29 protein-coding genes, 1 tRNA gene and 3 pseudogenes are annotated in these 49,896 nt (G+C 64.9%); 22 read left to right on the forward strand and 11 right to left on the reverse strand.

Annotated elements, in window-relative coordinates; translation table 11 throughout:
• From JWP83_RS26565 to JWP83_RS26585, 5 genes and pseudogenes are all read left to right on the forward strand, one after another.
• Positions 1-586, forward strand: a pseudogene (locus tag JWP83_RS26565) (serine/threonine protein kinase); the annotation flags it as partial.
• Between the two features lie 11 nt (positions 587-597).
• Complete coding sequence (locus JWP83_RS26570) at positions 598-1,353, forward strand: esterase (RefSeq protein WP_367185673.1); 756 nt, start codon at positions 598-600, stop codon at positions 1,351-1,353.
• Between the two features lie 89 nt (positions 1,354-1,442).
• On the forward strand, positions 1,443-2,651 hold the full coding sequence (locus tag JWP83_RS26575; RefSeq protein WP_297737360.1) for a hypothetical protein: 1,209 nt from the start codon (positions 1,443-1,445) through the stop codon (positions 2,649-2,651).
• A gap of 185 nt (positions 2,652-2,836) precedes the next feature.
• Positions 2,837-3,607, forward strand: coding sequence for a sensor domain-containing protein (locus JWP83_RS26580; protein WP_297737363.1), 771 nt, complete (start codon positions 2,837-2,839; stop codon positions 3,605-3,607).
• Positions 3,608-3,765: 158 nt separating this feature from the next.
• Positions 3,766-20,178, forward strand: a complete 16,413-nt coding sequence (locus tag JWP83_RS26585; protein WP_297737441.1) for a BTAD domain-containing putative transcriptional regulator — start codon at positions 3,766-3,768, stop codon at positions 20,176-20,178.
• Here the strand turns inward: JWP83_RS26585 and JWP83_RS26590 are convergent.
• On the reverse strand, positions 20,162-23,086 hold the full coding sequence (locus tag JWP83_RS26590; protein WP_297737366.1) for a DUF4349 domain-containing protein: 2,925 nt from the start codon (positions 23,084-23,086) through the stop codon (positions 20,162-20,164). The two genes, JWP83_RS26585 and JWP83_RS26590, sit on opposite strands and share 17 nt — an antisense overlap.
• Positions 23,083-23,712, reverse strand: coding sequence for a MerR family transcriptional regulator (locus JWP83_RS26595; protein ID WP_297737369.1), 630 nt, complete (start codon positions 23,710-23,712; stop codon positions 23,083-23,085). The genes JWP83_RS26590 and JWP83_RS26595 overlap by 4 nt, the downstream gene beginning before the upstream one ends.
• Positions 23,713-23,856: 144 nt before the next feature.
• Between JWP83_RS26595 and JWP83_RS26600 the strand changes: the two genes are divergently transcribed.
• Positions 23,857-24,846 carry a PE family protein gene (locus JWP83_RS26600; protein WP_297737371.1) on the forward strand — a complete coding sequence of 330 codons (990 nt, stop codon included), beginning with the start codon at positions 23,857-23,859 and terminating at the stop codon, positions 24,844-24,846.
• Between the two features lie 231 nt (positions 24,847-25,077).
• Positions 25,078-25,518, forward strand: a complete 441-nt coding sequence (locus JWP83_RS26605) for a VOC family protein (RefSeq protein WP_297737375.1) — start codon at positions 25,078-25,080, stop codon at positions 25,516-25,518.
• Positions 25,519-25,609: 91 nt separating this feature from the next.
• Here the strand turns inward: JWP83_RS26605 and JWP83_RS26610 are convergent, their stop codons facing one another.
• The gene (locus JWP83_RS26610; RefSeq protein WP_297737378.1) at positions 25,610-27,055 is read right to left on the reverse strand and encodes a NarK/NasA family nitrate transporter; all 1,446 of its coding nucleotides are present in this window, start codon (positions 27,053-27,055) and stop codon (positions 25,610-25,612) included.
• A 592-nt stretch (positions 27,056-27,647) separates the two neighbouring features.
• Here JWP83_RS26610 and JWP83_RS26615 point away from each other — a divergent pair.
• A complete protein-coding gene (locus JWP83_RS26615; protein ID WP_297737382.1) occupies positions 27,648-29,141 on the forward strand; it encodes an MFS transporter in 1,494 nt (497 codons plus the stop codon).
• A 152-nt stretch (positions 29,142-29,293) separates the two neighbouring features.
• On the opposite strand, the gene JWP83_RS26620 is transcribed toward JWP83_RS26615, so the two are convergent.
• On the reverse strand, positions 29,294-29,536 hold the full coding sequence (locus tag JWP83_RS26620; protein ID WP_297737385.1) for a hypothetical protein: 243 nt from the start codon (positions 29,534-29,536) through the stop codon (positions 29,294-29,296).
• 151 nt (positions 29,537-29,687) lie between these two features.
• Between JWP83_RS26620 and JWP83_RS26625 the strand changes: the two genes are divergently transcribed.
• Positions 29,688-30,020 carry a hypothetical protein gene (locus JWP83_RS26625; protein ID WP_297737388.1) on the forward strand — a complete coding sequence of 111 codons (333 nt, stop codon included), beginning with the start codon at positions 29,688-29,690 and terminating at the stop codon, positions 30,018-30,020.
• A gap of 34 nt (positions 30,021-30,054) precedes the next feature.
• Here the strand turns inward: JWP83_RS26625 and JWP83_RS26630 are convergent, their stop codons facing one another.
• Positions 30,055-30,966 (reverse strand): YgcG family protein, encoded by a 912-nt coding sequence (locus tag JWP83_RS26630; protein WP_297737391.1) that lies wholly within the window; start codon positions 30,964-30,966, stop codon positions 30,055-30,057.
• Between the two features lie 132 nt (positions 30,967-31,098).
• On the opposite strand from JWP83_RS26630, the gene JWP83_RS26635 reads away from it, so the two are divergent.
• The 4 genes from JWP83_RS26635 to JWP83_RS26650 all read left to right on the forward strand — a co-directional run bounded on the left by JWP83_RS26635 (position 31,099) and on the right by JWP83_RS26650 (position 36,064).
• The gene (locus tag JWP83_RS26635) at positions 31,099-32,091 is read left to right on the forward strand and encodes a glycoside hydrolase family 6 protein (RefSeq protein WP_297737394.1); all 993 of its coding nucleotides are present in this window, start codon (positions 31,099-31,101) and stop codon (positions 32,089-32,091) included.
• Between the two features lie 366 nt (positions 32,092-32,457).
• Positions 32,458-32,604, forward strand: a complete 147-nt coding sequence (locus JWP83_RS26640; protein WP_297737397.1) for a hypothetical protein — start codon at positions 32,458-32,460, stop codon at positions 32,602-32,604.
• A 788-nt stretch (positions 32,605-33,392) separates the two neighbouring features.
• Complete coding sequence (locus tag JWP83_RS26645; RefSeq protein ID WP_297737444.1) at positions 33,393-34,874, forward strand: biotin carboxylase; 1,482 nt, start codon at positions 33,393-33,395, stop codon at positions 34,872-34,874.
• Complete coding sequence (locus JWP83_RS26650) at positions 34,871-36,064, forward strand: serine hydrolase (RefSeq protein WP_297737399.1); 1,194 nt, start codon at positions 34,871-34,873, stop codon at positions 36,062-36,064. The genes JWP83_RS26645 and JWP83_RS26650 overlap by 4 nt, the downstream gene beginning before the upstream one ends.
• Before the next feature lie 77 nt (positions 36,065-36,141).
• On the opposite strand, the pseudogene JWP83_RS26655 reads toward JWP83_RS26650, so the two are convergent.
• Both JWP83_RS26655 and JWP83_RS31345 read right to left on the reverse strand, forming a co-directional pair.
• A pseudogene (locus JWP83_RS26655) lies at positions 36,142-36,581 on the reverse strand (sulfatase-like hydrolase/transferase); the annotation flags it as partial.
• 114 nt (positions 36,582-36,695) lie between these two features.
• Positions 36,696-37,040 (reverse strand): annotated as a pseudogene (locus JWP83_RS31345) (hypothetical protein); the annotation flags it as partial.
• A gap of 387 nt (positions 37,041-37,427) precedes the next feature.
• Here JWP83_RS31345 and JWP83_RS26660 point away from each other — a divergent pair.
• Positions 37,428-38,645: an N-acetylmuramoyl-L-alanine amidase gene (locus JWP83_RS26660; RefSeq protein ID WP_297737402.1), complete on the forward strand. Its 1,218-nt coding sequence runs from the start codon at positions 37,428-37,430 to the stop codon at positions 38,643-38,645.
• Between the two features lie 132 nt (positions 38,646-38,777).
• Positions 38,778-38,848, forward strand: a tRNA-Cys gene (locus JWP83_RS26665).
• A gap of 47 nt (positions 38,849-38,895) precedes the next feature.
• Here the strand turns inward: JWP83_RS26665 and JWP83_RS26670 are convergent.
• The 3 genes from JWP83_RS26670 to JWP83_RS26680 all read right to left on the reverse strand — a co-directional run bounded on the left by JWP83_RS26670 (position 38,896) and on the right by JWP83_RS26680 (position 42,693).
• A complete protein-coding gene (locus JWP83_RS26670) occupies positions 38,896-40,041 on the reverse strand; it encodes a zinc-binding dehydrogenase (protein WP_297737405.1) in 1,146 nt (381 codons plus the stop codon).
• A gap of 278 nt (positions 40,042-40,319) precedes the next feature.
• Positions 40,320-41,018: a hypothetical protein gene (locus tag JWP83_RS26675; RefSeq protein ID WP_297737410.1), complete on the reverse strand. Its 699-nt coding sequence runs from the start codon at positions 41,016-41,018 to the stop codon at positions 40,320-40,322.
• A gap of 658 nt (positions 41,019-41,676) precedes the next feature.
• Positions 41,677-42,693 carry an ABC transporter substrate-binding protein gene (locus JWP83_RS26680; protein WP_297737414.1) on the reverse strand — a complete coding sequence of 339 codons (1,017 nt, stop codon included), beginning with the start codon at positions 42,691-42,693 and terminating at the stop codon, positions 41,677-41,679.
• Between the two features lie 420 nt (positions 42,694-43,113).
• Here JWP83_RS26680 and JWP83_RS26685 point away from each other — a divergent pair, with 420 nt between their 5' ends.
• Both JWP83_RS26685 and JWP83_RS26690 read left to right on the forward strand, forming a co-directional pair.
• Complete coding sequence (locus JWP83_RS26685; protein WP_297737417.1) at positions 43,114-43,617, forward strand: DUF1931 family protein; 504 nt, start codon at positions 43,114-43,116, stop codon at positions 43,615-43,617.
• A 195-nt stretch (positions 43,618-43,812) separates the two neighbouring features.
• Positions 43,813-44,229, forward strand: coding sequence for an Hsp20/alpha crystallin family protein (locus JWP83_RS26690; RefSeq protein WP_297737420.1), 417 nt, complete (start codon positions 43,813-43,815; stop codon positions 44,227-44,229).
• A 24-nt stretch (positions 44,230-44,253) separates the two neighbouring features.
• On the opposite strand, the gene JWP83_RS26695 is transcribed toward JWP83_RS26690, so the two are convergent.
• Entirely contained in the window at positions 44,254-45,594 is a 1,341-nt protein-coding gene (locus JWP83_RS26695) for a helix-turn-helix domain-containing protein (RefSeq protein ID WP_297737423.1), read from the reverse strand.
• A gap of 60 nt (positions 45,595-45,654) precedes the next feature.
• Between JWP83_RS26695 and JWP83_RS26700 the strand changes: the two genes are divergently transcribed.
• From JWP83_RS26700 to JWP83_RS26720, 5 genes are all read left to right on the forward strand, one after another.
• Positions 45,655-45,885: a hypothetical protein gene (locus JWP83_RS26700; protein ID WP_297737427.1), complete on the forward strand. Its 231-nt coding sequence runs from the start codon at positions 45,655-45,657 to the stop codon at positions 45,883-45,885.
• A 424-nt stretch (positions 45,886-46,309) separates the two neighbouring features.
• Positions 46,310-46,813: a general stress protein gene (locus JWP83_RS26705; RefSeq protein WP_297737430.1), complete on the forward strand. Its 504-nt coding sequence runs from the start codon at positions 46,310-46,312 to the stop codon at positions 46,811-46,813.
• Positions 46,814-46,816: 3 nt separating this feature from the next.
• Positions 46,817-48,697, forward strand: coding sequence for a molecular chaperone DnaK (gene dnaK / locus JWP83_RS26710; protein ID WP_297737433.1), 1,881 nt, complete (start codon positions 46,817-46,819; stop codon positions 48,695-48,697).
• Between the two features lie 6 nt (positions 48,698-48,703).
• On the forward strand, positions 48,704-49,228 hold the full coding sequence (locus tag JWP83_RS26715) for a nucleotide exchange factor GrpE (protein ID WP_297737436.1): 525 nt from the start codon (positions 48,704-48,706) through the stop codon (positions 49,226-49,228).
• A 6-nt stretch (positions 49,229-49,234) separates the two neighbouring features.
• The coding region (locus JWP83_RS26720; RefSeq protein WP_297737439.1) for a DnaJ domain-containing protein at positions 49,235-49,896 on the forward strand (662 nt) is incomplete at its 3' end.

Raw genomic sequence — 49,896 nt, forward strand, 5'->3', positions numbered from 1 at the left:
CCTTGATGCGGCGGTAGACGCGGCGGGCAACCTCTACACCACCGACGGCTTCAAGAACCGGGTGCTGAAATTGATGCCGGGGACCACGAGCCCCGCCGTCCTGCCGTTCACCGACCTCAATCGGATCGCGGGTGTTGCGGTGGACATCGGCGGCAACGTCTACGTCAGCGACTCGGGCACCAACCGGGTGTTGCGGCTCGAGCCGGGATCTACTAGTCCAACAGTGTTGCCGTTCAAAGGCGTTCGAGCCGACGGTGTGGCGGTGGACAGCAGCGCCAACGTCTACGTCGTCGACTCCGACGGCAAGCGAGTGCTGAAGCTGGCGCCCGGCGCCACTGACCCAACCGTGCTGCCGTTCGCCGACCTCAAGCTGCCCAGCGATGTGGCGGTCGACGGGAGCGGGAATGTCTACGTCGTCGACTTCGGCGCCAACCGCGTATTGAAGTTGGATGCGGACGCGAGTAGCCCAACCGTGTTGCCGTTCAGAGACCTCAAGAACCCCGCCAGCGTAGCGGTCGACACCAAGGGCAACGTGTATCTCAACGACAGCTCCCATTTTCGCATCCTCGAGCTGCCGGCCCTGTGATGGACACCGGCATGAACACCAAGTTGCGTCGCCTTCTCATCACACTCGCGGCCGCGGCGTCGATAGCCGGTGCGGCGGGGTGCGGCACGTCAAGCATCGCGCACCCGACTACATCGACGGCGGTGTCGGCGACAGCGACCACATCGCGTGCGACACACGGGGATTCGATGTGCACTGACCTCGGCGGAACCGTAGGCCCCGACGGGTTCTGCCACGTCCGAAGTGCCACCTCCACCTACAAGATCGAGATGACCTTTCCCCTCGACTACCCGGACCCGCAGCGGGTGACCGATTTCCTGGGACACGGCCGCGACGGATTCATCGATTGGGTCGCCCAGTTCGGGCCGCGCGAAGGGCGCGGTCGGCCCTATCAGTATGTCGTCACCGCCAAGACTTACCGTTCGGGAACGCCGGAGTCAGGCACGCAAAGCCTGGTACTCAAGGTTGACAACGACACCGGCCTGGCCAACGAAGGTCACCCGAACACCACATACCAGACGTTCAACTTCGACCTCGCCAAGCAATCCCCGATCACTTTCGACACGCTGTTCAAGCCCGGCGCGAAACCGCTCGAGGTGCTCAACCCGATCGTCCGGCGCGAATTGGACGCGCCGTCTGCCGATCTCGATGAGAAGACGTACCAGGCCTTCGCGATAACCGACGACGCGGTGATCTTCTTCTTCGGCCAAAACCAAGTTGTCCAGGACAACGGCGGGCCACACAAGGTCACAGTCCTCCGCACCGAACTCGCCACGCTACTCCGCTAATCCAAGAAGGGAAACGAATCAACATCAACCACAAACACATTCGACGCCGTCGGAGGCGATTCGCACACGCTACGGCATGGCGCACTCAGGTGGGCATCGTCGCCGTGGCGGCGGTGCTTGCCGCCGGCTGCTCGTCGGCGACGGGTTCGACCGCGGCGCACAGCCCGTCGGGCAGTCCGGTAGTGGCCGCGCAGCCGGCGGCCCATGGTGTCGAGGCGCCGATCGAGGCCATCCCGTGGTCGCAGGTCGGCCCGGGTTGGATGCTCGCCTTGTGGAGCCCGGCCATCAGCCATCGACCCGGCGTGAAACCGGCCCCCACCGAGCCCAACCCGGACACGGTCACCACCACGCTGTATCTGGTCGACCCGGCCGGTGGGCGCTACCCGATCAGCACCTTCCCGCCCGGCTCTGACGCCAGGTTGGTCGACTGGTCGAATGACGGCGGCCACGCCCTCTTCTACGCGACCAAGCCCGGGTCTTTATCGGTCGGCACGGCCATCGCTGTCGACCTTCGCAACGGCAAACAGGTTACGTTCACCGTCGTCGACGGCAGCCCGATCGGCTACGCGCGCCCCGATGGCACCGCGGTGCTGATTGGCAAGGGCCGCTATGGCGAAGGATCGTCGCTGCAGCGCGTCGATCTCGCCGGCAACCAGGAGCTGACGTATCCGCTGGGACAGGACTACAAGGGCGGGGCCCTTCCGACGCCCGACGGCACGCAGTTAGTCCGCGGCTCGTCCAAGGGCCTTGCCCTCGTGGGTAACGACGGGTCGCCCCTCAAGGCGCTGCAGGTCCCGGGGACGCTCACCGCGTGCTCACCGGTTCGGTGGTGGACCTCAACAGTGGTGCTCGCTCGCTGCACCGATGCAGCCCCGTTTTCCTCCACCGGTCAGCTCTGGCAGGTGCCCGTCGACGGCACGACGCCAACCGCGCTGACCGCGGTCAACTCAGCTCAGGGGGATGATCCTGGGTTCAAGGGCGACTACGGCGACGTCGACGCATGGCAATTGCCCAGCGGCACGTTCCTTCAGTCCATCGGCGCGTGCGGCACCATGTTCCTGTCGCGCCTGACTCCCGACGGGCACACCACGCGGGTGAAGATCCCGGGCGTGTCGGACAGCGTTCTCGTCAACGGCGTGACCGGCGACAAGCTGGTGCTCGTGGCCACGGCGGGCTGCGGGCCCGGCACCTCGCTGCTGGCGTACGACCCGGCGACCAACACCTACACCACGTTGCTCGGGCCGACTGTCAACGGCGGCAGCGTCACTCAAGCGATCGTCTACCGGGGCCGGAAGTGACCGGTCACGACACATTCCGGTTCATGCCCAAAACGCATAGATAGTTCATAATCGGCATTTCACAACCGTTTTTGCTGTTCATAACGTCATAGTTGAGCGCACACGAGGCCGAAAAAGACGACAGAGTGAATTTAAATCTCAGTTGTGGTGTTGTGCGGTTGGACGACCGAGCAGGAGAACAGAAGATGACTGCAACATCAGTGACGGGATCCGGACCCGGTCTCGGTGCCGGGCGCGCACACCGCATCGTGGCCGGCCTGCGCTACGTGGTTCTCGCCGCGGCGGGCCTGTGCCTGATGCTGACCGGCTGCACCGTGTCCGCCACCGGGCGACCCGTGGCGGCGCCGAACCTGGGGCATTGGCAACCCCCGCCAATCCTCAACGCGCGCTTGGCGAACCTGCTGTTGAGCGCCAGGGACGTCAATGCCGTCGGGCAAACGACGAGCATGGCGCTGCGCAGACCGATCGCCGAGATGTCGCACAGCGACGACGTGGTTTCCGACCGGAATTGTCTCGACGCCTACTCACCGGTCGAGGCCACCGTTTACCGAGACAGCAGCTGGATCGCGCTGGAAGGACAGTTCCTTGATAACGCTCACTCGAAAGTCGACCAAAACAAGCATGCCTTACTTCAGGCCGTGGTCAGGTTGCGCGACGCCGACATGGCCCAGCAATTCTTCAGCCAAGCCAAACCGCGGTGGGCCACCTGCGCCAACCGGCCGCTGACCATCACCCAACCCGGCGACAACCCGGTCGCCTGGAAGTTGGGCGGGCTGGTGACCACCGACACCACGCTGAGCATCGTGCAAACCCTCGACGCCGGTCGCGGCTTCTCCTGCGAACGCGCGATGGGAGTGCGCAACAACGTCATCATCGACACGCTCTGGTGTGGATTCGACACCGCCGACCAAGCAGGCGAGGTCGTCAACAAGATTGCCGCCGCCGTCCAAGCCTGATTGTCGGTTCCTCGACCGTGATAGCTGCTCAACCGTAGGCGAAGGGCGCGGAAGAAATTCGCATCCTCAGAAATTACAGGTGAGACAGCTTTTACTCGATCTTGACTGCTTGTTGAATCGTCTTACCGACGATTGCGGACGTGACTACTCTTTTAGAGGTGGAACTGGGGGTTTTAGGACCTGTCCAGGTCCGGCGCGACGGCGTGCCGGTCACGATTCCGGGCGCCAAACCTCGCGCCATCCTCACGATGCTCGGTCTGCACGGCGGTTCGGTTGTGTCGGCCGATACCCTCGTCGAACTGCTCTGGGGCCACGATCCGCCGCGCACCGCTGGCAAGGCCCTGCAGACCCACATCTCCCTGCTGCGTCGCATCCTCGGTGACGGCTTTGTTTTGACCGAGGGAGCGGGTTGGACCCTGGCCGGGACGGGGGTCGATGTCTCGCGCTACAAGGCGGCCGCAAGGCTGGGTCGAGATGCCGCGGCCGGCGGCGACACCGGCCAAGCGGTGGCCCGCTTCGAGGAGGCGCTTGCCCTCTGGCGCGGTATCCCCGAACTGCCCGATGGCCGGCGCGGGACATCCGAAAAGACGCGGTGGATGGAGGGCCATGCCGCGCTGGTGGAAGATCGTGCCGATGCGCTGCTCGCCACGGGCCGCGCCGCCGAGATCATCGGCGAGCTCGAGGCCGCCGTGGCCGACGCACCGCTGCGCGAGAGGCGTTGGGGCCAGCTGATGCTCGCGCTCTATCGCACCGGCAGGCAGGGTGAAGCCCTCGGCGCTTACCAACGGGCGCGGGCACTGCTCGCCGATGAACTGGGGGTCGACCCCGGACCGGAGCTTCGCCGCCTCGAGACCGCGATCGTCGCACAGGACGCGGCGTTGGAAACCCCTGCTGCACAACAGCCTCCGGCGATGACTCGCGCCGTGACCTTCCTGCTGACCGACATCGAGGGGTCGACCGCCGCCTGGGAGGCAGAGGCCGACGCCATGGCGGTGGCGCTGGCACGACACGACGAACTCGTCGAACAGGTCGTCACGTCACGCGGCGGACGGCTGATCAAGACGCGCGGCGAGGGCGACGCCACGTTCTCAGTCTTCGAGCGGCCGTCGGCGGCGGCCGCCGCCGCTATAGAGCTGCAAGAAGGCATCGTCGGTGAGCCGTGGGCACTACGGGAGCCAATGCGTATCCGCGTGGCGTTGCACACCGGGGAGGCTGAGCTTCGCGACGGCGATTACTTCGGTCGGGCCGTCAATCGCGCCGCGCGCCTGCGGTCGCTGGCTGTGGGCGGCCAGATCCTCTGCTCGGGCGCGGTCGCCGAACTCGTCATCGACGCACTGCCCGATGACGTTGCGCTGGCCGATCTGGGGATGCGCGAGCTGCGCAACCTCGCGCGCCCAGAGCACGTCTTCGAACTCCGGCTACAAACCGCCGGCGAGACAGTGTCAATCGATGTGCCCGTGGAGCGCCCTGGCCTGCCCGCGGTGCTGGCCGGCCCGGGGCCGTTCGTGGGGCGCGGGCGCGAACTCGAGTGGCTTTTCTCCGCGTGGCAGACCGCGCTCGCCGGCGGCACGAACGCAGTGCTGATTGCCGGCGAACCGGGCGTCGGCAAAACGCGTCTGGCCGGCGAATGGTCGCGACAGGCCTACGAGCAAGGCGCCCTGGTGATTTACGGCCGGTGCGACGAGGACCTCGGTGCGCCGTATCAGCCGTTCGCGGAGGCCCTGCGTTCGCTGGTGCCGTGCCTCGGTAGCCGTGGGCTTCGCGGGCTGCGCGGCGTTGAAGCACTGCTCGCCCTGGTTCCCGGGCTGACCGATGTGCTGCCCGATCTGGCCGCGCCCACCCGCGCCGACCCGGACACCGAACGCTACGCCCTCTTCGACGCCGTCGTTGCCCTGTTGGGACTTGCCTCCGCCAGCGTGCCCGTCGTCCTGATACTCGACGACCTGCACTGGGCGGCCAAACCCACGCTGCTGTTGCTACGACATCTGCTTCGCTTCGGCGAGCAGGCCCACGTCCAGATCGTAGGCACATATCGCAGCACCGATCTCGACCGCTCCCACCCTCTGGCGGCGATGCTCGCCGACCTCCACCGCAGCGCCGGTTCCGGCAGCGCTAATCGCCTTCAGCTCGGCGGCCTCGACGAGGACGACGTGACCGCGTATGTCGCCGAGGCCGGCTACGACGACGAAGAGCTGGCCCGAGCATTGGCGTCGGTCACCGGCGGCAACCCCTTCTTCCTCATCGAGGCCCTGCGCCACGTGGAGGAAAGTGGCGGCCATTGGGATCCGAGCACCTTGCCACAAGGGGTCCGTGAAGCCGTAAGCCGACGACTTTCACGGCTTCCGGCGGAGACAAACAAGGCGCTTGCGGCAGCCGCGGTCGTCGGCAGTCGGTTTGCCCTAGAACTGGTCGAGCGGGTGGTCGGAGACGACCTCGTCGATGCGTTCGACGAGGCGTCCAAGGCCGGCATCGTCATCGAAGAGCCCGGCGGTCGCTACCGGTTCAACCACGCCATCGTCCGGCAATCGCTGCTCGCCGAGCTGCCGTCGGTACGGCGCATGCGGCTGCACCAGCGCATCGCCACGACGTTGGAGAACGAGTCCGGCGCCGATGACGAGCGGCTCGCTGAACTGGCTCACCACTACTTCGAATGTGCATGGGCGGGAAACGCGGCCAAGGCCGTCGAGTACTGCCGGCGTGCCGCAGACCAGGCGATGGCCCGCCTCGCCTACGAAGGCGCCGCCGACCTCTACGATCGGGCCCTGCACGCGCTCGAGGAGATCGACGAGGAGCTTCCCGACCGCGACGACCAGGCCGCCGAGCTCCTGATCGCACGCTGCGAGGCTTCCCTCGCCGCGGGTGACGTAGCCTCGGCCGCGGGCGCGGTCTCGCAATTACAAACAGCGACAGTCGATTCGGCCCGGCTAGCGGCATGGGCCACGTGCTTCGACGGCCAGCTGTCGATGCTGATCCACCCCGAGCGGTTGGACGAGGTCGAAGCCGCGGTGGGCGCGGCCGCCGACAAGCTGGCCGAACTAGACGACGCCGCCGGAGAAGCCAAGGCGCACACCGTCCGTGCCGGGTGCCTCGCCCGCCTCGGGAGAATCGGCGACTGCGAAATCGCCCTCGACGACGCTCTCACAGCGGCGCGGCGCGCGCGTGAACACCGCCGGGTGAACGCCGTGTTGGCGCAAGCGCCACTCGCGGCGCTGTGGGGACCCAACCCGGTCCCGCGCGCGGGCGGGCGGTGTCTTGACGTGGTGCGGCTGCTCCGAATCACGACCGACTCACCCGCGGTCGAAGCGACATCGACGCGGTGCCAGGCGGTGTTGGAGGCGTTCCGCGGACGCGCCGCGGCGGCCCGACGGATGATCGACTCGGCCCGGCGCACGGTCACCGAGCTCGGTCTGCGCCATGCCCTTCTTGAGGTCGAGCAGTTTGCCGGCATCGTCGAGCTGGTCGTGGACGATCCTGGCGCGGCCGAGGCGCATCTGCGCCAGGCCTACAACGGCTTTCGTCGGATGGGCCTTGACGCCGACACCGCCGAGACCGCCGCGCTGCTGGGTCGCGCGTGTCTGTTGCTCGACCGAGATGTCGAGGCCGACGAATTGTGTTCGGAGAGTGAGCGTCTCGCCGGTCACGCACTGAAACCATCGATCGCCTGGCGTACGCTACGGGCGCAGCTGCTTTCGCGCGGCAATGAACACGGTGAGGCTCGGCGGGTTGCCGAGGCTGCTGTCAGCCTGGCCGAACGCACCGACGCGCTGGTTGACCATGGCGACGCATGTCTGGCGCTGGCAACGGTGTTGGGTACTGCTGGCGACGTCGCGGGGGCACGAGCCGCCGCGGAGCGAGCAGTCGGTCTCTGGGAGCGGAAAGGGGCCGCGGCTCTCGTCGAAAAGGCGCGTCTCGTTCTCGGCGGGCGCGACCTTGCGACTGCCCCGGCTGCACCGGAAACGCCGACGGTCGAGCTGGACAGCGCGTGTGTGCGAGCGGGCGAACGCGTGATGTCCGCTATGTCTCGCGGGGCATGGGACGAGTTCGAGCGGCTGTTCGCACCCGAGGCCTCGATCGAGAGTCGCCGGAAGATCATCGGCTTTACACTCCCATCGGACGCGGTGCGGCGTGAGACGAGGCGCGATCTCGAGACGGGCGCCATGCGAGTCAACCACGTCATGATCGCCGCGCGAGGCGAGCGGGTGGCTCTCTCTCGATTGATGGTGGGCACGGCCGACGCGACCCCTGGCGCGCCGCAGGATGAACTGCTTCAGCTATATGGCATCGACGAGGAGGGTCGAATCGCGCTGCAGGTGTGGTTCGACGTCGAAGACCTCGACGCCGCGCTAGCAGAACTCGACGCCGCGTACGCCCGATTCGAGGGAGAACATCCGCCCGCGCTTCGGCTGGAAAACGCGGCAAGCCGGGTTCACGAGCGCTGGAGCACTTACTTTGCGGCCCGCGATTGGGACGCAATAACCGAGATGTTGGCCGACGACATTTCCGGCGAGGATCGGCGTCGCGTGGTCAATTCCGGCCTCCGACAGGGCCGGGATGCCGCGATCGCCGAGATTTCGGCACTCGTCACAATCGGGGTTAAGAACGTGACGTCAGATGTCATTGCGACCCGCGGCGAGCACCTCGTCCTCAGTCGTGTCCGAACTTGGGGCCGCGACCAGCGACCCGAGGCATTCCACACCGATGCCCTCGACATCATCGAGATCGACGTCGACGAACGAGTTGTCGCACGCGTAGTGTTCGACCTCGACGACTTCGATGCAGCCATCGCCGAGCTCGACGAACGATACCTCGCCGACGAGGCGGCAGCCCACTCGCGCGCGTGGTCGGTCATCACAACAGCGTGCGGCGCGCTCAGCCGGGGCGAGCTATTCCCGACAACACCGGATTGGGTGAATGTCGACCACAGACGAGGGATAGCGTTTACGCCCGGTGACTTGACGGCGTACATCCGTACCGCGTGGAACCTCTTGTCCGACGGCGGCGTCTACATCGAGACCGCGCGTCGGCTGAGCAATCTTGGAGCGGTTGTCACTTGGGTGGGGCATGGGACTTCGCAGGAGGGCTCCGACGTCGAGTTCCGCGGAATCAACATGCTGACCGTCGAAGGCGACCTAATCAACAGATGCGAGCTATTCGACGAGGCAGACCTCGACGCCGCCGTCACGAGGTTCGATCAGCTGAGCCGACCGGCACCGCGGCTGGAGAACACCGCAACGCGCATATTCGAGCGCCTTTATTCGTATGTCGCGGCCGGCGACTGGCACGCCGTGGCTCAAATAACGGCCGACAACGTTTCCGTCCACGATTATCGGCGGGTGGTCAACGCCGGGGTGTTACACGGTCGAGATGCCAATATCAAAGATGCGCAGGCGACCGCCGACGTCGGCTTCACGATGACGATGGTGGGCGCCATCGCAACCCGCGGCGAGCGCCTCGCCCTCCTCCGAGTTCGCGTGTCGGGCCGTGACCCCGAGGCGATTCAAAACGACGCCCTCAACATCGTCGAGATCGACGCCGAAGAGCGAATCGTGGGTGATGTCGTGTTCGACCTCGAAGACTTTGACTCAGCCATCGCCGAACTCGACGCCCGCTACATCGCCGGTGAGGCGGCCGCTTACTCGCGCACATGGTCGGTAGTCGCCGGTGCTCTCGTCGCCCACAATCGGCGCGAAGTCGCAGCGGCGACACCGGATGCGGCGAGTATCGACCATCGCCGGGTGGCGTCCTTTGCGCCCGGTGAGGGTATCGAATACATCCGTGCAGGGTGGGATCTCGACCAAAAGCTCGACATCTACATCGAGACAGTGCATCGGGTGAGCGACCTCGGCGCGGTTTTCGCGTGGGCAGGAAATGGAACGTCGCACGAGGGCTTCGCTGCGGAGTGGCGGGGCATCAACCTGTTGACAGTAGACGGCGAAATGGTCAGCCGTGCAGAGGTATTCGACGAGCAGGATGTTGACTCCGCGGTCGCGAGGTTCGATCAGCTCAGCCGGCCGGCACGGCGGCTGCAGAACGCGGCCAGCCGGGTGGCCGAACGCTTTTTAGAACGGTTCGCGGCCCGCGACTGGGACGCCATAGCGGAAATATTCGCCGACGACTTTTCCAGTGAGGATCGCCGTCGCGTGGTGGGCGCTGGTATCCGACACGGCCGAGATGTCGAAATCGCAAGCATACGCGCCGGTTACGACCTCGGGGGCACGAACATGACGTCGACCGTCATTGCGACCCGCGGCACGCGCCTCATCCTCACGCGTACGCGCCACTCGGGCCCAGACCATTCGCCCGAGGGCTTCCTCGTCGACACCCTGGGCGTCGTGGAAATCAACGCCGACAATCGAATCGCGGCCCGGGTCGTGTTCGAGCCCGACGACATCGATACCGCGTTCGCCGAGCTGGACGCCCGGTACCTCGCCGGCGAGGCGGCCGCCTATTCGCGGTCGTGGTCGGCCGTAGCACGGTCGTACGTCGCAGCGAACAAGCAAGAACTCCGATTGACACCGGACTGCGAAACCATCGATCACCGACGGGCGAGGGCGTTTGCGCCCGGCGAATTGACCGCATACATGCACGCCACTTGGGACCTCGCGCCCAACGTAAGGGCCCAAGTCGAGATCGTGCATCGGCTGAACAACCTCGGTGCTGTCGTCACCCATGTGGTGCACGGAACCTCGCAAGAGGGCTTCGACGCCGAATGGCGGGAAGTTATCCTGCTCACGGTCGAAGGCGACCTGATCAACCGCTCTGAGATGTTCGACGAGCCAGACCTCGACGCAGCGATCGCGAGTTTCGAACAGCTCAGCGCGCCGGCACCGCGGCTGGAAAACGCGGCAAGCCAAGTGACTGAACGCTTCCTGGCATGCTTCGCGGCTCGCGAGTGGGACACTTTGCCGGAGATCCTGGCCGACAACTTTGGCTACGAGGATCGCCGTCGCGTGGTGGGTGCCGGAGTCCGCGATGGTCGAAACACCTACATCGCAGACATGCGAGCATCCGCCGACCTGTGGGCCGCAAACGTGCCTACCGTGATGGCGATCCGTGGGGAGCGCCTTGCCCTCGCACGTCTTCGCTTCTCGGGCCGCGACCAAGGGCCCGAGGCATTTGTCACCGATGTGCTCGGCATCGCCGAGATCAATACCGAAGAGCGGATCGTCGCGGTTGTGTCGTTCGACCCCGACGACTTTGAGGCCGCTATCGCCGAACTCGACGCACGCTACCTCGCCGGCGAAGCCGCCGCCCACGCGCACACGTGGTCGGTCATCGCGGCGGCGTACACCGCACTCAACCGCCACCAATTTCCCGCAACCACGCCCGACTGGGTCAACATCGACCACCGAGGCGAGACAGCGTTCGGGCCCGGCGACCTGAGCGCATACCTCCGCGCCGGACTGGATCTCGACCAAGGCATCACCATCTATATCGAGTCCGTGCATCGGCTGACCGACCTCGGCGCGGTCATCATCTACGCAGCCCATGAGACCTCCCGCGAGGGCTTCCAGGCCGAGTGGCGAGGCGTCGCGCTATTGATGGTCGACGGTGAAATGGTAAATCGCTGCGAGGTATTCGAAGAGACGGACGTGACCGCCGCGATCGCAAGGTTCGAACAGCTGAGGCGCCCCGCACCCCGGCTGGAAAACGCCGCAAGCCAAGCGTACGCGCGCTTCCGGACGTACTTCGCCGCGCGCGACTGGGCCGCTATGGCGGAGCTACTGACCGCGGATACGTCTGTCGACGATCATCGACGGGTCGTCAACGCCGAAATCCGGCGCGGTCGGGATGTCGAAATCGCGAACATGCAGGCCTTCGCCGACATTGGGGCGAAGACAAGTGCGGCGACGGTCATCGCCACTCGAGGTGAACGCCTTGTTCTGTGTCGGACGTGCATCTCGAGGGAAGACCACCAAGCTGGGGGATTCCGTATCGAGATGCTCATTATCGTCGAAACCTCCGCCGACAAACGGATCCTGGCACGCGTCGCATACGACCCAGACGACATCGACGCCGCCTTCGCCGAGCTCGATGCCCGGTACCTAGCCGGTGAGGCGGCGGCCCACGCACGCACGTGGTCTGTCGTCACGCAGGCATACGCCGCGCTTAATCGGCGCGAACTGCCGCCGACCACGCCAGATTGGGTGAACATCGACCACCGCCGAGGAACATCGTTTGCGTCCGGTGAAATGCCTGCGTTACTCGATGCCGCGTGGGACTTCACGACTGACCTCAGCAACTCCATCGAAGCTGTGCATCGGCTGAATGATCTCGGAGCGGTCGTCACCAACGCGTCGCATGAGACCTCGCAAGAGGGCTTTGACGCCGAGTGGCGGGTGATCACCGTTGTAACGGTGGAAGGTGACATGCTCAACCGTTGCGAGGTATTCGACGAGGCCGACCTCGACGCCGCGATCGCGATGTTCGATCAGCTAAGCCGGCCGACACCGCGTCTGGAAAACCCCGCAAGCCAAGCAGGTGTGCGGTTGCTGGAGCACTTAGTGGCAGGCGACTGGGACACCATCGCGGAAATAGTGGCCGACGACTTTTCGCAGAACGATCGCCGCCGGGTGGTGGGCGCGGGATTCCGAGATGGTCAAGACGCCGAAATCGAGGATCTGCGGGCGATCGCCGACTTGGGGCTCACGAACGTGACGTCGACCATCGTGGCAACCCGCGGGGAGCGCCTTGCCCTCATGCGTGTCCGCTTCTCGTTCCGCGACCAAGGGCCCGAGGCATTTCTCGGAGAGTTGCTTGGCATCTGCGCGATCAACGCCGAAGAGCGGATTGTCGGGGCTTTCTCGTTCGACCTCGACGACATGGACGCGGCCTTCGAGGAACTCGATGTTCGATACCTCGCCGGCGAAGCGGCCGCCCACGCGCAGACGTGGTCGGTCATCGCCGCGGGCTACGCCGCAATGAACCGGCATGAAGTCCCACCGTCGGCGCCAGATTACGTGAACATCGACCACCGGCTACGCGCAACGTTCGAAGCGAGTGATCTGGCCAAAAACCTCCGCACCGCTTGGGATCTCACTCCTGACCTCTACGGCTACATCGAGGCCGTGCATCGGCTGAGCGACTCTGGAGCAGTCGTCACCCATGCTGCGCATGGAACCTCGGAAAGGGGCTTTGACGCCGAGTGGCGAGGAATCCACTTTTTGACGCTCGACGGTGACGTGGTCAACCGCTGCGAGATCTTCGACGAGGCAGACCTCGACGCCGCGATCGCGCGTTTCGAGGAGCTGCACAAAAAGGCGGCGCGACTGGAAAACACGGCGAGTCAAGTGGCAGAGCGCTTTCCGATGCATATGAATGCGCGCGACTGGGACGCAATGACGGGGCTGTTGGCCGTCGACGCCTTGGTCGACGATCGCCGGCGCGGCGTGAATGGCGGAATTCGATACGGTCGGGAGGCCGTGATTGACAATATGCGGGCAGCCGTCGACGTCCGATTCCAGAACACCACGTCGACTGCCGTGGCGACCCGCGGCACGCGCCTCGCTCTCATGCTTATCCACGCGTCAACGCGAGCCCAGCAGCCCGGAACGTTCCAGCTCGATGTTCTGCATGTGGTTGAGATCAATGCCGACGGGCGGACCGCGGCGGCCGTCGTGTTCGACCTGCAGGACATTGACGCCGCATATGAAGAGCTCGATGCTCGCTACCTCACAGGCGAAGCGGCCCCGTATGCAAACACATGGACGCTCGTCGCGGGCCTTTACGGCGGACTCAACCGACACGAGCTTCCCCAGACTACGCCGGACTTCGTTAACATCGACCACCGCCGGCTGGCAGCGTTCGCGCCGGGTGACATGATCGAATTCGCCCGTACCGCTTTTGATCAACTTCCGGACATCTCCTTCCGCATCGAAGCCGTGCATCGGCTGAGCAACCTCGGTGCAGTCGTCAGTCAAGCGCTGCGTGGGACCTCGCGAGAGGGCTTCGAGGCGGAGTGGCACGAGATCCACCTCACGATGGTCGAAGGCGACCGATTCAGCCATAGCGAGATCTTCGACGAGACAGACCTCGAAGCCGCGCTCGCACGATTCGAGGAACTTCACCCACCGACGCGGCGACTGGAAAACGCGGCAAGCCGAATGTACGACCGCTTCAACGCGTACCTCGCGGCGCGCGACTGGGACGCCATGGCGGAGATGGTCGCCGACGATATTTGTAGTGACGATCGTCGTCGGGTGGTGAGCGGCGGCATCCAACGCGGTCGGGATGCCCAGGCTGCGAATTTGCGGGCCGTTGTCGACGTCGGGGTCAAGAACTTCGAGTCGTTCGTCATCGCGACCCGCGGGGAGCGCCTCGTGCTGACCCGTACTCACGTATCGGGCGGCGACGAGCGGTCCGAGGCGTTCGGCCTCGAGTTACTGAGCATCATCGAGATTGACACCAACAACCGGATCGCGGCGGGCATCCTGTTCGACCTCAACGACATCGACGCCGCCTTCGCCGAACTCGATGCCCGATACCTCGCCGGCGAAGCCGCCGCCCACTCGCAAACATGGTCAGAAATCACTGAGGGCTACGCAGCGCTCAACAGGCATGAGCTACCCAAAACCACGTCGAAGTGGGTGACCATCGACCACCGGGTACGCGAAACGTTCGAGGGGGGTGATCTGACCGCGTACATCCGTTCCGCCTGGAACCTTCTGCCGGATATCAAAATCTATATCGAGACCGTGCATCGGCTAAGCAGCCTGGGAACGGTCGTGACCCACGCGGCCTATGGGACGTCACAAGAAGGCTTCGAGGCCGAGTGGCGGATGGTCGAACTTCTGACGTTCGGCGACGACACGATCAACCATTGCGAGCTGTTCGACGAGGCGGACATCGACGCAGCGCTCGAGCGCTTTGACGAACTGCACCAACAGACGCGGCAGCTGGAAAATGCGGCAAGCCGAGCCAGCGACCGCCTCCTTGCGTACTACATAGCCCGCGACTGGGGCGCAGCAGCCGAGGCGCTGGCCGACAATTTTTGCAGCGACGATCGTCGTCACGTGGTCAACGCCGGGCTCCGGCGCGGTCGTGATATCGCGATCGCAAACTTGAAGAAAAGCGCCGATCTCCAAATGATCTTCGGCAGGCAAGACGTTATCGCGACCCGGGGAGAACGTCTCGTCCTCAGCCGTGCCCGATGGTCCGGTCCCGACCAGCGGCCCGAAGCGTTCCACACGGAGGTACTCAGCGTCGTCGAGGTCGACGCCGACGAGCGCGTCGCGTCTCGTGTCATGTTCGACGCCAACGACATCCACGCCGCTTTCGCCGAGTTAGATGCCCGGTACCTCGCCGGCGATGCGGCCGCCCACACGCACACGTGGTCGGTCATCACAAGTAGCTATGCCGCGTTCAACCAACACCAACTCGCCACGCCGGACTGGGTAGTCGTTGACCACCGGCCAGGTGCACTGTTCGCGTCCAGCAACATGACAGCCTCCGTCCACGCCTTTTGGGACCAAACACCAGACCTCAGCATCCGCATCGAGGCGGTGCATCGGCTCAGCGATTTCGGAGCGGTGGTCACCCATGCCGCGGCTGGCACTTCCCCAGAAGGCTTTGCCGCCGAATGGCGAATGATCCAGGTCCTGACCATCGAAGGTGACCAGGTCGACCGCTGCGAGCTATTCGACGAGGCAGACCTCGACGCCGCGCTCGCACGGTTTGAGGAATTGCGCCCGCAGGCGCCACGGCTGGAAAACGCGGCGAGCCAACTAATCGAGCGCTTCCAGGCCGACTTCGCGGCGCGCAACTGGGCTGCAATCGCTGAGAACTCGGCCGAAGAAATCTTCACTGACGACCGCCGTTCGGTTGTCGGCAGCGGGCTCCTAGGCGGACGTGACATCGACATCGCGAACATGCGGACGGCCGCCGACCTCGGGTCGGCTAATTTCACGTCGACGGTCATTGCAACCCGTGGCGATCGCCTTGTCCTCATTCGACTCCGGATGTCGGGCCGCGACCAGCGACCCGAGGCGTTCCACAGTGACATGCTTGGCATCGTCGAGATCGACGCGGACAACCGGGTCACGGCGCGCATCCTGTTCGATCTCGACGATATCGACTCCGCATTCGCCGAACTCGAAGCTCGGTACCTCGCCGGCGAAGCCGGCGCCCACGCGCGCACGTGGTCGGTGATTGCCCGGGCCCCCGCCGGATTCAATCGACACGAACTTCCGGCAATGACGCGGGATCCGGTTTACATCGATCATCGACCGGTCGTGGCGATCGAGGGGGCTGATCTGGCCGCAACTCTTCGCGCAGTGTGGGACATCACTCCAACCTTCAGCGTCCACTTCGAGGCTGTGCATCGGCTGGACGAACTCGGAGCCGTCGCCACCCAAGTGCTGAACGGGACCACACAAGAAGGCTTTGACGCCGAATGGCGGATGGTCGAGCTATTCAGTGTCGAAGGTGGTCTGATCAGCCGCGTCGAAGTCTTCGAAGAGGCAAACCTCGACACCGCACTGGCCCGCTTTGAAGAATTGCACCCGCCAGCGCGACGACTGGAAAATGCGGCAAGCCGAGTGGCAGCACGCTTTTGGACCTGCTTGGCGACCCGAGACTGGGCCGCGATGGCCGAGACAATGGCCGGCGATTTTTCATCCCATGATCACCGCCGGGTTGTGAACGCCGGTGTCCTGCGCGGTCGTGATGTCAATATGGCCAACATGCGAGCGGTCACCGAGGTCGGGTTCGAAGGCCTTACGTCGACAGTCATCGCGACCCGCGGGCAGCGCCTCGCCCTCACTCGTATTCGGTCCTCGGTCCACGGCTTTGAAGCCGGGGAGATCAGCGCCGACATGCTCGGCGTGCTGGAGATCGATGCCGACAACCGGTTCACCGCCAACGCGATATTCGACGCCGACGACATCGACGCCGCCTTCGAGGAGCTTGATGCTCGATACCTCGCTGGCGAAGCGGCCGCCCACGCGCATACTTGGTCGGTCATCGCGGGAGCCTATGCTGGACTCAATCAGCACGAATCCCCCCCGACGACACCGGATTCGGTTTTCATCGATCATCGACCGGTCGTACGGATCGAGGCGGTTGATCTCGCCGCAGCTCTTCGTGGCTTGCGGTCCCTCGCTCCGGACGTCAGCGGCTACGTCGAGGCTGTGCATCGGCTGAGCGAATTCGGAGCCGTCGTCACCCAAGTCCTGACAGGGACCTCGCAAGAGGGATTTGACGCCGAGTGGCCAACGATCGGCATTTTCACGGTCGACGGTGGCCTGATCAGCCGCTGCGAAGCCTTCGACGAAGCAGACCTCGACGCCGCACTGGCGAGATTCGATGAGCTAAACCGACCGGCACCGCGGCTGGAAAACTCGGCGACGCGGGTATACGACCGCCTCCAGGCGTATTTCGCAGCCCGCGAGTGGGACGCGATGGCGGAGATCCTGGCCGACGACAGTTGCAGCGATGATCGCCGGCGGGTCGTGAACGCTGGGATCCGACGTGGTCGAGACGTGCAGATCGCAAATATGCAGACGGCCGTTGGCCTCGGGACGACGAACATCACGTCGACCGTCATCGCTAACCGTGGCGAGCGCCTCGCCCTTAGTCGTGTCCTCTTCTCGGGCCGCGATCAGCGACCCGAGGAGTTCCATACCGAGACGCTCGGCATCGTCGAGATCGACGCCGAAGAACGGATAGCGGCACTCGTCACGTTCGACCTCGATGACGTCGACGCCGCCTTCGAGGAGCTCGATGCCCGGTACCTCACGGGAGAAGCGGCCGACTATTCGCACACGTGGTCGGTTATCGCAGAGGAATGCGCCGCGTTCAACCGACACGAGCTCACCACGGTGGACTACATCACCGTCGACCACAGGCCGCTGCCCATAGTCGAGGCTTATTCACAAGCAGCCCTGCGGGTTTGGGACGTCACGCCAGACTTCGGCATCCACGCCGAGGCGGTGCATCGGCTCAGCGGTTTCGGAGCGGTCGCCACCTATCAGGCGAATGGGAACTCGCCAGAAGGCTTTGGCGCCGAATGGCGAATTATCCTCCTTCTCACGGTCGAACGCGACCGGATCAACTGCTGCGAGGTCTTCGACGAGTCAGACCTCGACGCCGCGCTCGCCCGATTTGAGGACCTGCAACCGCCGCCGCCACGGCTGGAAAATGCGGCAGGCCGAATAGTCGAGCGATACCAGGCGTGCTTCTCGGCCCGGGACTGGGCCGCCATGGCGGAGCTACTGGCCGACGACATTGTCGCGGACGATCGCCGTCGTGTCGTGAACGCGGGGGTTCGACGCGGCCGCGATGTGCAAATCACGGACATGCGAGCCGCCGCCGAGGTCGGCGCAGAGACCATATCTTCGAGAGTGATTGCGACACGTGGGGAACGCCTCGCCCTCGCTCACGTCCGTACCTTCAACCGCGGCATGGCCGGAGACGTTGGCGCCGAGATGCTCGGCGTCGCCGAGATCGACGCCGACGAGCGGATCGTCGCGACCGTTTCGTTCGAACTTGACGAAATTGACGCGGCTTTCGAGGAACTCGACGCTCGCTACCTCGCGGGCGAAGCGGCCGCTCACGCGCACACATGGTCGCTCAATGCAGCGCTTTACGCTGCGTTCAACAAGCACGAACTTCCCGCAACGACCCCGGATTGGACCTACGTCGACCACCGACCGCTCGTAACGATCGATGACCTGCCCGCATCCCTGCCTGCCATCTGGGAACAACTGCCAGACATCCGCATCTATATGGAGGCCGTGCATCGGCTGAGCGACCTCGGGGCAGTCGTCACCGCGGCAGCGTATGGGAGCTCGCAAGAGCGCTTCGACGCGGAGCGGCGGATGATCGACTTCTTCACGGTCGAAGGTGACCTCATCAACCGCTGCGAAATCTTCGACGAGACAGACGTCAACGCCGCGCTCGCGAGGTTCGACGAGCTCGATCAGCCAGCGCCATCAGTTCAGAATGCCGCGACCCGGGCCTGGGCACGCCTAACCGACGCGTTTAACCGCCGCGACTTGGACGGTGTACTTGCTGTCAGCAGTGCTGACGCTGGCTATGAGGACCGGCGAAAAGGCCTGGGTGATCTTGTCGGCGGTCCGGCGAAGCCCAAGGCTGTGCTCGCGGTGTTCGAGATGGCACCCAGCAGCTGGCGGATGGAGGCCGAGCCCATCGCCATCCGGGGGGCTCGCCTCGCGCTGGCCCGCGGGTGTTACCGCGACGTCGATGCTGCCGATCGACCGATCGCCATCGAGTTCTTGAACGTTATGGAACTCGGCGACGACGGCCTCACGCACTACACCGTGAGCTTCGATCCAGACGACATCGACGCTGCGTTCGCAGAGCTCGACGCCCGGTACCTCGCCGGGGAAGCGGCGGCCCATGCGCACACGTGGTCGGTCGTCTCGGGGATCTACGCCGGGGTCAACCGACACGAACTTCCCGCAATGACGCCGGACTTTAGCTTCATCGACCACCGGCCGCTTGTAACGATCGAGGCGGGTGATCTGCCCGCATCCATCCGTGCCGTTTGGGACCTCACGCCAGAGATCAGAATCTACATCGAGACAGTGCACCGTCTGAGCGACCTCGGAGCGGTCGTCACTCACACCGCGCGTGGCATTTCACACGAGGACTTCGACGCAGAGTGGCGGATGATCGACATCTTCACCGTCGATGGCGACCTGATCAGCCGTTGCGAAATGTTCGACGAGGCAGACCTCGATGCCGCGCTCGCGAGATTCGATGAACTCAACCGGGCACCGCGACTTGAAAACTCCGCCACACGGACATGGTCCCGCATGGCCGACGCGTCCAACCGTCGCGACATGGACGGATTCCTTGCGCTCACCAATGCGGACCTGCGCTATGAGGGCCGGCGAAAAGGCCTGCGCGATGAATTCCACGGTCCCGCACGGCAGAAGGCTGTACAAGCGATGTTCGAGACAGTACCCATCAGCGTGCAGGTGACGGTGGACCCCATCGCAATCAGGGGATCTCGCCTTACGCTGATCCATGTCTGTTACCGGGACACCGATTACGCCGATCGACCGATCACGGTCGAGTTCTTGCAAGTCGCGGAAGTCGACGACGCCGGCCTAATGCTCGACTGCGTCAGCTTCGATCCCGACGACATCAACGACGCGTTCACTGAACTCACCGCTCGCTGGATCGCATCGGGAGAGGTCGCCCACCCCGAGATCGTCGAGTTTGCGCAGCGGGTGACCGAGATCATCAACCGCCATGACCGGGAAGCGCTCGCCATGCTGACCAAAGGCGCCACGCATGTCAACCACCGGCAGCTGGCCAGTCCGGGCGTCCAAACGGTAGCCGAACATATGTCATCCGGCCAGATGATTGAGTCGCTCGTACCCGACTATTGGATCGAACCTGCCGAGGTTGTCGCCCTATCCGCGAAGGGTCTTGTCGTACACTTCGTCCTGAAAGGCACGTCGACCGACGGCGTCACCATCGAGATTCCGCTAATTCAATTCGCCCTCTTTGAGGATGGCCGCGTCACGCATGTCGAGGCTTTCGACCCCGCACAGCGCGACCTGGCCTTAGCGCGATTCGAGGAACTCAATCGGCCTGGCTAGCTTCGCCCGAAGGTTTACTCCGGAAAGGCTTGCGGCGCATCACCAAGACAACACCTAATGCCAGCACGGCCAGAACCGGTATCCACGGGATGAGGAATCCGACAGCCATTACGACGCCGTGGAGAGCGGAGAGCAGCGACTGCCACCCGTGTTGAAGTGCGCTCAGGAAACCAGGCTGAGTCACCGTCGGTTTGGTCGAGAGGTTGACGTTGATCGTCGCGTAGGAAATCTGGTCGCCAAGCGTGGCGCGCTGGGCCCGCAGCGAGTCCAACTCGGCCTGTCGTTGGGCCAGCGATGACTCTGCCGCGAGCAGGTCGGCGACGTTGCCCGCTCGGCCCATCAGTTGCAGCAGTCGATTGACCGAGGTCTGCAACGCCTCGATGCGGGCATCGAGGTCGACGCGCTGCGAAGTCACGTCGCTGTGCCCGATCGACATCGAGTCGACCGTCCCCAGCTTCTTGGCATCGGCCAGCACCGCGTCGAGCTTGTCCGCGGGAATGCGCAACACGAGGTCCACTGTCGGCGACGAGGATCCGGATCGCTCCGATCGCGAGTCCACGCGCCCGCCAGCATCGGTGACGGCGGTGACGAGCCGGTCGGCCACCTGGGTGGGTTCGGCGACGATCATCTGCATCGATCCGGTGGTGATGATGTCGCGTTTGAAGGTGGCGTCCGCGGGGGCCTGCGGCGGTGGCGGTGCTTCTGGTACCGACACGGTGTTCTCGGGAACGCCGGCCCTCATCTCGGTCGAGGCGCCAGTGTCCCCTGATGCTGGAATCTTGCCGGCCACTATGCCGTCGCGCGTCACCGAGGGGGAACCGTCCCGACTCAGCGACCAGGTCCAGCCACCGCCGATGAGCAACGCGCCGACCACCGCCGCCGCGATCACATTGCGCAGCTTGACGGTTCGTGCTTGCGATTTCGACGATGACGCCTTGGCCGATGGAGCGGGTTGGCTCGGCATCACGGCGGCCTCGGCCAATAGGGACCGTGGCGCGGCCGCAAACACAATGTCGCGATGGTCTGTGGGCTGCTCCCAACCGGCCGGCACCTCTACCGGCTGCATCACGCGGTGCGGCACTCCCCCCTCGGCAACGACGCGGCTATCCACCGCAACGAATGCGGTGAACCTGCACAACACGCCGAACCGCAACGACGTCTTGACAATTCGCTTCTCCAAGTCGTCCGCGGGAGCCGAGGCGTAGCGATCCTCGAGGTCACGCAGGTGCGCCCGGGCCCACTGAGCGGTCACCGCCGGGGCGTCGCGGCATTGTCCGGCGACGGTGGCCGACCAGTCCCCGCCGTCACGCGTCGTGCCGCGCAGGGCCAGAGAGCCGGACGCGCTGCCCCGGTACCGGCCACTCACCACGAGCGGCACCCCCGGGAACAGGTCGGGCAGCCGGGCCGGGCTCGCGGTGTCCTCGATGATCGCCAGTCCCTCGGCGTGCAGCGACAGCGAGTGCGCAAGCGGCGCGCCGATGCGGCGGTGAATCGCGTCCATCGCCTCGTCGAGGCGGTCCTCACTTTCCACCAGCTCGCAGCGCCCCCCGCCGACACTGGCCAGGCGCCAAAGGAATCCGGCGTTGACGGATTGGTCGACGCCAACCGCGTGCACGCGCACCCGCTGCAGGTCGCCGGACAGCTCGTGCAGGAGTTGGTCCTCATTGCCGACCTGCCCGTCGGTGACGAGGATGACGATCGCGTCGCGGGCCTCGCCGTTGCGCGACCCGCCCAACAACGCGAGGGCCTGCCGTAACGGCCCGACCATCTCGGTGCCGCCGCGTGCGTCAACGCGGGCGAGGTGCTCGACTGCGCGGTACCGGTTCCTGTCGCTGGCCTCGACCAGCCCGTCGGGCAGCCCGGCGGGGCGGTCGATCCGATCGTCAAATGTCAAGACAGCGAACCGGTCTCCGCTGGTGAGCGTGTCGACGATGCGCGCCGCGGCGCGGCCGGCCGCCACCATCTTCCAGCCGGCCATGCTGCCGGAGCGGTCCAGCACCAGCACCAGGTCCCGCGGGCGCGGCGGCGCGCTGGACGCCGGCGGCAGCACGGTCAGCTGATAGGTGCCCTCGTTGCCCTCCGAATCGGGGACCAGCACAAGCGAATCGGTGAGGTTGTCGGCGCCGTAGCGCAGCCGCAGAACGAAATCCCGGTCGGCCCGCTCGCCAGGGTGTATCCGTATCAGCCCCTCGTCGGTGGACACCGCGTGCAGGCTCGACCGCACCCCCGACAGGGTGAGACCGGCGGGGTCGATGCCGACCTCGATGGACAGCGGAACCGGGTGGGGAAAACCGGGCAGCAGCACGGGTGGGGTGATGCGCGACGCGTCGGGGACGGCGTCGGTGTCATCGGCGTGGCCGTCGCCGACCGCGATATCCACAAGGGCGCAGCCCGGGATGTACCGCGGCGCAACCACAAGCGGGAAGCGGAATGTCGCCTCGCCGTCCTCGTAGGCCAGGGGGTTGACGAGTGTAAGAGCGACGCTGACCCGTTCGCCGGGCAAGATGTTGCCCACCCGCATTGTGAAAACGTCCGGCCGCTCCTCCTCGGCGATGGACGCGCGCCGGCCTGTCGCGATGGCCTCGTCGTAGGCCTGGCGGGCGGCCTCCCGCTCCCGCAGCTCCGCATCGACGACCCGCCCGTCGGCCGTCATCTGCATCCGGGTGACCGCCCCCCGATCCGGCAGCGGGAACACGTAGCTGGCTTCCAGGGGCACGTCAAAGGAATTGACGAAGTCCTGCGTCAGCTCGACCCGGCTGGTGAGCCCGGTGATCTCCGCGCGCACGTCGACGCGCTCCAGCGGCAGGTTGCCGCGTTCGGTGCTCAGAGCGCCCAGCCCAGCCTCGTCGTCTGGGCCGGCCACCCGATCGGTCTCAGCGTCGGTCATCGACGTGATGCGGACGGTCATGAGGGGCTCCGTTCATCAGGGGACAGCAGGCCGCGCTCGGCCAGCATTTCAAGCAGCGGCTGAGCGGCCGCACGGATCGCGTCGATGTCGTCTTCGTCGGGTCGGCCGCCCCCAAATCCGGCAGGCAGCAGCAACAGTGCCCCGCCGGGCAGGCTCACGGCCGCCAGCTTCGTGACACTGTCAGCGCCGTCGCCATTGGCCGCCGGTTCGGCGGCAGCGGGCGGATCGGCCCAGAAGCGTTGTCGGCGAACGGGACTCGACGCTGGCTCCTCCTCGGGCCCCGCCGGATCCGCACCGATGAGTTCGTCGGGCACGGCGGCGACTTTGCGCAGCGTTTCGTCGGTCGCTCCCGCCAGTTCGGCCTGGATGTCGGCGAGCGAGCGGCCCTCGGCCTGGCGCCGTTTGATCGCGACGATCTGCAGCAGGTGCCGTGGGCTGTATAGCGCCGTGCGTCCCTGCATGGTCGGCCGGTCGATGAGTCCGGTCGTCGTGTACCAGCGGACAACCCGCCGATCGGGCAGGCTCCGGACGCGTCCGTTGGGTGCGCCCGGATACGCCGGGTCGGCCAGCCCGGCGGCTACCCGTCGCACCAGCTCGTCCAACGTCCAGGACGCCACGTCGGCCATCCGTCGATACTGACACTGTCACGATGACACTGTCAAGGTTTTGGCAACAGCTCGATTACCGATGCGTCGAAAACGCGCCTGGCGAAACGCGACATGAATACGCTTCATGCGCACAGGGATAGACGATGGACGAGGAGAAAGGGCGTGTCGCTGCTGGTGGTGGCCCCCGAGTTGTTGACGTCGGCCGCCGCGGACTTGGAGAGCATCGGCTCATCGGTGAGTGCGGCGCATCTGGCGGCCGCCGTTCCGACGACGGGGATGGCGGCGGCTGCCGCCGATGAGGTGTCGCAGGCTGTGGCGGCGTTATTCGCCGGCTACGGGCAGCAGTATCAGGCGCTCAGCGCCCGGGCCAGCGCGTTTCAACAGCAGTTTCTGCAGGCTCTTAACTCGGCGGCCGGCTCGTATGTGGCCGCGGAGGGTGCGGGCGCGTTGCTGTTAGGTGCGGTCAACACACCCACCGAGGCGGTATTGGGGCGTCCTCTGATCGGCACCGGGAGTGCCGCAGGGACAGGCGTGGCCGACGCGGCGATCAACGACTTGAACCTGCTCGTCCAGCGCGAGTTGGGAATCTACAACTTTCGCGACTGGCGCGGCTGGGCCGCCTTTCTGTTGGATTACACCTGGGGTTTTCCGGGCACGGCGCTGGGCTACGGCGTGCAGGCCATTAATGCGTTCACGCCGAACTCGGGCGGCTACGACTCCGCCTTCAGCGCGCTCGTGGGTTCCCACGTCTACCGCGGCGGCATCGGACTGCCGGGCTTTGCAACCACGATGGGCAACGTCACCACCCATCTCGGAACCGGCCCGGGTGCCAATGACGTCATGGTCAACCACGAAGAGGTCCACGTCTGGCAGAACAGGATCTTCGGCCCGCTGTTCCAAACCAGTTACGCCGCATGGGCGGTCGGCGGCTACTTCGTGGGGACCGGCTACTGGTTGCTCCACCCGAACCTGGACTGGTTCAGCCTGGTGGAAACAGCGTCGTACTACGACAACCCGTGGGAGGTATGGGCCTACGCCAACGACCACAACTGGCCGCCGCCGGGCGCGAACCCGGCGCTGCTGTGGCCGGCCTGGACCGATCCGGTGCTGCTCTCGCCGCTCTGGATGGACCCGATCAAGCCGTTCTTGTAGCCGGCGCTAATGCCCTGCGGCAGTTAGTTTTCGAAGCGCGTGGGCATTGCAAGTGCGCGAGACCTGATCCACTTAGTTTTGAGAATTGCTCGTCGGTGGGTGGGTACAGGCCGCCGCTTAGACGGTTGCGGCCAGGTAGTCGAGCGGTGTTTCGCGACTGCAGCTCGATGACCAACGCGCATCGAATCGTCCGTTCCTCCAATGTCGGAAGCCGGGGGGATACTCAGCGCCATGAATGCATCCGCGCCCCTGGCCAATTTGATCACTCTTGGTGCCCGCGATCTCCCTACGCTCAGGGACTTCTACCGCGCGCTCGGCTGGCCGCTGATCATGGACGACGGCGAGTTCGTGGCATTTGAACTTCGCGGCATCGTCCTCGCGCTATTCCCGCTCGCGCAGCTCGCCCGCGATGGACACACCGAACCTGAGCCGGGCACCGGAGGAATCCGCTTCACCATCGGCCTAAACGTCGACACCGCCGACGAGGTCGACCGGCTGACAGAGCACATGCGCAATGCCGGTGCTCGCATAACCAAGGAACCCGTCGACGCGGACTTCTTCACCGGCCGCTCGGCCTACCTGTGCGATCCGGAGGGCAACTACTTCGAGATCGTGTGGGCCGAATCAGACAACCCTGTCCTGATCGCAGCTCGCCGCGCCGCCGGCGCCTGAAGCCAGCCACCTGATCGACTCTCCCCCAGTCGCCAGGGCGAGGCCTCGATTCCCGTTGATTCCCAACCATTGCCGATGAACGGCGCCAGTATCACGCCGCCGGCGCAAGTGCTTCTGCGGCCACAGCGGTCTTCGCAGCGCGCGTCGCGCCGGGCGTGCGCACGTAGGCGAACCAGGTGATCACCGCGCACAACACGTAGAAGCCAAGGAAGACCCAGAACGCCGTCGTCGCGGACTTCGCGGGCGACACGTATGACGCCCGCAGCACGATGTTGATGCCAACGCCGCCGAGCGCGCCGATGGCCCCGGCGATCCCGATCAGCGCACCCGACATCCGACGCGACCAGTCGGCCTTCTCGGCCTGGCTAAAGCCGTCGATGCTTTGCGCCTTCGCGTCGAAGATCGACGGGATCATCTTGTACACCGACCCATTGCCGATTCCCGACAGGACGAACAGCGCGACGAACCCGACCACGTAGGCAACCAGAATGCCGCCCGATACGGCGCCGTGCCTGGCGTCGCCCATCTCACCGAACACCACCAGCCACCCGGCCGCGGCAATCATCGTCGCAAACGTGTACAGCGTGACACTGCTGCCGCCGATGCGATCGGACAGCCAACCGCCGACCGGCCGCACGATCGAGCCCAGCAAAGGCCCGATGAACGCGATCTGCGCGGCGTGCAGCGCCGCCTGAGCCGTCATCGCCGGAGTCACCTTGGCGCCGTGACTGAGGTCGGCCAGAAAGCTGATTTGAAGCACCTGGCCGAATGCGAACGAGAAGCCGATGAACGATCCGAACGTGCCGATGTACAGCACCGCGATCAGCCACGAGTCGCGATATGCCATCACGTCGATCATCGAGCGGCCATTGGTGCGCTGGTTGGTCAGATTGTCCATGAACAGCGCGGCACCGACCGCGGCGACCGACAGGAGTACCAAATACACCGCGCACACCCAGTGCGGGGAACGGTTGCCCGCAGTAGCGATCACCAGCAGCCCGACGACCTGGATCACCGCGACGCCGATGTTTCCGCCACCGGCATTGAGGCCCAGCGCCCACCCCTTGAGCCGCTGCGGATAGAAGGCATTGATGTTGGTCATCGACGACGCGAAGTTGCCCCCGCCAAACCCGGCGGTCGCCGCCACGACCATGAACGTTGTGTAGGACGTGCCGGGATGGGCCATGAAGTACAGCGTCAACACCGTTGGGACCACGAGCACCAGCGCGGAGAACACTGTCCAGTTTCGGCCCCCGAACGTTGCGGTCGCGAACGTGTAGGGCAGGCGCAGGATCGCTCCGACGAGCGTCGGCATCGCGACGAGAAAGAACTTTCCGGCGGCATCGATGTGGTAGACGTTCTGCGGCATGAACAAAATCATCACCGACCAGATCGACCAGACCGAAAACCCGACGTGCTCGGCGAAGATGGACCAGATCAGGTTGCGGCGCGCGATCTTCGCTCCGCCGTTGTTCCAGGCGTCGACGTCTTCGGCGTCCCAGTCATCGATGCTGTGTTGGCGCGTCATTAGCGGCATGCGGCCACGGTACGAAAGTGTTGTTGCGCCAAAACTTGCCCGCGATGACCTGCGTGCTACAAGCCGCTCACAAACGGGCCCTTGAGCGCTGTGAGTTAGCTGTCGGATTGCTCTCTACCGAGCGGCTACGCGCGGACGGGGTTCGGGCGCGGCCCAGGCTCTCGCATAGCGGTTACTGAATGGCTTTGCGGGCCTCAGCTGCGGTAAACCAAATATGGGCGCGCCGGGTATCCGACGGGCGCACTGAGCATATACGCCAGCCGCGTGTAGGTCTAAATACCAAGCAGTGCAAGGACAATCAGCATATGCAAGCTGATCCTCGCGATAAGCGCTGCCCTGCTGGTACCCGCGGTTTTGGCCGTCCTGAGCATCAGACGCGGTAAGACACGCTCGGCTGGCTCGAAGTGGCCACCCAAGAACAGGTTTCACCGGGCTAACACGACTTGCGTCGGGATCAGCGGGCCGACAACGGCAGACACCGGTGCGCGGCCTCTGGCGCAAACGCAAGCGGATGCGTCAAACGTGGTCCGTGAGTTGGGCTGAGTCGATATGGTCGATTTGGTCCTCGGCCCACGTGCGCAACGCTTTCCACATGCCGGCCGAGGCATTCGGGCTCGACGGTGAAAGCCAGGCGAGGGGTGCGATCGTGGTTAGCGAAAGCCCAGAGGCAACGACGACGAAAGACGATGGCATTAGCTCGTTGTCGCGGGGTCAGACCGTATTCATGGTGGCCGCTTTGGCCTTGTCCGTGATGTCGTTCATGCTCAACGCCACCATGCTCGGTCCGGCGATCCGCGATATCAACACCCATCTCGGGCCGCACGCGTACGCGTCGATGTCCGCCTACTTCTACCTCGCCGGGGCGATCGCCAACGTGGTACTCATCCGCTGGAGCGACTTCATCGGCCGCAAGCGTGTTCTAGTCGGGATCCTGTTCTTGGTCTGCATCGGGACGTTGTTGTGCATCCTGGGCACGTCGCTGCCGGTGGTGATGGTGGGCCGGGTCCTGCAGGGATGCGCCAACATCACCTACGGCCTGGCCTTCCTGATCATGCGCGAACACCTTAGCGGCCCGGCATTCGGCGTCTGCTGTGGTGTGATTTCGGCGATCAATGCCGGGGTGGCCGGCGTCGACGCGCTGCTCGCCGGCTTCATGGTCAACCATTTCGGATATCGCTCTATCTTCGTTTTGACCCTGGTGGTCGGTATCGTCGCCGCGGCGCTCTGCTGGCTGGCGGTACCTGCGGACGAGCGCGATCGCACGAGCTCGGGCCGGATGGACTGGGGGGGCGCCGTCCTGATTGCGCTGACGGTCGCCGGGCTCAATCTGTACTTCTCCAACGGGGACCGCATGGGCTGGGCGTCGCCACTCATGCTTGTGTGTATCGCCACGGCCATTGCGGCCTGCGTGGGACTCGTCATGGTCGAGAAACGAATGGCGACACCACTGATCCACATCGATCAGATGGGTACGCGCTACGCGTGGCCGTTGATTGCCGTGACCATCCTGGTCTTCGGGTCGTTCATGGTGGTGCTCAGCTACATCATCCCGTCCATCGCCGAGAACGACCGCATCGGCTTCGCCGCCAGCGGGCAGCTAACGGCGTTGCTGTTCATCACTCCCGGCGCGCTGGCCCAATTGGTCGTGGCACCACCGATCGGACGGCTCGCCGCCAAGATCGGTTACGCGACCGTATTGCGGGCGGGGCTGGTCGCTGCCGTGGCCGTCACCGCACTGCTCGCGGTGTTCGCGCTCGACAAGGTGGTCGTCATCGTGCTCATGGCGGTGTTCGGGGTATCGCTGGCTGTCGCACTCACCCCGATGAGCGCGCTGGGCGTCCTTCAGGCACCCGAGGACGAGCCGGGATCGCTGCCCGGGATCAGCAATGCCTCCTACGGTATCGGCGGCTCCCTCGGATTCGCCTGGGCCGGAATGGTTGTCGCAGAGGGCACCCAGGCGAGTTACCACTCTGCATTGTGGATCTGCGTCGGGATTGGTGTCGTCGCAGTCATGGCGAGCCTGGTCCTGAAACCGCGGCCTGCGGCGTCTCCCGCCAACCATCCCGTCGCGTCGGGGTCAACGTAAACGGCGGTCCATACATGCCCGGACCGACTCGGCATCTCGAGGCGCTGCCCACGTCGAAAATCGGTGTGCATGGCTACAATTCGCCCCCCGTGTGCTCGTCGCGGCGGCACTCATGACGTTGACGCGCCTGCCACGCTCGCCCAGCAGGTCGGTCAGCGATCCGACGACTGCGCGTCGGCGCTGCGGCGTTGTCCCAGCAGCACGCAGAACAAGGCGAGGCCTGCCAGCAGCGGGTGAACGACGCGGTCGCGCATGTCGACCGGGACCACGCCCACCAGGTCGGTGCCGTGAAATGCCTCAAGCCCGGTCGCCACGGCATAAATCACTCCGACCGTACCCGCTGCCGCGGGCGCGGCTCGCGGGTATGCGATACCGACGGCGAGCACAACCACCATCGCCAGCAGCTCGGTGGCCTGTACAGGGTCATGGAGGTGCCAAAAGCAGGCAGAATTCGAAACCAAGGGCGACGAGTGCCACCAAGCGGTCGATCCAGACCGCCTACCTACACGTAGCGCGAGGAACGCCAACAAACAACGAGGTGAGGAAATGAAGCACACCATCAAATTGACACTGGCAACGCTTGGCGCTGCGACGGCGTTATTGTCGACCAACACAACGGCACGCGCCGACTACGACTTCAGCAAGGTGGCAGACCCCAAAATCCCCGACCCGATTATGTTCTGGTGCATGGGCGGCGGCTCCGGCAACCTTCTATTAGGCCAGCCCGGATACTGCGACGGTGAACGCTACCCGGACGGCAGCTATTGGCACGTCATTAATGCACCCGTCGTGAGGATGCGTATGGATTGCGTGATCGACAACGGCAGCCCGCTCCCACCGCTCGCCCCACCCGGCGGCTGCGGGGGCGCGGTTACGTAACCGCCGCCTCCGTGACAAGTGGTGATCCCGCCGATCAACGGGTAGATGCGGTGCCTCGACGTCGTCGTGAGCGGTGCGCCGCCACCACGTCGGCGTTTGCCAGCGTTTGTGCCTCAGCGGCCAGCGTCGATGCCCTGTTGGCATGGGCAATTGCTTCGGTGTCGTTTGTTGTTTCCTTGCCGTGCGCCGCTGCCAAATGCCGTTTCGCCTCTTCGAACCGGGTCTGGGCCTCGGCGCCGACGCTCTCGCGATGCCTGGCGACGTAGTCGGAGATCTGGTGCAATCTGGCGTCCGCGGTGGACAATGCCTGTCCCAACGAATGATCGAGCCCTTCGATGTTCACCTGCCCATCGCTGGGGCCGACCCGCCGCGCGGCGCGGCGGCGGCGCGCACGATAGAGCACGAGAACCACCACGACTACAACCACGCCGACGATGACGCCGATCGCGATCAGCAGCCAGATCCGCTTTGACGAGCTTGGCGATTTGTTCAACCCGTCAGCCGCGGCGACCGCGGCACCGCTCCAGTCTTTGGCGCCCACCGTTGGTTCAATTTTGTTGCTCCGCAGACTGTTCAACTCGGCGGCTGTGAGACCCTGCAGATTCGGCGGCACGGTGAACGAGTACAGCTTGGTGTTCGTTGCCACAGCCAGCAGCGCGTCGTAGTCGCCCATCTGGCTGGCGCTGCGGGTTCGGTCGGCCCAGTTGTCGGGTTTGAACCTGGAGAAGTTGTCGACGTAGACCACCCACAGTTGAATGTGCTGATCGCGGTAAAGCCGGTCGATTGCCGAGCTGACCGCCGCCCGACCGGAATCCGTCAACACCCCGGTGCTGTCAGTGATGTGATCCGTTAGCTTGGACGGCGGTTGCGCGCCGACGGGGGTTGCCAGCAGCAACCCCGCTATGAGAATCGTCGGGACTACGCCGAAGAGGCGAACAACGCGCATACGGGTAATTTAGCCCGCTGCCGGCCGCGACCGGGCGGTTGCGTAAGCCACAACGCGAGGCAGGACGACCCCGCGCCCTCACCTGCGGTAGGCGATTAGCGCTCAATGTTCTGGACCGGCTAATTTCCTGGGGTGATGTTCTCAGCTGCTGGTGCAGTCGCGCGGTGGATCGCCCCCTTGCTCACGGTTGCGGCCGTTGGCCTTCTAACCAACCCGGTGCACATCGGTCCCGCCCCCACGGTGCGCTTGGCCGATGACGCCAATCCGTTGGCCGGCATGCCCTTCTACGTCAATCCCAACTCGGCAGCTATGCGTGCCGCGCAGCATGCCGATCCGCCGAGTCCCGAGTTGACCGCCATCGCCAACACGCCGCAGGCGTACTGGATCGTCCCGGGCCCTTCCGCAGCGACGGTCGCGAAGTACACCGGTGACTCGGCGGCTGCTGGCGCCATCCCGGTTCTGGCGATCTATGGAATCCCGCACCGCGACTGTGGCAGCTTCGCTGCGGGTGGCATGGCGACGGCCGACGACTACCGCGCGTGGATCGACGGCATCGCATCCGGCGTGGGCGCTTCGCGGACGGCGATCATCCTCGAACCCGACGCCCTCGCCATGGCCGACTGCCTGTCGGCCGACCAGCGCCAAGAACGCTACGACTTGATTCGCTATGCCGTCGACACGCTGACGCGCAGTCCGGCCACGGCCGTGTACGTCGACGGTGGTCACTTGCGCTGGCATAGTGCCGAGGACATGGCCGCCAGGCTCAACAAGGTCGACGTGGCCCGTGCACGGGGTTTTAGCCTCAACACCGCGAACTTCTTCACCACCGGGGACGAAATCAGTTACGGGGAGGCGATTTCGGGACTCACGAACGGTTCGCACTACGTGATCGACACGTCGCGCAACGGCACCGGACCGGCGCCCGACTCCGGCCTCAACTGGTGCAACCCCCGCGGCCGCGGACTGGGCACTCCGCCTACCGCGGCCACCGCGGGCGCGCATGCCGACGCCTACTTGTGGATCAAACGTCCCGGTGAATCCGACGGCACATGCGACAACGGCGGTCCGCCGGCGGGCACCTTCGTGAATCAGTACGCCATCGATCTGGCCCACGCGGCGGGCTAGTAGGAGGGCCTCGCGCCTAACTCAGCCACGCTCGACTCAATCATCGAAGGAGTCTCAAGGATCAACCGAAACCACCGTCAAGCATCGAGGTCGTACAGCCTCTAACGTGGGGCGGCGGGGGCTCGAACCCGCGACCAAACGACTCGCACACGGCGATCCTCATGGATTTTCAATAACGCCGATATCTTCTTGTGCGACAATCGATTTCAGGATTGGACGCTACTAGCTGGAACCGACCAACGTAGACAAGCGCATCCGTTAGATGCCCTTGTCTACGTTGGTCGGGACCTCAAGGGTGCCGGACCATCCACTCATTGCGCCCTTGTTGCAGCCCCCTAGAACTCCGTCCATCTGCACTTCGACCGTGTGACTATTCCCCGGACCCTGCGGAACCCTGAAGAACTGCGCAGGCTGTCGTGGCTGTACTCGGGAATGGCCCTCGTCGGCCCCGTCGACGAATATGTGTGCCTCGCCCGGAGCGCACGCGTAGGCGTCACCGTGAACCTGACGTAGTACGGGGTCGTGCTATCGCCCACGGTGATACCTTGCCTCGGTGTAAGTCTGGCTGTACGGCTGCGGGCAATCCACCGCGAGGTGTTTGGTGTAAGTTGTCGCCGAAGCCGGACTAGCCAATGCAGTGCGGTAAGTGCGACCAACGTCGTTGTTGCTGTCGTAGCTTTCAATATGCTCGCTGGATGGCTCATGTCCAAAGTCCTTCCGATGCGGGTCGTGTACGCAGGCAACTCCGACCAGACGGACGTTGTTGCGCGCAATAACGGACAACGTCGGGCTCCGAGACTATTGAGCTGGCCACCCTCGGCGCATCAGGGGTTTTCCTACAGTTTCGGACGCGATCGATCCAATCTCGCGCCTTGTGCAATGCGCCGACCGCTTTTGGAGGTGGTCAGTGAGTAGCGGATATCCGTATGGGTAAGGGCTGGAGACGCTGCCCGAATCGCCTACCAGGCTACAGATGAAGTGCCGTTGAGCTGCTATTTGAGTCGTGGGGCGGGCTCTCTCGTGGCTGGGCGGCTTGCCGGTAGCCCGACAGCCGCCAAGGCGGGTCGGAGCAGCTTCTTGTAGAACGCGCCGGGGTCGACAGGCTCCAAGAAGTCCAGCGGCGCAACCGCCCGAAACCCCCGCCGGCGCGCGCCGCGTTCCATGCTTCCGCACGGGGATGGGCAGGTGCAGACTTGTGGCATGGAGGTATGTGAGCTCACCGCCGTCGCGCTGACCGTAGCGCTCCTGCGCCCGTCGTGGTCGCTGCGGCGGGCCCACGCGTCGACGTCAACGCGGCTGGCGTGATGGTGCCCGCCGGCGGGCCGGAGCCCCAGCCGCATCGCCAGCTGAACGGCATCTCGGACGTACGCGCGTTCTTTCACACCAACGCCGTGCCGCTGTACTTCATCTCGCCGACCCCGTTCAACCTGCTAGGCATCGACCGCTGGGTACGAAACTTCTTTTACCTGACCTACTTTGAGTCTTTCGAGGGCACACACTCGCGCGTGTTTGTGCCCCGGCGGCGCGACCGCATTGATTTCGGGTCCATGGGGGATGTGTGCAACCACCTCCTGCGTGATCCCGAGACACTCGAGTTCATCGCGGGCCGAGGGCCCGGCGGCAAGGCCTGCTTCGTCATGATGGACGAGGAGACGCAGGCCCTCGCGCGCCAGGCTGGGCTGGAGGTCATGCACCCTCCGGTCGAGTTGCGCCATCGGCTGGGCTCCAAGATCGTCATGACACGCCTGGCCGACGAGGCGGGTGTGCCGAGCGTGCCGCACGCGATCGGGCGGGTCGGCTCCTACGACGAGTTGCAATCGCTGGCGCAGAGCGCCGGACTGGGAGATGACCTCGTCGTCGTGGCGGCTTATGGCGACGCCGGCAGCGCGGTGTTCTTCGTGCGCGGCCAGCGCGACTGGGACGATCACGCTGGTGACCTGGCCGGCCAGGATGTCAAAGCGATGAAGCGCATCCGCAATGTCGAGGTGTGCCTCGAGGGCACGGTCACCCGCCACGGCACCGTGATCGGCCCGGCGATGACGAGTCTCGTCGGTTATCCGGAGCTGACGCCGCGCAAGGGCGGCTGGTGCGGCAATGACATCTGGCGCGAGGTGCTGCCGCCCGCGCAGACCCGCGTCGCCCGCGAGATCGTGCGAAAGCTGGGCGGCATCCTGAGCCGCGAGGGGTACCGCGGCTACTTCGAGGTGGACCTCTTGCATGACCTGGACTCCGACGAGCTCTATCTCGGCGAGGTGAACCCCCGCCTGAGCGGCGCCAGCCCGATGACGAACTTGACCACCGAGGCCTACGCCGACATGCCGCTGTTCCTCTTCCACCTGCTCGAGTACATGGACGTGGACTACGAACTCGACATCGACGAGATCAATTCGCGCTGGGAGCGGGGCTATGGCGAGGACGAGGTCTGGGGTCAGCTGATAATCAGTGAGACCTCACAAGATGTCGAGATATTCACCGCGACGCCACGCACCGGTGTGTGGCGCATCGACGACGACGGTCGGGTTTCGTTTGCGCGGCCTGCCAACGACTGGGCCACACTGCTCGACGGGTCCGAGGCCTTTTACATGCGGGTCGCGGCGCCCGGCGACTTACGCTGCGAGGGCGCGCAACTCGGCGTGCTCGTCACCCGCGGGCACCTGCAGACCGACGACTACCAACTCACCGAGCGCTGCCGTCGCTGGGTCAAAGGCATCAAGGCGAAGTTCGCCTCGACACCACTGGCGCCGGCCACGCCGATCGTCTCGCGGCTCGTCGCTCGAGCGTGAGTAGCCGCGGCGAACCTGGCCGCGTCCCGGCCGGCATCTCACTGGAAAACTGGCTGTCGGAGCCATATTCGCGTTGGTCATTCCAGCACGTCGAAGACTTCGTGCCGACCGCGGTGATCTCGCGCGGGACCGGACCGACCGCCGCGTTGCCCGCAGCCAGCGCTCCGATCGCCGAGATCCCGGTGACCGGCACTGACGGCGCGGCCACCACTGTTGGCGCGGTGATGGCGACCACCGCGACGGACGGGTGGGCTGTCGCGCACCGCGGTTCGATGGTGGCCGAGGAGTACGTCGACGACTTGGGGCCCCGGACGCGGCACCTGCTGTTCTCGGTGAGCAAGTCGCTTGTGGCTGCGGTGGTTGGCGCGCTGCACGGGGCCGGTGCGATCGACCTCGGCGCGCCGGTCACGACTTTCGTTCCCGCCCTGGTGAACTGCGGCTACGCCGGTGCGACGGTGCGCCAGTTGCTGGACATGAGGTCGGGCATCGCCTTCTCAGACAATTACCTCCACCCGACCGCGGAGATACACGTCCTCGACCAGGCGATCGGGTGGGCGCCCAGGAGCAGTCCGAACGTCCCCTCCACGTTGCGTGACTTCTTGCTGACCTTGCAACAGAAATCGCCTCACGGCGGCCCGTTCGAATATCGCTCGTGCGAAACCGACGTACTCGGCTGGATCTGCGAGGTCGCAGGCGGCCAGCGGATGGCCGAGCTGATGTCGGAATTGCTGTGGAGCCGCATCGGTGCCCAATGCGACGCAACCATCGGCGTGGACGCGGTCGGCAGTGGATTCTTCGATGGCGGCATCAGCGCCTGCCTTACCGACATGATCCGTTTCGGGTCGCTCTTCGTGCGCGACGGTGTCTCGTTGACCGGTCGGCAAGTGGTGCCGGCGGCGTGGATTGTCGACACTCTCGACGGCGGTCCCGACTCGCGTCAGGCGTTCGCCGCCAGCCCCGACGACAATCAGATGCCCGGCGGCATGTACCGCAACCAAGTGTGGTTTCCCTGCCCGGGCAACAACGTCGTCTTGTGCCAGGGCATGTGCGGCCAGCTGATCTACATCAACCGCGCCGCGCAGGTGGTCGCCGCCAAGTTGTCCACCCAGCCGGACTCTGCGGGCCCGCAGACGCTGTTAGACACGCTGCGCGCATTCGACGCGGTAGCACACGAACTGGCCGGCCACTAGTTAGACCGAGTTCCGATTGACCGTCGTCCGCGGCGCCGATCCTGGTAGTAGCGCAGTGGCTGATAACCAAATCAGTGCGCGCTGCTGCGCGGAATCCTCCCGGCGTAGCCGTCCCAGCCGTTCGTCACCTCGGCGATCTGCCCGTTGCCAATCTCGTGAATGATTGCGTCGGGTCAGCAGCGATGCACGCGTCGGCGAACACATCGCGGTGGTGTGAAATCGGTTGTAGCTAACGCCTTCGGCGCAGATCCGATCCATCGTCGCCGTGCGCACCTCGCCGCCGAGGTGGTCGGCAGTCCTGGGCCGGCGTCGTCGATCAGCACGATCACGATATTCGGCGAATCGTCGTGCAACCGAGATGGAGTGACACGCTGGGCGTACGTGGACTCCTGCAGCATGCGGCCAGCGATGCTGGCTGACGGCGTGGACGGACACGGCAGCGTCGCCCGCCCGGCAGCTTCGGGGCCACCACCCCACCCGTTGATTCCAGGCCAAGGTTTGTGGTGCCATCCGACATGGCTGCTCCCCTTGCTCGAAGCTGCAAGGCAGTCGCCGACGCGGCCAACCCTGACTCACGACGCCCCAAATCTACTCCCCACGACCCCGTCGGGCAGCGCGTCCGAACCGCGCTCTCCAGCCTTACGTCTTGCCGCTCGGCGGCCGCCACCTCGGCGTTGAAGACCACCCCGTTTGGTGCGTCGGCGTCTCGCCGGGCGAGCGATTTCAGCACGAAGCCGGGTGCGCTGACTGCCTCGATGGGCTTGGACCGGATCACCGGTTCGGCATTGCGTTGGCACACCACTTCGAGGATGTAGTCCACGGGCGGCACTTCGCGTCCGGTCTCGAGGTGGAGCCGATCCATCCGCGCCGCCAACGGGCAATGGTCGACAGCGGCTGCTATTGGGTGCTCTGCGGACTGTGTGCGGACTGGAAGCAAATCCCAGGAGCTGCCTGCCGGCAACGCTTGCCCCGGCATGCATCACTTCACAGATGACTTATGATTGCGAGCCCCCAGTCGGCATGCCTGACCGGTCTCATGGGTCACTGATCGGCAAATCCCTTTCGCACGTTAGTGGATAGTCTCCGGCTCGGGTCAGCGGTCGCGTTTCTGCGGAGTTCGGCACGCCTGACGGCACCGGTGGCTTGGGCGTGCCACCACCGCGTTCGAAGCGATGGGCAAGGACCGATCGGGATATTCCGGGTCGACGCGGGTCATCTCGGTCCAGGCTGCCCGGCCACAGACTCGCGTTGATTCATGTGGGCTGAACCCTGTTGGCAGCATTACGAACCCGCCGTATTCAACCGTATTCGGCTGCGGCGGGTCGCGTTATGAATAGTGTTACCGCGGGTTACCGTGTTGCCAATGCCTAATTGGTGTGGGTGCTCAACGTCACCGTCTGTTTCGCGCCGTAATGTCCTCAAATACGTTGCGGCCGCACCAATTATGCTGGGTTTGGGCACCGCCGCATCAGGGCTGGCCCAACCCCCGAGCGCGAGGGCGGATCCGGTCTTGGTTGCGGCGGTCGAAACGCCCGGGCAGGCGCCCAATATCATCAGTCGCGCCCAGTGGGGCGCCGACGAGTCGATTCGCAGCCGAGCACCGACGTACGACAACGGAATCAAGGCCGGCATCGTGCACCATACCGCCGGCGTAAATGATTACGCGCAGCAGGATTCGGCGGCAATTGTGCGGTCGATCTACGACTACCACACCCGCACCCTGGGCTGGTCGGACATCGCCTATAACGCCCTGGTCGACAAGTACGGTCAGGTATTCGAGGGACGATTCGGCGGGATGACCAGATCGGTTCAGGGCACCCACACTGGCGGGTTCAACCGCAATACGTGGGCGGTGTGCATGATCGGCGAGTTCGACACGGTGGGCCCCACGCCAGTTCAGGTGCACACCGTCGGGCGCCTGCTCGGGTGGCGGCTGTCCATGGATGGCATCGACCCGAAGGGCACCGTCGCGTTGACATCGGACGGGGGCCCCTACACCCGTTTCCCCCGAGGCGCCGCCGCGAGCCTGTCGTGCATTTTTGCCCACCGCGACGTCAGCGATACTGATTGCCCCGGCAACCTCGGATATGCCTTGATGAACCAGATTCGCGACATTGCCGCGCGATTCAACAATCGCCCCAGCGCCCAGGATCTGGCGCAGTCGCTACAAGGTAGTGCTATCTATGACCGGTGGCAGGCGATGGGCGGCATCGATAGCGCACTGGGCGCACCGACGTCGCCGGAATCGCAAGGGGCGGGAGCCACGCGCTACGTCATCTTCGACAAAGGGGCGATGTACTGGTCACTGGCCAGCGCGGCCCAGCCCGTCACCGGCGCCATCTACGCCGCGTGGGGCACCCTCGGCTACGAACACAGCGCGCTGGGGCTGCCGACCAGCGCCGAAATCCAGGAACCCGAGTGGGTTGTCCAGAATTTTCAACACGGCACTTTGAACGTTGATCGGCGCAGCCGGGCAGTCATTAGCGTGATCGACGGTGTCGCTGGACTGGTGCCGGCGCCGTCAGCAGACGGGCCGCCCGTGCAGCTTGAGCGGTTTTCGCCGGCGCGCAACCGCGTTTGACCGGGCGCGCAGTCTCGAGAAAATCACCTCAGAGTATGCGGGCTGTTTCCACAGCGCGCCGCTAGACCGAAATGATCAAGCCGAGCGAAACACTGGGCTGCAGCGGCCCGCGCTGGCACGCTAGCGGTTCGTGCGGGTGTGGCTGAGTGGCTAGGCAGCGGCCTGCAAAGCCGTATACACGGGTTCAAATCCCGTCACTCGCTCGGCGAAAGCCGCGCCACTCGACGACGGCGGAGGGCCGCACGTGCAGTTAGGGGCGGGCGTGGGGAGTCACGAGGAACTTCTCTCCGGTCGCTCGTTTGACGTATTCGTTGAACGCATCGGGATCGAGCATGCCGACGAGTGAAACCTCCCGGGTGTAGCTACTGGCGAACGTCGTGGTGAGCTCCGCGGCCACCCGCGCCCGCAGCCGGCCGAACGTCTCGGCCCCTGCGCCCTGAAGAAATGGGGTGAGCAGCCATCCCCCGACGCCCCAAGCCATCCCGAAGTTCCTGGTGAGTACCGTCGGACCGGTGTCGAGTGCGCCGTAGATGTACACCTGCTTGTGGATGTTCGATCCGTAGCGCGAGTACTGCGCCGCGGTCGCGTTGGCCGCTTCCTCCATACCGTTGAGGATCTGGCTTGCCAGCGTTCCACCACCCGTGGCATCAAAGGCGAGCGTCGCGGTGGTCGATTTGAGAGCCTCGACGAGATCTGTCGCGAAAGACGGCGATGCCGAGTTGAGGACATAGGTTGCGCCGAGCGACCTGAGCAACTCCTCTTGCTCGGGTTTGCGAACGATATTGACCAGCGGTATCCCGTCTTTCTGGCAGAGCTTGACCAGCATCTGGCCGAGGTTCGACGCCGCGGCGGTGTGCAGCAGGCCGGAATGTCCTTCGCGGCGCATGGTTTCGGTCATACCGAGTGCCGTCATCGGATTGACGAACGACGATGCCCCATCCCGCGCTGTGGCCCCGTCGGGCAGGACCAGGCATGCCGACGCGTCGACCGCTCGGTATTGCGAGTACATCGCACCGCCCGCAATCGCCACCGTTTTTCCCACGAGGGCCTGGGCTGCTGCGGATGACCCCGCGGCCACCACGGTGCCTGCGCCCTCGTTACCCACCGGAAGCGATTTATCGAGTCGCGCCGAAAGCGGCCCTAGGGCGGCCTCGCCGACCGAGGCGGTGACGATGGGACGCTCGGGCGTGCCCGCGACCGTCGCGGTAGCCATGTCCGCGCTTGCGATGAGAAGGCCTAAGTCTGACGGGTTGATCGGCGAGGCTTCCACACGCACCAGAACCTCATTGGCACGGGGGGCTGGAACCGCAACTTCGTGCAGCGAGAGTTCGAGCGTGCCACCAGATGTCACCAGCGAACGCAGCTCTAAGGCAGTATCAGGCAAATCTCCGGTCATGGGTGGTGCCTCGTTCCTGTAACGGACGGATGCTCAGACCATATGAACTCACAACGCCGTCAGAAATCTTCCCTGGTCGGTTGCGCGAGCCGGCACCCGGCCGTCTCCTTTTTGGTCCAGCGCGCGACGCGGTTGTGCCGAACGAACTACCAACGGGTACGCGGTTTATTTCGAAGCCGTGCTGCCTGGGTGGCTATCAGCCCTGGCGGGATCGACCATCTAACTTGCTTGATCTGATTTTGGACCTCGATGGCGAGGTCGAACTGCCAGCGCATCACCTATGGGACCGGCTGGTGCCCATCAAAGTGAGAATCGTCGATCGGCCAACATAGACTCGCGCATTTCTGAATCGGTCTGGGCCGAGTCTTGCTCAGGCTTGGGCTCCATTGCCAACTTGTTTCGACAGCGTTGGCGGCGCGGTCGCCGTCACGCTCACCGACGCTGCAGTGCAGGGTCCGGTGTGCGATGTCGCAGGTTTCGACAAGCACTTCGTTGTCACCAAGACCGAGCGGATTGCGGATCAGCGGCACGCCGAATCGCTCGGTTTTGCCGTAGGCTTGCAGCCGCTCGGAGATACCGGCCAACACGGCCTCGTCATCGGGACTCACCGATGAGGTGGAGCCGAACTCGGCTGGATCGGCGAACTCCATGACGATGACGCCGACACCAGAGCTGACGTCGGGGTCGAAACGCATCGAGGTCGCGTTCAAACCTTGCCCGGTTCGCTCGACAGGCGTGGTTTGGGTTCCGCGCGGCGCAGGGATGACGCTTTCCGCAAAGACCTCTCCAGCGGCCGGTTCAAAGTGCTTGTGAAGCAGCCAGATCGCGAATCGCTGCCAGGTATCGGTCGACACGAGATACTGGCCCAACTGCTCAAGACAGGCGCGGTCAGCCTCGTCCAACACAGCGACGTCGGTGGTATCCATGTCGCCTAACGTCGCATAGTCCTCAACGTTGTGATCCCGCATTGCGAGCACCGGTTTACTCCTTCCTGCAGAGGTGCGCAGACAGCTCGCGCCGGTCGCACGCGAGCACCGGTCGATGGCGCGAGCATCGCGATGGTCACCGCCCCCGCGAAATCACCTGCATCCAAGGATTTATCAACACCGAGCGGGTCGGTTGGCTTGATTTCACGCCGTTCGGTACACCCTCTCGATGGTTGTTGTCATCACATATATGTTTGCCGTTGGGTGTTAGCCGCAGCCTCTGTGATGGTTATGGATCTGATGTGAGGTCACGCGGCGCGGACTCTCTTTGAACCATCCCGCCCGCGCGGGAGTAAGCATAGGGATGACCACGCCGTTGGTCGTGAGCCGGCGGCTGACCCAAGCATCGCCGTTGCGGTCGCATCGGAGTTCGAGGACTGTTTTGGACGCGGGCATCGGCGCTCTGCGAGTACGGATTATGAGTCCCTGGCCAGCTCTCGGCGACCAGCGGAAGCGGTTAGCGGTGACGGCTCAAATCGCCTGTAGCGCAGCACAATTGGCTGTTACAGGTACGGTGCCACTACCACCGCGGTACGGCTACAAACCGCCCTCTGACGCCGGGGGGCGAGATGCGGCAGGGCGGTGTTAGCTGGCTGAGGCGCGCCCGCCGACACGTCGACAATGCACGAGGTGATGTGGACTTCGACGCTCAGGTCCGACCATGCGGCCGATCAACCAGCACCCGCTGTCCGTCTCGCCACTGAACGACGCGTATCTGATGGCCGGTTTGCACGCCGGTGACGGGGTCGACACGAAACCGACCGAAGAGGGTCGTGGTATCGAGTCGTTGTGACGCGGCCAGCACCTGCACGGATTCAACAGTGCCGGCTTCCTTCACGCAGCGCTGCCAAACGACACCCGCGGCGAATGCCGCAGCAGCCGGATAGGGCGGCTCAGCACCGTTCGCGTCCCGGTAACACTGGCTGAACCACTCGCTGTTCGGCCCGTCCGCGGGGTGATCTGTCCCGTCGTCGAACCACTGGCACGGTCCGTAGAGCCGCTCAACGAGATCACCGATGGCATGCCGGAGCTCATCGACACCCGCGGCGACCAATCCAACTGCTCGCCAACGGCGTTCGCTGCCCCATTGCGCGATGGCGACGTCATCGTCGAAGGAACCGGCCGATAACAGCACATCGCCCGCCGGGACTTGGGCCAGCACGTCTCTCGCCCGGCCTGGCCGAAAAGTGACCGACCGCCGCCGCAGACCAAGTTGCCGCGCCGCCTTCGCCGCCCCTTCTGCCACCTCGCGGCCGAACCCCGTGTCGACATGCATTATTACCACCTCCGACCCCTCACCAAGACCTTCGGCCACAACCGTTTCGAGCACAGCGGCCAGATAGCGGTTGGCGGGAGACTCAATGTTGACGACACGCGGATACGCCGGCCGCGCCAGCCGGGCGGCTGCGCCACCGTGGTTCCAGACGACGCCCTTGCTGGCGGCCACGGCCGCGAGCGCGGGCCCCGAACCGTAGGGCCCGAACACCACGTCGGGCCCGCAAACCTCGGCGGCCCGCATCGCGGACGCCGCCGAGGGGTAAGCGTCGATGACCTCCAGACTTACTCCGGAACGGTGGGCCCAGAGAGCAAGGGCGCTGGCCCCTGCTTTCCCGAATCTGGCCAGCGGCCCCGACAGCGGGGTAACCAGGACGGCGCGAGCTGCCACGCCCACAACATAAGCGAGTCGAACAACCACCCGACTGCCGGGGAGTACGGATGAGCCCCGGGGCCATTGCCGATTCCGGTGCGCCGCCGATTTCGCTGCCGCCGAGGCTCCTTTTCCCACTCCCCCGCCAATACCGACTCGCCTGTAACACAGTTGAATTGACCGTTGCCGCTGCGGTCGCCTCGAATACGGCTACAAATCGCCCCCGGTCGCCGGTAGCGCCGGGGTGAGCCGGGCTAGGACGCGGATAGAAGACACCGCCGAGGATAAGCGCGCCGGAACAGGATGTGCGCGCGCAAGCGGCTGTCCGCTACATCATCCGACGTGCGTTCCCTGTGCCTCTCGACCTGGTAGGCCTAACCGGCCCGGCGAGATTGCGCCTGCGGGTCCGGTTCGGTGTCATCGACGACAATGCCAACGTTGAGCGTTGGCCTGCTCGGGCCGGTGTGGACCTTGGAGCGGAGGTATCGAGTGACCCATCCGTCGGGTATTCCGGTGTTTGAACGGTTTTTTCGCTCGGTCGCAAGCATCAAGATGGACAAAAACGACGTCCGTCGCTTCCGGGAGTTCGTCGACGAGCAGATCGATGACATTGCTATCGCGGGGCGCGACGCGGCCAAGTGGAACGGGCGTGACGTGATTGTGGCTCAGGACCTTCCGATCACCAAGGGCGTCCAGGAGCGAATGCGCGAATTCGACAAGTTCGAGGAGGCCGAGGAGATCCGTGAGCTGCTGCGCCAGGTGCTGCGACGTCCACCGGCGGACGTGACTTTTAGCGAGGACACCGAAGGGGTGTTGCTGGAGCTCTTCGGCGGGTTGAGCATCGCGCTGGCCCGTTCGTTTCGCGTGGTGGACCCAACGGTGTCCAACCCGTCGACTGAGCATTGGAATCGGGTGTTCACGCTATTTCGGCTGGTGTTCTGATGTCCGGCGGTCCCTCACTTCTCGTGACTGACCCGGGCGAGTGAAGTCGCGGGGCTCAAATCGTCTCCACAGTGCGAGGCGTTCGGCCGCACCGTTGAGGCATTCTTTGACGACAACCGCTGATCAACGGAGAGGGGAAATGACATGACTTTGCCACTGCAGCGTTCCGCTGGCCAGGCGGAGAGGTGGAGCCCGTTGCGCGAGTTCGAGAATCTCTACACCGAGATGGATCGGCTTGCGCAGTCGGTGTTCGGTGGACTCACGGATGACGGGGCCTGGTTGCCCGCGGCCGATATCGTCGAGACCGATAGCGCCTATATCGTCGAGGTCGAGCTCCCGGGGGTGCGGCGCGAAGACGTCGATGTCGCGCTGAACGGAAACGAGTTGGTGGTGACCGGCGAGGTGAAGGAGCGCAAGCGCGAGGGCTTGTTCCGCCGCCGCACACGCAGGGTCGGTAAGTTCGAGTTTCGTGTCACGTTGCCGGGCAACCTGCGGGACGGCGACATCGAGGCATCGTTGGCGCATGGCGTCCTGAAGGTTCAGGTGCCGAAGGCGGAAAGCACCAAGTCAAGCAAGATCACAGTGAGTGAGTCAGGCGACGGCTCCCCCTAGACGCCCGTTGCGCCGCGCTGCCGGTCAGCCACCGGGATTGAGGAATCGCCACGCCCGTGTCGCGGCGTGGAGATTGAACCGGGTATCGACCTTGCGGAGGTCGTGGCCGGTAAGTTCAGCGATGCGCGCCAGGCGGTAGCGCAGCGTGCTGCGATGAATGTGTAGTGCGGCCGCGGATTCGTCATAGCTTCCGCCGCATTCCAGATAATCGCTGAGGGTCAGGACCAGTTCGGAGTTCCTGCCCTCGTCGTAGTCCAGGAGTGTGCCCAGCCATTCGCGCACGAACGCTTCGACCGTGCCGCCGCCGTGGGCGGCGTCGATGAGGCGATAGAAACCAAGTTCGTCGAACGCCGCTGCGCCTTCCGGATTGGCCGAGCGCAGCTGGATGTTCAGCGCGCGACGCGCCTCGATGAAGGACCGCGGCAAGTCATCGGGCACTTCGCAACGGGTGCCGATGCCGATCGCGCTGGTCGTGCGGTCGAGGCCTGCACTGATTGCACGGTGCAACGCCCGCGGGTCCGGGCGTCCGTCGGTGAGCAGAACAACCAGGCCCCCGTGGCGTCCTTGCAGGTAGTTCAGACGCAACGCGGTCGCAGCGCGCCCGGCGGCGGTTGCCAGCGCGCTGTCTGTGCGACCGGCGGTTTGCACCACCACCACATAATGCGGGCGCCGCAGATCATGGCCCAGCGCATCGGCACGAGCGTAGGCCCCGACCCGGTCGGTGCCCGCCAACAGATCGTCGACCAACTCGCGGCGCAGATTGAGCTCCATCTCGGCGAGATTTCGCTCGTGGGAAAGCTCCAACGCTAACACCGTGGTGCCGTAGCGCAGGGCGAACAGGCTGTCCTCGGTCACCGTATTGTCCGGGTCCTGCAAGGCCAAGACCCCGAGGATCTCGGCCCGGGGCTGCACGAGCATGAGCACCCGGCCCCCGATCCGCGCTGGACCGTTCTGTGCCGCCAGCTCGTGCAGCAATAGCTCGCGCTCGTTCGTTGTCTGTTTGGGGTAGGGGTGGAGTTGACCAGGTCCGGCCCAGCAGCGCAGGTTGCCGAACCTGTCCTCGAGTCCCACCGGCAATGCCGTCAGGTCGTACAGCGCATCCACGATGCCCTGCTCGCCCATCCCCCCCGCCACCGCCGCGCTCAGAACCTCGTGCATGTTCGTTTGCCGTTGCAACCGCAAAACCGTGGTGGCGAGCTCGCGATTCGTTTCCTGTAGATCGGTGTTCGCCTTTGCCAGCTGCCCGGCGTAACCGATGTCGCGCTCGTGCATTGCGACGTACGCCAAGGCGGCGCCGGCTTGCTGGGCAAGGATTGTCAGCAACAGGAACTGATTTTCCGGCGGTGCACTGATGGCACTAAGCACCAGGCAACCCTTAACGATGCTTCGGTGACTCAGCGGAAGCGCCCACCCCCACCGTCCGCCTTGTACGTCGACCTGCCCATCGCAGCCGGACTCGCGAAGGTGCCGTTCGATTTCGGGATGTTCGGGTTGGGAGGGTGGAAAGCGAACGAATCCACCGTCCACGAACCGGTAACTGGCCTCCACCTGACAGGGCGTTATGTTGCCAACGGCGGCCGTCGCATCCTGGAAGATTTCGCCGATGTCGCAATCACTAATCGCGACGCGCGAAAGAACGGCCAAACTCCCTGGTGAAACCTGTCCGGCTTGCATGGTGCGTCCTCGTGGCTATCCGATTCGCCCTTCATGTTGAAGTGGCCGTGCTGACCTACTCCCCCTCGGGCCACGTCGGAGTGTCTGCTGATGCGCTACTAGCGATGCATACCCACCGTTGGAGATCCGAACCGGTTCGCGGTCCAGCAGTATCCGCCCCGTGCGTGGTACCGACCCCTGTTCCAATCGTGGTACTGCCAGGACGAATCGGAGCCGAGATTTTCGGCTGTCCGGGCGCACGCGATAGTCGCTGCTGATTGCCAGACTCCTTGTTTGGGAGCGAATTACGACGCGCGTTTTGGCGCGTGCGCCACGGCGAGCGGTTGTGGGCGCTTCCGGAAACACCTTCGCAACCTAGGAGAAGTCATGGCTGTGATGTGTGCGGCGGGCAGGCGTAGGAGGAGTGGTGGCTGAGCATTCGACAGTGGCGACTTCGGCGGTTCGGCCCAACGAGCCCGCTCGCCAGGTGATCGCCACCTTCAACAACTACGCGGACGCCGAACGCGCGGTCGATTACCTGTCCGATCAGCGATTCGAGGTGAACCGGGTGGCCATCGTGGGCCGCGATCTGGAGTATGTGGAACATGTCCTGGGCCGGCTGAATTACGGCGGGGCGGCGCTGCGCGGTGCCGGCTCGGGCGCCCTGGTCGGCGCACTGATCGGCTGGATCTTCGGGCTGTTCAACTGGATCGCACCATTGATCTCCGCCGTGCTGCTGGCCTGCTACGGCCTGATCTTCGGTGCCATCGTCGGCGCTCTGGTTGGCCTGCTGCTCCACGCGCTGCAGGGCGGTCGCCGCGATTTCCACTCCGTCAGCGGACTGCTGCCCAAGTACTACGACGTCGTCGCCGACGTCGAGGTAGCCGATCGTGCCCTGCAAATCCTCTCCAGCGACAACCGAAGGGAATAGACGATGGCAACAGCGGTAGGCATCGATCTGGGGACAACCAACTCGGTGATCGCCGCCTGGCAGGGCGGGGAACCGATCGTGATCCCCAACGCCGAAGGGGCGCGTACCACGCCTTCGGTGGTGGCGTTCACCGAAAGCGGCGAGCGCCTCGTCGGGCAACTGGCCAGGCGTCAGTCGATCATGAACCCAAAGGGCACCATCTATTCGGCGAAGCGATTCATCGGCCGCCGCTTCGACGAGATATCGGAAGAAGCCAAGGCGGTCAGCTTCGACGTTGTCGAGGGGGAGGGTGGTGCCGCCCGGTTCGAAGTACGCGGCAAGAAGTATTCGCCTGAGGAGATCAGCGCGCTGGTACTGCGCAAACTCGTCGACGACGCCGGCAAGTTCCTCGGCGAGCGGGTCAAGGAAGCGGTGATCACCGTTCCGGCCTATTTCAACGACGCCCAACGCAACGCCACCAAGGATGCCGGCCGGATCGCCGGCCTCGACGTGCTGCGCATCATCAACGAGCCTACGGCCGCGGCACTGGCCTACGGGCTGGACAAGAAGGGGCACGAGACGGTGCTCGTCTTCGACCTCGGCGGCGGCACGTTCGACGTCAGCCTGCTCGACGTGGGTGATGGGGTAGTCGAGGTCCGCGCCACGGCCGGTGATTCGCACCTTGGTGGCGATGACTTCGACCGCCGGCTCGTCGACTACCTCGCCGATGAGTTCCAGCGTGAGAACAATATCGATTTGCGGAAAGATCCGCAGGCGCTGCAGCGGCTTTTCGAGGCGGCCGAGAAGGCCAAGGTCGAACTGTCGTCGGTGGCGCAGACCCAGGTCAATCTGCCGTTCATCACCGCAGACGCCAGCGGACCGAAGCATTTGACCACCACGATCATGCGATCGAAGTTCGAGGACCTCACCGCCGACCTGGTCGAGCGAACGATGGGCCCGGTCAAGCAGGCGATGACCGATGCCAAGGTGAGCGCGAACGACGTCGACGAGGTGATCCTGGTGGGCGGTTCCACCCGGATTCCCGCCGTCCAGGCTTTGGTGCGCCGGCTCACCGGCGGCAAGGATCCCAACATGAGCGTGAACCCCGACGAGGTCGTCGCGCTCGGCGCCGCGATCCAGGCCGGTGTGCTCAAGGGCGAGGTCTCCGACGTCTTGCTGCTCGACGTCACACCGTTGTCGCTGGGTGTGGAGACCGCCGGCGGGCTGATGACCAAGATCATCGAGCGCAACACCACCATCCCGGCACGGCGCAGCGAGGTGTTCACCACCGCGGCGGACAACCAGCCCGCAGTGGATGTCGTTGTACTGCAGGGTGAACGGGAGCTGGCCAAGGACAACCGGGTACTCGGTCGATTCAAGCTGGAGAACATCCGCCCGGCACCGAGGGGTGAGCCGCAGATCGAGGTCACCTTCGACATCGACGCCAACGGCATCCTGCATGTCACCGCACGCGATAAGAATACGGGCGCCGAGCAGGGCATCACCATCAGCGAGCAGTCCAACCTCGATAAGAGCGAGGTGGAGCGGATGCTCGCCGAGGCCGAGGCCAACCGCCGCGAGGACGAGCAACTGCGCAAGGCCGTCGAAGCGCGTAACGAACTCGACTCGGCGGCATACCAGGTGGAGCGCCGGCTCGCCGAACTGGGCGATTCGGCGGCGCCGCACGACCGGGCACGCGCCGAGATGCTGATCGCCGACGCGCGCCAGGCCGTCAAGGAAGACGCACCGATGGACCGGGTGCAGTCCCTGACATCCGAACTGCAGCAAGTGCTTTACGGACTGCAACCCATGCCGTCCGGTGGCGCCAACGGGCAACCGTCCGGCGACGGCCGGGGCTCTCCAGTCGGTGACGACGTGGTCGACGCCGAATTCGACCGGGGGTGAGCCGTAATGGTCAGCCCCGCAGAGCATTCCAAGACCGAAGAAGACGATGACCGGGTAGACGAAAGCCCGCCAGACGAGGCTGCCTCCCAACCTGATTCGGACAAGGAGCTGGCCAAGCTCGAGGACCGCTGGCGGCGCGCCGTCGCCGATCTGGACAACCTGCGCAAGCGGTATGCCCGCGAACTGGACCGCGAACGAACAACGGAACGATCCAGAGTGGCCGGCGCGTGGCTGCCCATCGTGGACAACCTGGAGCGGGCGATCAGTCATGCTGGTGACCAGTCCGACGCGGTCGTCGAAGGTGTGCGGAGCATTCTCGAACAAGCGCTACAGGTTCTCGAGCAGCTCGGCTATCCGCGCGATGCGGAGGCAGGGGTGCCCTTTGACCCGGAGCGTCACGAGGTGGTCGGTGTGGTGGACCACCCGGACAGCGCGCCAGGGATGGTTGTCGAAGTACTTCGACCGGGCTACGGCGAAGGGTCGAGGCAACTGCGGCCGGCGGCCGTGGTGGTCAGCCGACGCGAGGAGTGAGATCGGGTGGCCCGCGACTACTACGAAGTCCTCGGGGTGTCGCGGGACGCGACAGCCGACCAGATCCAGCAGGCGTTCCGCACGCTGGCCCGCAAGTACCACCCGGATGTCAACAAGGATCCAGCGGCCGAAGACCGGTTCAAGGAGGTCAATGAGGCCTATCACGTGTTGTCGAATCCAGACACCCGCACGCGCTACGACCGATTCGGCGAAGACTTCCGGCAGGTTCCCGAGGACTGGGAAGAGCGAGCAGCTGCCGGGGCCGGTGGCTTCGGCGGCGCAGGGCGATCCGGCGCGCGGGTGCGCTACGGCCAAGGCTTCGGCGGCGCCGGCGGCGGCATCAACCTCGAAGACCTTTTCGGCGACATGTTCGGCGGCGGTGGCGGATTCGGGCCGATTCCGGGCGCCGACCAGGAAGCGGTGCTGGAGCTGACCGTCGAGGAGGCCTACCGGGGCGGCAAACGGCAGGTCTCACTGGACGGCCGCAGCTACGACGTCAACATTCCCCCCGGCGTCATCGACGGTCAGCGGATACGGCTGGCCGGAGAGGGCGGCCGGGGGAGCGGCAATGGACCGGCCGGAGATCTCTACCTGGTGGTGCGGATCAAGCCGCACCCCCGATTCCGGCTTGCCGGACGCGACGTCACAGTCGATCTGCCGGTGTCGCC

The sequence above is a fragment of the Mycobacterium sp. genome (genome assembly GCF_025965855.1).
Classification (GTDB): domain Bacteria; phylum Actinomycetota; class Actinomycetes; order Mycobacteriales; family Mycobacteriaceae; genus Mycobacterium.

Coding starts and splice junctions, on each gene's coding strand:
- JWP83_RS26670 (WP_297737405.1), bottom strand. CDS start 40,041: ATGACCGGAGATTTGCCTGATACTGCCTTAGAGCTGCGTTCGCTGGTG.
- dnaK (WP_297737433.1), top strand. CDS start 46,817: ATGGCAACAGCGGTAGGCATCGATCTGGGGACAACCAACTCGGTGATC.
- JWP83_RS26570 (WP_367185673.1), top strand. CDS start 598: ATGAACACCAAGTTGCGTCGCCTTCTCATCACACTCGCGGCCGCGGCG.
- JWP83_RS26660 (WP_297737402.1), top strand. CDS start 37,428: ATGCCTAATTGGTGTGGGTGCTCAACGTCACCGTCTGTTTCGCGCCGT.
- JWP83_RS26615 (WP_297737382.1), top strand. CDS start 27,648: ATGCCGGCCGAGGCATTCGGGCTCGACGGTGAAAGCCAGGCGAGGGGT.
- JWP83_RS26625 (WP_297737388.1), top strand. CDS start 29,688: ATGAAGCACACCATCAAATTGACACTGGCAACGCTTGGCGCTGCGACG.
- JWP83_RS26595 (WP_297737369.1), bottom strand. CDS start 23,712: ATGGCCGACGTGGCGTCCTGGACGTTGGACGAGCTGGTGCGACGGGTA.
- JWP83_RS26715 (WP_297737436.1), top strand. CDS start 48,704: ATGGTCAGCCCCGCAGAGCATTCCAAGACCGAAGAAGACGATGACCGG.
- JWP83_RS26580 (WP_297737363.1), top strand. CDS start 2,837: ATGACTGCAACATCAGTGACGGGATCCGGACCCGGTCTCGGTGCCGGG.
- JWP83_RS26620 (WP_297737385.1), bottom strand. CDS start 29,536: ATGGTGGTTGTGCTCGCCGTCGGTATCGCATACCCGCGAGCCGCGCCC.
- JWP83_RS26630 (WP_297737391.1), bottom strand. CDS start 30,966: ATGCGCGTTGTTCGCCTCTTCGGCGTAGTCCCGACGATTCTCATAGCG.
- JWP83_RS26590 (WP_297737366.1), bottom strand. CDS start 23,086: ATGACCGTCCGCATCACGTCGATGACCGACGCTGAGACCGATCGGGTG.
- JWP83_RS26610 (WP_297737378.1), bottom strand. CDS start 27,055: ATGCCGCTAATGACGCGCCAACACAGCATCGATGACTGGGACGCCGAA.
- JWP83_RS26605 (WP_297737375.1), top strand. CDS start 25,078: ATGAATGCATCCGCGCCCCTGGCCAATTTGATCACTCTTGGTGCCCGC.